General features: G+C 68.7%; 22 protein-coding genes, 1 tRNA gene and 1 pseudogene. 10 read left to right on the forward strand and 14 right to left on the reverse strand.

The window, feature by feature from the left end; all coding sequences use genetic code 11:
* Positions 1 to 144: 144 nt before the first annotated feature.
* The 8 genes from ACWESM_RS16215 to gmd are packed head-to-tail and all read right to left on the reverse strand — an operon-like array spanning position 145 to position 9,994.
* A complete protein-coding gene (locus tag ACWESM_RS16215; RefSeq protein ID WP_364425670.1) occupies positions 145 to 1,494 on the reverse strand; it encodes a cytochrome P450 in 1,350 nt (449 codons plus the stop codon).
* A gap of 11 nt (positions 1,495 to 1,505) precedes the next feature.
* Entirely contained in the window at positions 1,506 to 2,783 is a 1,278-nt protein-coding gene (locus ACWESM_RS16220; protein ID WP_452492348.1) for a flavin-containing monooxygenase, read from the reverse strand.
* The gene (locus ACWESM_RS16225) at positions 2,780 to 4,348 is read right to left on the reverse strand and encodes a glycosyltransferase family 87 protein (RefSeq protein ID WP_452492350.1); all 1,569 of its coding nucleotides are present in this window, start codon (positions 4,346 to 4,348) and stop codon (positions 2,780 to 2,782) included. The genes ACWESM_RS16220 and ACWESM_RS16225 overlap by 4 nt, the downstream gene beginning before the upstream one ends.
* A 55-nt stretch (positions 4,349 to 4,403) precedes the next feature.
* On the reverse strand, positions 4,404 to 5,582 hold the full coding sequence (locus tag ACWESM_RS16230; RefSeq protein WP_452492352.1) for a nucleotide disphospho-sugar-binding domain-containing protein: 1,179 nt from the start codon (positions 5,580 to 5,582) through the stop codon (positions 4,404 to 4,406).
* Positions 5,583 to 5,586: 4 nt separating this feature from the next.
* A complete protein-coding gene (locus tag ACWESM_RS16235; protein WP_355077960.1) occupies positions 5,587 to 6,771 on the reverse strand; it encodes a class I SAM-dependent methyltransferase in 1,185 nt (394 codons plus the stop codon).
* A 1-nt stretch (position 6,772) separates the two neighbouring features.
* Positions 6,773 to 7,720, reverse strand: a complete 948-nt coding sequence (locus ACWESM_RS16240) for a GDP-mannose 4,6-dehydratase (RefSeq protein ID WP_452492355.1) — start codon at positions 7,718 to 7,720, stop codon at positions 6,773 to 6,775.
* A 1-nt stretch (position 7,721) separates the two neighbouring features.
* Positions 7,722 to 8,975, reverse strand: a complete 1,254-nt coding sequence (locus ACWESM_RS16245; RefSeq protein ID WP_452492357.1) for a class I SAM-dependent methyltransferase — start codon at positions 8,973 to 8,975, stop codon at positions 7,722 to 7,724.
* Positions 8,972 to 9,994: a GDP-mannose 4,6-dehydratase gene (gene gmd, locus ACWESM_RS16250; protein ID WP_355077957.1), complete on the reverse strand. Its 1,023-nt coding sequence runs from the start codon at positions 9,992 to 9,994 to the stop codon at positions 8,972 to 8,974. Before gmd ends, ACWESM_RS16245 begins: the two co-directional genes overlap by 4 nt.
* A 116-nt stretch (positions 9,995 to 10,110) precedes the next feature.
* Between gmd and ACWESM_RS16255 the strand changes: the two genes are divergently transcribed.
* Positions 10,111 to 10,839, forward strand: a complete 729-nt coding sequence (locus ACWESM_RS16255) for a polyprenol monophosphomannose synthase (RefSeq protein WP_364425661.1) — start codon at positions 10,111 to 10,113, stop codon at positions 10,837 to 10,839.
* On the opposite strand, the gene ACWESM_RS16260 is transcribed toward ACWESM_RS16255, so the two are convergent.
* The 6 genes from ACWESM_RS16260 to ACWESM_RS16285 all read right to left on the reverse strand — a co-directional run bounded on the left by ACWESM_RS16260 (position 10,817) and on the right by ACWESM_RS16285 (position 48,022).
* The gene (locus ACWESM_RS16260; protein ID WP_452492359.1) at positions 10,817 to 11,542 is read right to left on the reverse strand and encodes a hypothetical protein; all 726 of its coding nucleotides are present in this window, start codon (positions 11,540 to 11,542) and stop codon (positions 10,817 to 10,819) included. The two genes, ACWESM_RS16255 and ACWESM_RS16260, sit on opposite strands and share 23 nt — an antisense overlap.
* Before the next feature lie 58 nt (positions 11,543 to 11,600).
* Entirely contained in the window at positions 11,601 to 12,014 is a 414-nt protein-coding gene (locus ACWESM_RS16265; protein ID WP_355077954.1) for a cupin domain-containing protein, read from the reverse strand.
* Positions 12,015 to 12,029: 15 nt separating this feature from the next.
* A complete protein-coding gene (locus tag ACWESM_RS16270; RefSeq protein ID WP_452492361.1) occupies positions 12,030 to 13,853 on the reverse strand; it encodes a thioesterase domain-containing protein in 1,824 nt (607 codons plus the stop codon).
* Complete coding sequence (locus ACWESM_RS16275; protein WP_452492362.1) at positions 13,850 to 25,771, reverse strand: thioester reductase domain-containing protein; 11,922 nt, start codon at positions 25,769 to 25,771, stop codon at positions 13,850 to 13,852. Before ACWESM_RS16275 ends, ACWESM_RS16270 begins: the two co-directional genes overlap by 4 nt.
* Entirely contained in the window at positions 25,768 to 47,493 is a 21,726-nt protein-coding gene (locus ACWESM_RS16280; protein ID WP_452492364.1) for an SDR family NAD(P)-dependent oxidoreductase, read from the reverse strand. Before ACWESM_RS16280 ends, ACWESM_RS16275 begins: the two co-directional genes overlap by 4 nt.
* Positions 47,494 to 47,671: 178 nt before the next feature.
* Positions 47,672 to 48,022, reverse strand: a complete 351-nt coding sequence (locus ACWESM_RS16285; RefSeq protein WP_355077950.1) for a winged helix-turn-helix transcriptional regulator — start codon at positions 48,020 to 48,022, stop codon at positions 47,672 to 47,674.
* Between the two features lie 144 nt (positions 48,023 to 48,166).
* On the opposite strand from ACWESM_RS16285, the gene ACWESM_RS16290 reads away from it, so the two are divergent.
* The 9 genes and pseudogenes from ACWESM_RS16290 to ACWESM_RS16330 all read left to right on the forward strand — a co-directional run bounded on the left by ACWESM_RS16290 (position 48,167) and on the right by ACWESM_RS16330 (position 57,571).
* A complete protein-coding gene (locus ACWESM_RS16290) occupies positions 48,167 to 49,036 on the forward strand; it encodes an NAD(P)-dependent oxidoreductase (protein WP_452492366.1) in 870 nt (289 codons plus the stop codon).
* 134 nt (positions 49,037 to 49,170) lie between these two features.
* Positions 49,171 to 49,255, forward strand: a tRNA-Leu gene (locus ACWESM_RS16295).
* A 484-nt stretch (positions 49,256 to 49,739) separates the two neighbouring features.
* The gene (locus tag ACWESM_RS16300) at positions 49,740 to 50,765 is read left to right on the forward strand and encodes a tyrosine-type recombinase/integrase (protein WP_452492368.1); all 1,026 of its coding nucleotides are present in this window, start codon (positions 49,740 to 49,742) and stop codon (positions 50,763 to 50,765) included.
* An 859-nt stretch (positions 50,766 to 51,624) separates the two neighbouring features.
* A complete protein-coding gene (locus ACWESM_RS16305) occupies positions 51,625 to 52,818 on the forward strand; it encodes an LGFP repeat-containing protein (protein WP_452492369.1) in 1,194 nt (397 codons plus the stop codon).
* Between the two features lie 34 nt (positions 52,819 to 52,852).
* On the forward strand, positions 52,853 to 53,512 hold the full coding sequence (locus tag ACWESM_RS16310; protein ID WP_452492371.1) for a hypothetical protein: 660 nt from the start codon (positions 52,853 to 52,855) through the stop codon (positions 53,510 to 53,512).
* A gap of 131 nt (positions 53,513 to 53,643) precedes the next feature.
* Complete coding sequence (locus tag ACWESM_RS16315) at positions 53,644 to 54,576, forward strand: hypothetical protein (RefSeq protein ID WP_452492373.1); 933 nt, start codon at positions 53,644 to 53,646, stop codon at positions 54,574 to 54,576.
* 1,059 nt (positions 54,577 to 55,635) lie between these two features.
* A complete protein-coding gene (locus tag ACWESM_RS16320; protein WP_452492375.1) occupies positions 55,636 to 56,463 on the forward strand; it encodes a hypothetical protein in 828 nt (275 codons plus the stop codon).
* A gap of 259 nt (positions 56,464 to 56,722) precedes the next feature.
* Positions 56,723 to 57,034: pseudogene (locus tag ACWESM_RS16325) on the forward strand (transposase); the annotation flags it as partial.
* 273 nt (positions 57,035 to 57,307) lie between these two features.
* The gene (locus ACWESM_RS16330; protein ID WP_452492573.1) at positions 57,308 to 57,571 is read left to right on the forward strand and encodes a transposase; all 264 of its coding nucleotides are present in this window, start codon (positions 57,308 to 57,310) and stop codon (positions 57,569 to 57,571) included.
* The last annotated feature ends 100 nt before the right edge of the window (positions 57,572 to 57,671 follow it).

Here is a 57,671-nt window from a genome sequence, read left to right on the forward strand (position 1 = left end):
TCGGTGCCAAAGACGCGTGGGATGGCCCAGGTCCAGGCCGGAACAGGCATAGGAAGAGAGGCCGGGCCAGTCAGGAACTCATCGACTGTTGATTACCCGTCAGGCATGCTCGAAGCTCCTGAAGTGTGCGGCCACGGCGGGAGGTCAGGTCGTGACGGGTTGGGTGACGCGGCGGACCGGGCGGATGCGGATGCCGAACTCCGGGCGCAGGTTCACCGAAGCCAGCGGCACCACCGGGTGGGTGTCGTCGAGTTCGAGGCGGAAACGCTGCACCGTCATGGCCAAGATCAGCACCATCTCCGTCATCGACATGTCCTTGCCCAGGCAGATGCGGGGGCCGCCGGAGAACGGGAAGAACGCGAACTTGTGCCGTTCGGCCACGGCGGCGTCGGCGAAACGCTCCGGACGGAACTGCTCCGGGTCGTCCCACAGACGTTTGTCGCGGTGGACGTAGTACATGCACAACGTGACCCGCGCGCCCGCGGGCACGTGGTAGCCACCGATCTCGTCATCGGCGATCGGCGTGCGTTCGACGATCCAGGCGGGCGGATACAGCCGCATCGTCTCCTCGATCACCATGCGGCAGTAGCTGAGCTGTCCCAGATCGGCGAAGGTGGGCGTGCGGTCGCCGATCACGGAGCGCACCTCCTCGGCCAGTCGCTCTTGGATCTCGGGATGGGTGGCCAGCAGGTAACACGCCCACGACAGCGCGTTGGCCGGTGACTCGTGACCGGCCACCAGCAAGGTCTTGATCTCGTTGAGCAAGTCCTCCTCCCGCATGCCCTGCCCGCCCTCGTCGCGAGCGCGCACCAGCGCGGTGAGCACGTCGCTGGTGTCGCCGCCGCGGCGGCGTTCGTCGATGAGATGGCGCACCACGTCGTCGAGTTCGCCGACCTTGCGCGCGACCCGGCGGGCCTCCGGCGTCGGGAACGACTGCGGTAGCTTCACCGGCGCGTTCACCCGCTTCATGATGAGCGCGAACGCCGCGCGCATCGCGTCGGTCACCTGTGTGGTGTCGGTGGACAGGTCGATGCCGAACAGGATCCGGCCGGTCACCGCGAGCAGCAGTTTGACGTAGTCGTCGTAGATGTCGCGGAATTCTCCGGCCGCGGCGTCCCAGCTGTCGAGCATCGCCGCGGCGCTGTCGGTGATGTCGTCGGCGAAACCCTTGACGTGCGAGTGGGAGAACGCCGGGGAGATGAGTTTGCGCTGTCTACGCCAGTACTCCAGGTTGTTGGTGGTCAGCTGCCCGTCGCCGAGCAGGATGCTGAACTCGTCGTAGATCGGGCTCTTGCGATAGTTGGTGTAGTTGTCCTTGAGGACGTACTCGGTCATCGCCGGATCCGCGACGAGGTAGACCAGCATCGGGCCCGCCTTGACCCGCACGACGTCGCCGTAGCCGTCCAGCAACGCGCCCACCGTCGTCAGCGGGTTCTTCGCCAGTTTCGGCAGCATGCGTCCGGTTTCCACCAGACCGGGCCCGGGTGCTTTCATGGTCCGACCTTTCACTTCAAGAGCTTGGCGTGCTTGCGCAGTTGGTTCACGTAGTCCTGTTTCTCCACCACCAGCGGGTACTGGTCGGCGTGATAGAGCCGCAGCCCGGCGTACAGGTCGGGCTGGCGGCCCTGGGTGGCGCGGTCGAAACGCTCGACCCGCACCGGGTCGTTCGCCTTGGCGCGCAGATATTCGGCGACCAACTCGGCCTGCTTCTCGTAGACGTCCCAGTGCGAGCCGATCGGGCGCACCATCCCGATCACGAACAAGTCCCGGGTGTGCGGCGGAAAGATGTTGAGATACAAACCCGGTCGCAGGCTGCCGTCGGCCCAGTTCAACAGAGTTCGGTCGACGACGGGGTAGTTCGGCACGAACCCGGTGGCCAGCACCACCAGGTCGACCTTCTCCTCGGTGCCGTCGGCGAACGTCACCCGGTCGTCGTCGATCGATGTGACGTCGGGTTTGGGTGTGATGTCGCCGTGCGTGTAGTAGTGGTGCAACTGGTCGCCGAGCATCGGGATGACGATGCCCTCGGCGAAATCGGGCACCGGAAGCCCGAACGAGCGGGAGCGGCCGCGCAGATAGGAGAACAGCCGCTCGAAGGCCCGCTTGCGCAGCGGCCGCCACATCCGGCCCTGCAGCATGCTGTCGGTCGGGCGGCCCAGCATGTACTTGGGCATGCAGTAGAACCCGCGCCTGCTGCTGTGCAGGGTCAGCGCGGCGTTGACCGCGCAGTCGGACAGGATGTCGGCCGCCGACTGCCCGGCCCCGATCACCAGCACCCGCTTGCCGAGCACCTGTTCGGGATCGCGGTACTCGCTCGAATGCAGCACCGGCACCGTGCCCGAGCCGGGGATGTCGATGCGGCGCGGGGTGCGGTCGTGGCCGGTGGCGATGACGACTCCCGCGTAGCGTCGCTCGGATCCGGCGGCCAGCGTCACCGACCAGCCGTCATCGCCGGGCTCGACGTGCCGCACCGCGGTGTTGAACCGGATGCGCGGCCACAGCTCGAAAGCGTCGGCGTAGGCGTTGAGGTAGCGCAGCACGAGTTCGTGCCCGGGATAGTCGGGATAGTCCTCGGGCATCGGGAACCCCGAAAACGCCTGCACCCCTTTGGAAGCGATCACGTGCGTGTTGCGGCTGACCGGCGAGTCCGGGCGCCGGGCGTCCCAGATCCCGCCGATACCGTCGGCCGCTTCGAGCACCTCGAAATCCAAGCCGTGCGCGGCGAATTCGCGTGCGGTCGCCAGACCGGCCGCACCCGCGCCGATCACGCAATAGGTGCTCATGCCGCGGAGACCCGTTCCGTTCGAGGGGAGTCCTCTTGCGGCGGCGTTGCTTCCGCCTCGGTGCCCGCGCTCGCCCGCCAGGCCACGAAGAAGCAGGCCACGTAGATGATCGTCTGCGCCACCAGCGTGAAGTAGACGTTCTCGTTGTAGACCGCGATGATCAGCCAGGCCACCGTCAGCAGGGCGACGGTGCGTTTGCCGCCGCGCATCAGCCCCGCGTACACCGCCAGCATCCACACCGCGCCCACCGCGATGTACACCCACGGCCCGAACGGCGCGCGGAACGACGCCAGCGTCAGCACCGCCAGCCAGATGGCCAGCTGCTCGGCGCGCACCCGCGGCCCTTCGGCCCACGCCGACAGCCGCCGGTGGATGCGCACCGCGGTGACCGCCACCAGGATCAGCAGCAGCAAGGTGTAGACGTTGGTGATCAGGCGAGCGGGACCGACGGGATCGCCGATGTCCCAGCCCATGATGTTCGCCTTGTAGGGCAGCCCGAACGGCGAATAGTTGACCAGCTGATTGGCGCGTTCGACCAGCACGAACTGGTGGAACTCCCCGCTGGCCAGCCGCTTCCAGGTGCCGTCGGACAAGAACTGCCGCCACGGCTCCCAACCGAAGATCGCCAACGTCGCCAGCGAATACAGGCCGCCGAACACGGCCGTCCAGGCCGCGGGCCGCCAGCGCCGCTGGACCAGCAGATAGACCAGCAGAATCGCCGGGGACACCTTGGCGACGATCGCGAATGCCAGCGCCGCGCCGCCGAAGATGTTGCGCCGCAGATGGAAAAGCGCCATCGCGCCCGCACCGCCGACATACAGCACCAGCACGTGGACGTTGCCGATCTGCATGGTCGCCAGCGTCGGCAGGCTGATCCACACCACCGGGGTCAGCGCCGCCAGCACCCCGCCCTGCCTGCCGCCGATCCAGCGGGCGATGGCGAACATGGCCACCAGCACGATCGCCACGTACAGCGAGTAGTACAGCGCCCGCAGCGTGGCGAAGTCGTGGCTGAACAGCAGCAGCAATCGCGGCAGCAGCAGGAACGGCGGCGGGTAGAGGTAGGCGTCGCGATCCTGTGGTGTCACCGCGGGCAGGATCGAATCCGCCTGGGGCGACTCGTAGCGGTGACGGTCGTAGAGACCGGCCGGGTCGTGTTCGGCCATGAGCGCGCCGCTGATGTAGCCGGACAGGTGGGTCTTCTTGACCAGGAAGTCGTCGTCGGCCGACAGCGAGGCGTCCACGTTGTCGGCGTCGAGGATGAACTGCGTCAACCGGGCCAGGACCGCGACGACGAGCACGATCACCAGGCTCCACAGCACCCGCACCACGATCGGTTTGCTGCGCACCACCTCCCGCCACTCGTCGGGCACCCTCGGCACGAACAGCACGAACAGCACCGCCGCGCACACGATGCCGAGCACGGCGGTCACGGGGCCCGGTAGGCCGGTGAGCGCGAGCACGATCATCACGACGGGGACGAGAATGCCGACCACGAAGACCGCGTACATCGCGGCGTAGTAGTCGAGCGAACCACGGAACCTGGTCCATGTCCTGGATATCATCTGCAACCTACGGCTTTCGGTTCCCGCGCCGCCCGGTTCGGGCCGCGCGGACGGTCTATCTGGTCGCTGCTCCGGCGTGCTCGGCCAGCAGCGGAACAACCTGGGACACCACGTCGCCCGGTGCGGGCGCGGCGCGCAGGTCGGCGCCGATCTGTTCGGCGGCGGCGCGGAAACGCGGCTCGCGCAGCAGCGTGCGGATCGCGGTGGTGAGCGCCTCGACGTCGCCTTGCCCGGCAGCGGTCTCTGCGGTCAGCCCGGCCCCGCTGCGCACCAGGCCTCTGGCGTAATCGAACTGGTCGAACATCTGTGGCAGCACCAACTGCGGCAGGCCGAACCAGCCCGCGGTGAGGCCGGTGGTCGAGCCGCCGTGATGCACGAGCAGATCGCAGCCCGGCAGGAAGAGGTTCAGCGGAACCTCTTCCACGACACGGACATGGTTGGGCAGTTCGCCGACCGTGGCCCGGTCCGGTGCCGAGAGCGCGACGACGACCTCGGCGTCGTCGACGGCGGCCAGCGCGGCGAGCACGGACTCCAGCGGCCGGGGACCGGTCAGGCCGAGCGTGCTGCCGCCCATGCAGACCGCGATCCGTTTGCGGCCGTGCTCGTTGCGGTGCCACGGCGGCAGCACGCCGGTGCCGTTGAACGGGACGTAGCCCAGCCGGATGCTCGGCGCGGCGTCGGGCGCTTGCAGCCGCGGCGGGCAGATGTCGAGCACGGCGACCGGGTCGGCCAGCCGAGTGCCCGCCTCCTCGGCGAGTGCGGCGGTGCGGTCGGTGAAGGGACCGCCGGTGGGGTCGATGCCCCAGCGGTGCACCAGCACCGGCAGATCCAGTTGCGCGCCGAGCGCGCGGCCGATGGTGGCCAGCGGGTCGGTGAGGATCACCTCCGCGCCCCAGTCGGTGGCCACCGCGGCGAACGTCTCGAGGTACTGGCGGGCGTGGTTGTGCCAGTTCTGCGCGGCGATCTGCCACAGGCCCTGTCCGCTGGACTGGTCGCGGTCGGCGAACAGCGGCAGCGGGAACATGCCCGGGTTCACCTGGGTACGCAACTGGTCCATCGGCACGTTCAGCGCGGTCACCTCGACGGCGTTGAGCCCCGAGCGCAGCGCGGTCGCCGTCACGTCGTCGCGCGAGGCGACCAGCACTTCGTGGCCTGCCTGGCGCAGCGCCCAGCAGAACGGCACCATCGCCAGCAGATGGCCCGACGAGGGCACCGGCACGACTAGAAACTTCATCCGATCACTCCTTCGGCTTCATCCACTCCATCGGATTGGTGTGCCGAGGCACCCATGATGGAGCCGATTGCTCGGCATTGCGGCGTTTTTCGATCACCACGATGTTGTGGTAGAAGTGCAGCGCCCCGATCCAGTCGTCGAAAGCGCCTGCCGCTCGGCCGGATTCCTTCTCGAATTCCTGGTGGTGCAGGGCGTCCACCAGGGTCTTCAGATAACCGATGGTGGTGGCCGGATCGTCGGTCGCGGTGCTGCTTCCGCCCCAGCCCGACCAGTAGGAGGTCTGAGTGTCCTCCACCACGTACAGTCCGCCCGGCCGCAGGTGGGCGAACAGCGCACCGAACGAGGCGATCACGTCGCCGCTGATGTGGCTGCCGTCGTCGATGATGATGTCGAACGGGCCGAGCGAGTCGCCGAGCCCGTCGAGAAACGCCGGATCGCCCTGATCGCCGCGCAGGGGTTGCAGGCGCGGCTCGGCGATGCCGGACTTGTCGAAGTAGTCCAGCCCGAACACCAGGCCGCGGCGGAAGTACTGCTTCCACATCCGCAGCGACGCGCCGCCGACGTCGGGGGCGGTGTATCCGCCGATGCCCAGTTCGAGGATGCGGATCCGGCTGTCGCGCAGCGGCGCGAAATGCCGCTCGTAGTGCTGGGTGTACCAGTGCCCGCCCCACTTGTCCGAACCGAAGTGCAGCGACAGCGCGTCGAGGTCGTAGTGGTGGGGACGGCAGGCGGTGACGATGCGGTCGGCGGCGACGGCGGCGGCGTCGCGGGCCAATCGCCACGGGTCGTCGGGCGCGAAACTGCCCGGCCCCGGCTCGTCCTTGATCGTGATGGCGCGGGTGCCCAGGGCGGCGTCGGGCGGTCCGTAGACCGCGCGCAGCAACTCCACCAGATCCTGGCGCACCACCAGCCACGGATCCTCCAGGGTGCCCGGGGCGATCGCGGGGTCGTCGGCGCCGAAGGTGACCAGGTAGTCCAGCTGTTTGCCCTCGTGGGTCAGCTCGAACACCGCGGTCACCGGTTGTCCAGGGCGCGCGCCGTAGCCCGCGCGCCAGGCGATCTCCTTCAGCACCGCGTCGGCGACGGTCTCGGTGCCGATCTCGCCGATCCGGGCGGCGGTCTCCTCGGGGACGCCGTCGGCGACGGAGATCAAGTGGGCGGCGAGAACGTTCTCGTCGTTCAGGGTCACGTCATCCATCCGTTCCGCCGGTGCGTACCGGCCTCGATTGCTCAGCAAGGCGCACGCCCTCGGCGACGAGCATGGCCCGCACCATGCCGTGGAAATCCACCGAAGGGCGCCACCCGGTCCGCGCGCGCAACTTCCTCGACTCACCCACTCGCGGTCGCCCGCCGCGGGTGAGCACCGAGGACCGTTCGCGGACATGGTCGTGCCAGTCCAGTCCGGCCATCCCGAACGCCGCCGCGCAGAACTGCGCGACCGTGTGGTGTTCGCCGGTGGCGACGACGAACTCCTCCGGCTCGTCGAGCGCCAGGATCCGCGTCATCGCCTCGACGTAGTCCGGCGCGTATCCCCAGTCGGCGCCCGCGTCCAGCCTGCCCACCTCCACCGTGCCGGTCTCACCGCGCTGGATCCGGGCGACGGCGCGCACGATCTTGCGGGTGACGAATTTCTCTGCACGCAGCGGAGATTCGTGGTTGAACAGGATGCCGGCCGCCGCGAAGACGCCGCGGGCACGGTAGGCGCGGCAGGCCAGCAGGCCGGCCGCTTTGGTCACCCCGTAGATGGAGTCCGGCCGCAGCCCGCTGTTCTCGTCGCACACCGCGTCGCCGTCGGAGCCGAAGACGTGCGACGAGGCCGCGTAGAACAGGCGGGTGCCGGTGCGGTGGCGATCGATCGCCTCCGCGAAATGCTGCACCGGCAGCGTGTTGACCCGATGCGAGGCGCGGGCCAGCTCGTGCGGGTCGCCGTGGTCGTCCTGCGAGGAATGTTGCACCGCCGCCAGCAGGTAGACCTGCCGGGGGCGTTCGGCGGCGACGAATTCCTCGACCGCGGCGGCGTCGGTGATGTCGACCGGGCCGTCGCGGCCGATGCGCAGCACGCGCTCGCCGCGCCCGGCGAGCAGGTCCGACAGCAGCGTGCCGTCCTGCCCGGCCGCGCCCGTGACGACGATGGTCATCTCACACCACGTCCAGTTCCGGCAGCGGGAACACCAACCGCCCGCCCGCCGCGCGGAAAGCGCTCTCCCGCTCCAGCATCATGGTACGGAAATGCCAGGGCAGCACGAAGAACTGGTCGGGCGCCATGGCACGCGCCTGCTCCTCGGACACGATCGGGATCGCGCTGCCGGGGGTGAACTTGCCGAACTTGTCGTCGTTGACCTCCGCGATGCACGCCAGATCCTCCGGCCCGATCCCGCAGTGCTGCAGCACCACGTTGCCTTTCGTGGAGGCTCCGTACCCGAGCGTGCGCAGACCGGCCTTGCGGGAGCGGTCGAAGAACTCCCGGACCTGTTCGCGGTGCTGGTCGACCCGTTTGGCGAATTCCGCGTACGGCTGCGAGGTGTGCAACCCGAGCGCGGACTCCTCGTGGCGCATCCGATCCAGCGCGGCGGCGTCGGCAGGCGAGGCCACCCCTTGCTTGCCGAGTGTGAGTGCGAAGCTGCCGCCGTTGACGGTATTGCGTTCCACCTCGAGCACCACGAATCCGCACCGCCGCGCCATCCACTCGATCTGGTCGAGGGTGTAGTACTCGAGGTGCTCGTGACAGATGGTGTCGTAGGAGGTGGTGGCCAGCATCGCGGGCAGATAGCTCTGTTCGAGCACCCAGATGCCGTCGTCGGCGAGGTTGTCGTACACCGCGCGCATGAACTCCAGCGGGCGCGGGACGTCATAGAACATGGCGATCGAGGTGATCACCTTGGCCCGCCGCCCCGCGAGCACCGATTCGGCCAGCTCGTGGTCGAAGTAGCCGGTCACCAACCGCACGTGCGGCGGATAGAACCGGCGGAACTTCTCCCCCAGCGGGTCGATGCCCAGAATCGTCGCCGACCCTTCCGGATAGGCGCGCAGCAACGTCGCGTCGTTGCTGCCGATGTCGATCACCACGTCGTCCGGTGACAGCGGCACCCGCTGCCGAATCCTGTCCACCCGGTGGGCGAGGTGCTCGATCATCGATCGATTCAGCCCGGAGCGGTATCCGTAGCCGGGCGAATACATTTCGCCGAAGTCCGCGGTGTGGCGCAACTGCACCAGCCCGCACTCCTCGCTGCCTTCGGGCACGCAGCGCACCAACTCCAAGGGGTAGCGCGGCACCTCGGTGGGATCGGTGGCCGGGAACACTCCCGTCAACGCCATCGTGCCGAGGTCGACGACCGTTTCGAGCCGGGTGTTCCCGCACACCCGGCAGCCCTGCACCGCCACTGCTTGCGTCACGCGTTCTCCATATCGTGGGCGACCATCAACTCGACGAGTTCGGTGAAACTCGTCCGGGGCTGCCACCCGAGCTTCTCGCGCGCCTTGCTCGGGTCACCGGTGAGATGATGCACCTCTGCGGGGCGGAAATAGGTCGGATCGACCTCGACGAGCACTCGCGAGGTTCGCCGGTCGATCCCCTTCTCGGTCAATCCGGTTCCTTCCCAGATCAATTCGACACCGGTGGCGGCGAACGCGGTCTCGCACAGCTCGCGCACGCTGTGGGTCTCGCCGGTGGCGATCACGTAGTCGTCGGGTTCGGACTGTTGCAGCATGAGCCACATCGCCTCGACGTACTCCTTGGCGTATCCCCAGTCCCGGCGAGCGTCCAGGTTGCCGATGAACAACTTCTCCTGTTTGCCCTGCGCGATGCGCACCGCGCCCCTTGTCACCTTGCGGGTGACGAAAACCTCGCCGCGCCTAGGTGATTCGTGGTTGAACAAGGTGCCGTTGACCGTGTACATCCCGTAGGCCTCGCGATGATTGACCGTGATCCAGTACGCGTACAGCTTCGCCACCGCGTACGGCGAGCGCGGATGGAACGGCGTGCGCTCGCTGAGCGCCACGTCGTGCAGGCCGCCGTAGAGCTCCGAGGACGAAGCCTGGTAGAAGCGGGTCGCGATGCCGGTCTTGCGGATGGCGTCCAGGATGCGCAGTGTGCCGATCGCGTTGGTCTCCGCGGTGAACTCCGGGATCTGGAACGAGATGTGCACGTGCGACTGCGCGCCCAGGTTGTAGATCTCCGCCGGTCGTACGTCCTCCAGGATCCGGTTGAGACTGCTGGAATCCATCAGATCCCCGTAGTGCAGGAACAGCCGGCGTTGGGAATGGGTATCGGAATACAGGTGGTCTATGCGGTCGGTATTGAAATTCGACGCACGCCTGACAATCCCGTGCACCTCATATCCTTGCTGCAACAGGAATTCTGTCAGATAAGACCCGTCCTGGCCGGTGATGCCGGTTATCAGTGCCTTTCTCATCAAACCTCCAGCCCCGAGACTAACCGGTCGTCAAATGGCGGGCAATACCTATCTTTCGGTCGCCGCCGGTATTAGAATTCGATTGCATGAGCGCGGCCTCCGAAAAAACTCTGGTAATGATTCCGACGTACAACGAGCGTCGCAACGTGGGCCCGTTGCTCGCTCAGATCCTGGAACAGGGCTCCGATTTCGACGTCCTGTTCGTCGACGACAATTCCCCGGACGGCACCGGAGATCTGCTCGATGAGCTGGCCCGACAGCACGCGCCCCGCATCCACGTGCTGCACAGGGCGGGACGGCAGGGCGTGGGCTCCGCACACCAGGCCGGTATCCGCTGGGCATACGCGCAGGGATATGCGCACATCATCACGATGGATTCCGATTTCGCGCATCCGCCGTCGTATCTTCCGGCATTGCGCGCCGCTTCCGACGGTTTCGACATCGTGGTCGGATCGCGCTATCTGAAAGAGGACAGCCTCGCCGACTGGACTCCCTTCCGCAAGGTCCTCACCCGGGTCGGGCATTTTCTCACCGTGACACTGCTGCGGATGCCCTACGATGCCACCGGCGCGTTCCGATACTACCGGTTGGACACGATTCCGGTGGCGGCTTTCGATCGCGTTCGCTCGAACGGCTACTCCTTCTTCTTCGAAAGTCTCTACATCCTCGCCGCCAATGGTTTCCGGATCGAACAGGTGCCGATCCACGTCCTCAACCGCACCGCGGGCGCGTCCAAGATGCGCACCCGCGATGTCGCGACCAGCGTGCGTTTCCTGCTGGTGCTGTGCGCGGAGAAGTACCTGCGCCCCGGCAGGCATCGCGTCACCTCGCCCGCGCATCGCTGACCCTCCGCCCCGCCAGCCAGTCGATCACCGCCGCCGCCTCCGGCCAGTCCGGGCCGGTGGCGGTGGTCGGGAACTGGTCGTCGACAACATCTTTGGCGAACTGCGAGGACGAGCCCACCGCGTCGCGTACCTCCGCCAGCGTCACGGTGGTGCGTGCGCCGACCTCGCGCAGGCCGGTGTCCTCCAGGTGGGCGGCGATCCAGTCGGCGCACCAGTTCACCGGGGCGAAACTCTGCCGGGAGCGGCCGCTGGCGAATACCGGACGGTCGGCGGCCATGTCGGCCAGCACACCCTTGCGGTAGTCGCCGCCGTACATCGGGCCGAGCCGGACGACGAAAGTGTCGCGGCCGGAACACATTCGCTCGGCCTCCGCGCGATGGCGGCCGTAGACCGTGTCCAGCTGGGTCCGTGCGGAGATGCTGCTGATCTGCACGAACCGGTCCCAGCGCCACTGCTCGCGCAGCAGGCGCGTCTTGTCCACCGTCTCCCGGCGATCGTCGCCGGGATGCTGCTCGGCCCAGAACCGCTTCGACGGGCAGGCGGCGTTGATCAGCACGTCGTAACGACCTGCCGTGCAGTGGAATTCGTGGTCGTCGCGCACCACGGGCACGACCTCCCATCGCCGCGTCCTGCCGAGCGCCTCGACCAGTGCGGCGCCCACGTATCCCGCGGCGCCGAGCACCGCCACCCGCATCCCGCTCATGCGAGGTCCTGCCCGGCACGGGCGGCCGCGCTGGTCGGCCGCACCGATATTCGGCCGCTCACGACTTGCCTTCCAAGGTGTGTGGCAGCGGCGCCACCTGCACGATCGGCGGATCGCACTCGTCCCACGGCTTGGTCAGCATCGCGACGAAGGTCAGCGGGGTGATCGAGTACACGGTGTGCATCACCCCGATCGGCGTGCGCGTGCAGATGCCCTTGCCCACATGGATGAACTCCTCCGGGCAGTCCGGATCCGCGTAGTCGTCCTTGGTCACCAGCACGCCGTTGCCCTCGACGAACAGCAGGTACTCGACGAAATGCGGGTGGTAGTGCAGGCCGCGCACCTTGCCGGGGTGCATGTAGATCAGGTTGAACTCGAGCAGGGGTTCCGGCGGGACCCAGGTGAAAATGCCACCGCGCCCGTCGCGGACGGTGTCGAGGTTGCACGACGGGGTGAGGACTTCGACCTTCATTAGTGAATCCCTTCATCAGGCGGATACCGCGTCGGGGCGGACAGCGGCGAGCTTGTCCGCGAGCGAGTCGAGCAGCGCTGCCCGCTGCTCGACGAGAAAGAAGTGGCCGCCGGGCAGCAGCTCGGTGGAGCGCAGTCCAGGCAGGACGTCGCGCCAGGCCTCCAGCTGGGAGACCGCGACCTGGCGGTCGTCGCGACCACCGAACAGGTGGGCCGGGCACGACGGCGCGGCGGCGGGTGTGAATCGGTAGTCGTCGAAGATCTCGAAGTCGCTGCGCAACGCGGGCAGGAACAGCGCCATCACCTCCGGGGTCTCGCGCACTTCCGGCGGGATGCCGCCGTAATGGCCTACCGCCGCGACGAACTCGTGGTCCGGTAGCTCCGACAACCGACCCGGCCTGGGGAGATGCGGGGCCACCGCACCACCGAGGAACAACGCGCGTGGCGCGATCCCCTCGGGCAGGCGGCGGGCGACCTCGTAGGCGGCCAGCGCGCCGAGGCTGTGGCCGAAGAACGCGAACGGAAGATCGGTCAGCGGCAGCACCGCGGTCAACGCCGTCTCGACCAGATCGGTGAATCGCCGGATCGGCGTCTGCGCCAGATGCCGTTGGCGGGCAGGCAGTTCCAGAACGCACAGCTCGATCCAGTCGGGCAGCTGGCGCCGCCACGGCGTGTAGGCCGCCGCCTTGCCGCCGGCGAAGGGCCAGCAGAACAACCGCAGGCTCGGCGTCGCGGCGCTCTTGCGATGGATGGTCAGCCCTTGCGCCTCGCGAATTGGTTGCGCCGCAACCGCCGTCGGAGAGGTCATCGCAGCCGGAGCGGATTCCGGTGCGACCGGCATAGCCGTTCTCGGTGTGACCGGCGCAGCCGCTGTCAGTGCGGCTGCCGAGGAAATCGCCGAGACCGTCTCAGCCGGAGCGGCTTTCGATAGGGGCAGCGCACGTACATCAGCTACCGTCGCGATCCGGGTCACCGGGGCATCCAGCGTCGCGAAGAACTTCGACAGCGGTGCCGACGGGCCCACCTCGTAGCGGGGTGTGCCCGAGCGCAACAACGCTCGCATGTTCGCCGTCCAGCGCACCGGGGCGGAGATCTGGCGGACCAGATGCTCGGCGAGGGTTTCGGGCCGATGGAACTCCCCGGTGTAGTTCGAGGTCACCGCGACCGCGCGCTCAGCCCGTATGCGCGGTGTGCATTCGGCCAGATGCCCCGCGAACTCGTCCTCGATGCCGCGCATCCAGCGGGAGTGGAACGGCGCGCTGACCCGCAACGGGACGAACCGCAGTTCCGGGAAGCGCTCGCCGAGCACGACACGGGCGGCCGCGACAGCGTCGCGTTCACCGCTGATGACCAGCTGATCGGTGGAATTGTCGTTGGCCACCTCGACGCCCGCCTCGGCCACCAGATCGGCCACCCCCGAGTCGGCGATGCCCGGCAGGATCAGCGCGGCCATCGCGCCCGCGCCCTCCGGCACCGCGCGCTGCATCAGCGCGCCGCGCGTGCGCACCAGCCGTACCCCGTCGGCGAGTTCGAAGACGCCCGCCGCGACCAGCGCGGCGTACTCGCCGAGACTGTGCCCGCCGAAAGCGACGGGCTGCCAGCCGGATTCGCTCACCAGCACCCGGTAGGCGGCGATCTCCATCGTCAGCACGCACGGCTGGGTGTACTCCGTGCGATGCAGTCGCGGATCCCGCTCGACGCAGATCCGCAGCAGGTCCTCGCCCACCGCGGCGCTCGCTTCGGCGAAAGTGTCTTGCGCGAGCGGGAATTCGGCGCAGAAATCCGCTCCCATCCCGGTGCGCTGCGCACCCTGCCCCGGGAAGACGATCGTGCAGCTCACCGCAGCACCTCCGCGGTCGGCTCGGCCCCGCGGGGTGCGGGGATGTAGCCCACCTCGGCGCAGTGCGCCAGGTACACCCGCACCAGGTCCTCGGTCGGCGGGCAGTCGATGCCCGCCGCGCCGAGCACCCGCCGGGTGTAGGTGCAGTCGGCGTAGGAACTCTCCTCGTAGTGGATGGTGCCGAACAGTTCGATGCCGTACTTGAACATCTCCAGGGTCTGGCTGTCGTACACCTCGTCGGTGCCCAGCCGGTAGATCTGCCGGTCGGTGGCCCTGCGGTGGAATTCCTCCAGCGGCACCAACGCCACCTCGTACCCGGCACGCTGGACGTAGCGGACCACGTCGTAGTAGCGCCGGATGTCCGGATTGGTCAGGTGGTAGGTCTCCCGGTAGGTGGCGCGGCGCGTGGCGATGTGCACGATCGCGGCGCTGACGTAGTCGACCGGACTGATGTCCCAGTGCACCGGCGTCAGCATCGTCTCGCCGGTCTCGATCATCGTCTTGAGGATGTCGTAGTACGCGCCTTTGACGCTGACCTCGGAGAACGGGTACCGGCCGGTCCGGCTGTCGCCCATGATGTTGCCGGGGCGAACGATGTCCCACAGCAGTCCGCGTTCGCTCGCCTCCCGGATCAGCTTCTCCGACTCGTATTTGGTCTGCTGGTAGGGCAGATGGTCGTAGCCCTGACCCAGTTCGAGATCCCGCTCGGTGAACGGCGGGTTGTTGAAATTGAGCCGATCGCCCAGCGCGCTGAAACTCGACACGTACACCAGGTACTTGCCGCGCGAGCGCAACGCGAATTCCACCGCGCGACGGGTTCCTTCGACGTTGATCGGGGCCAGGGCGTCGTAGAACGTGACCAAGGTGGTGCGGCCCGCGGCGTGGATGGTCAAGTCCACGTCGTCGGCCAGCCGCCGCCAGGTGACCTCGTCCAGGCCGAGCCGTTCGCTGGAGACGTCGCCGAGCACCGCGGTGACGCGCTGCGCGAACGCCTCGTCGAGGGTCGACTCCGGGTCGTAGGTGCTCAGGAAGTGCTTGATCCGACGCTCGGCCGCGGCCACGGTCTTGCCGCGCACCAGGCAGGTCACGCGGACGTCGGTGCGGGTGAGTAGATCGTGCAGCAGCTTGCCGCCCAGCACGCCGGTCACGCCGGTGATGAAGACCGACCGCACCGGGATCGGGACCTCTGTCGTCACCACGGGGATGTCCTGCTGGGCCGCTGTGGCCGCGGCGGCCACGGTCGGGCGCGGAGCGTCGTCGTGTGCCGTGCCGGAGATGATGCCTTCGGCCACCAGATAGTGCGACAGCGACGCGATCGTCGGATGCAGCTCGGTCGATTCCGCCGGGATCTTGACGTCGTAGTGCTTCATCAGCCGGTTGAGCATCCGGACGGTGGCCACCGAGTCGAATCCGAAGTCGGCGAATTCCGCGTCGAGGTCGAGCTCGGCCGGGTCGGACTTGGTCAGATCGGCGAAGATCTCCCGGATGTGCTCGGCGAGCCGGTCGCACAACTCGCTGTCGAATTCGTCACCGGAGGACTCGGCGACGGCCGGTGCGGCGACTTCGGCGGTGGGCGTTTCGACCGGTTCCGGCGGTGCCGCAACGTCCTGAAGCGCTGTGCCGTTCGGTGAGTGCCCGTTGCGCTGCTCCGACTGCGGTGGCTCGATCTCCTGCGTGACCACCGTCTTCGCGACCACGTGCGGTGTTCGTCTGCGGTAGTCCTCGGGCACGATCCAGTAACTGCGCCGGGCGAACGGATAACCGGGCAGACCCACGATCCGGCCGAACGGCTGCTCGTAGCCCTGTTCCCAGTCCACGGTCCATCCGCCTGCCCACAGTTCCGCGACTCGCGGCAGGTTGCCCGACCGCAGCAGGGCGCGCACTTCGGCGCGGTCGGCATCCGATTCGCCGGGCAGCTCGTCGAGGTCGCGGTGGGTGCGGGCCACGCCGCGGAAGACCAGTAGTCCCTCCGCCGGTGCGGGTGCGCCGGCATCGGCTGTGCTGTCGAGTAGTTCGACGAGTTCGGCCGTCGAGGTGGCGACCACCGCGAGTCGATGTTCGAACGGTGTCCGGCCGACGGCCAGCGTCCACGCCACATCGGGCAGGGCGAGCGGGTGATCGCGCAGCCGATCGGCGGTGCGGGCGGCCAGCTCCGCGAGCCGGTCGGCGTCGCGGGCGGACAACACCACGATCCTCGGCCGCCCATCTTCCGGCGTTGCCGCCACGGGCTCGGCGTCGGTGAGGATCATGTGGGCGTTGGAGCCTCCCGCGCCGAACGAGCTGACGGCGGTGACGCGTGGTGTGCCGTCGACGGGGCGCGGCCAGGGTGTGGGCCGATCGATGACGTGGAACGGTGTCGCCGCGAAGTCGATTCCCGGGTTCGGTGGATCGCTGTGCAGGTTGGGCGCGATGGTGTCGTGGCGCAGTTGGAGCAGCGCCTTGACCACGCCCGCCGCGCCCGCCGCCGCTTCCAGATGTCCGACACTGGATTTCGCCGAGCCGATGCCGCAGTAGCCCTGCTCCGCTGTCGAGCGCCGATAGGCCTTGGTGAGGGCGGCGATCTCGATCGGGTCGCCCAGCGCGGTACCGGTGCCGTGGGCTTCCACGTAGCCGATGTCGGCCGCGTCGACGCGTGCCGCGGTCAGGGCTCGGCCGATGAGGTCGGCCTGGGCGACTGGGTTGGGGACGGTGAACCCGTTGGTGCGTCCGCCGTGGTTGACGGTGCTGCCCCGGATCACGCCGTAAACGCGGTCACCGTCGGCGCGTGCGTGCCGCAGCGGTTTGAGGACCAACGTGACCACACCCTCGCCCGGCACGTAGCCGTCGCCGCCCGCGCCGAACGTCCGGCAGCGGCCGTCGGTGGATGCCCAGCGGCCGTAGCCGAGCAGCAAGTACTTGCCGGGATGGATGGACACGTTCACCCCACCGGCCAGCGCGTAGGCCGCTTCGCCGCGGCGCAGACTCTCGCAGGCCAGATGCAGCGCGGTCAGCGACGCCGAGCACGCCGTGTCGACCGCGAGAGACGGGCCGGTGAAGCCGAAGTGGTAGGACACCCGATTCGCCACCGCGAAATACCCCGAGATCGGCACGCCGACGAACGCCTGGTACTCGGCGTATCCGACCCCGGCGAAGACGCCGGCATCCGGCAGGCCGCGTGCGGCGGCGCTGCGGCGTACCCGATCGGGCGAGTAACCCGCGTCTTCCAGAGCCGCCCAGGAGGTTTCGAGGAACAGCCGTTGCTGCGGGTCCATCTCCTCGGCGTCTTTGGGGGTGATGCCGAAGAAGCGAGCGTCGAACTTGTCGACGTCGTCGATGAATCCGCCCCAGCGCGCGTAGGTGGTGCCCGGTTCGTCGGGATCGTCGGACAGGTATTCGCGGTGATCCCAGCGTTGCGGCGGCACCTCGACGATGCAGTCGCGACCGGCGACCAGGTTGGCCCAGAACTCCTCGATGTCCCCCGCCATCGGGAACTTGCCCGCCATGCCGATGACGGCGATGTCCTCGGCGTCGTCCGCGTCGTCCGCGTCGTCGGCGGAATGCTCGGCGGGAGCGGTGGGCTCGGAGGCGACCGAGCCCACCGACGCGGGTGCGCCGCCGGATGCCGCGGTTGCGGTCGTCGTGTCGTCGGTGATGGCGGCCAGACGCGGCCCGTGCTCGTCGGCGAGGTAGCCCGCGAGGTCGCGAACGGTCTGGTATTCGAACATCAGCGTGCTCGGCATCGGTCCGAAGTCGGTTTCCAGCCGGTCGTTCATCTTGCTGATCAGCACCGAGTCGATGCCATAGTCCTGCAGCGGGATTCGGGTGCGGATCCGCTGCGGGTCGAGTCGGCAGTACTCGGCGAGCAGGCCTTTGAGGTAGGTCTCGGCGGACTGCCGTCGCTGCGTGGGGTCCGGCGGTGTGGGCTGGGCATGATCAGGCGCAGCAAGTCCACGAGCCCGATCGTCGGCAGGGTTCTGGAGCGCGCTGTTGTCCTGGAGCGCAGCGGCCGTCTGTGTCGCGGGCACCGACGAGCCTCCGACAGCTTGCGAGGATGTCGCGGGTCCATCGAGTGCCGTCTCGACCGTTGACGTGCCGGATGCCACCGCTGCGGCGGTGCTGAGCTCGCGGGGCGCCGCGCCGGTCGATGGGGCTGCGGTGCGCTGCGTCGCGGCGAGGTCCTGGGCTTCGCCGACAACGGAGCTGTGCGACGGGCGCGCCGTGTGCTCGGACGAAGGGGCGCTCATGTCCGGTGCCCAGCACCGTTCCCGGTCGAACTCGTAGCCGGGCAGATGGATACGGCGCGCGGCCGGGTCGGCCCAGCCCGCATGTGAGACGTGCCCGCCCTCGACCCATTGCCGTGCCACCGCCTCCGGGTCGTCCAGCACGGTGGCAGTGTCGCGGTCCGCGGCGGGGGTGTCGGTCGTTCCGGTGTAGACCCCGGCAGGCCGGTCGCCGTCGGCGAAGGCGGCAAGCCGGGCCACGACCGCATCCACCGAATCCCCGACCACCGCGAGCCGATGCTCGAATTCGCTGCGCCCGACCGCGAGCGTGCGCGCGACGTCGGCGAGCGACAGATTCGGATGCGCCGTGAGCTGCCTGCGCAGCGTCCGCGCCATCCGCGACAGGCTCGTAGCGCTGCGCGCGGAGAGCACCACCACCTGCGGTTCCCCGGGCCCCGCACGCCGTGCGGTCGCTACGGCCGGTGCGCCGTCGACCACCAGGTGCGCGTTGGTGCCGCTGAAACCGAAGGAACTGATCGCGGCTCGGCGTGGCGCGCCGTCCCAGGCCCGCAGTTCGGTGTTGACGAAGAACGGCGACTGCTCCAATCCGAGCAGCGGATTCACCGAAGCGACGTGCAGCGACGGCGGCACCTGTCCGGCGCGCATGGCCAGCAGCACCTTGAACAGGCTCGCCATGCCCGCGGCGTGCGAGGCGTGCCCGATGTTCGATTTCACCGATCCCACCGGGATGACGCCGACCGCGTCGGTGTAGCGACGGAAGGCCGCGGTGAGTGCCTCGAGTTCGATCGGGTCGCCCAACCGCGTTCCGGTGCCGTGCGTTTCGACGTAACCGATGGTGGACGGATCGATCCCGCCGTCGCGATACACCGCCAGTTCCAGTTCGGTCTGCGAACGAACGCTGGGTGCGGTGATGCCGTTGGTGCGGCCGTCGTGGTTGACGCCGATCCCGCGGATCACCCCGTGGATCGGGTCGCCGTCGCGTTCGGCGGCGGCCAACGGCTTGAGCACCACCACGCCGACACCCTCCGCGATCACGAAACCGTCGGCGTCGGCATCGAAACTCGCGCATCGCCCGCGTGGTGAGAGCATGCCCATCGAGGAGGCGAGCAGGTGGTATTCGGGTGTCACGAACACCGCGACACCGCCGGCCAGCGCCAGCTCCGACTCCCCTGCGGTGAGACTGCGGCATGCCTGGTGCAACGCGACCAGCGCCGAGGAACAAGCGGTGTCCAGACCGAGACATGGGCCGGTGAGATCCAGGTGATAGGCCACGCGGGCAGGCAGGATGGCCGGGCTGTTACCGGTGAACACGTGATGGGAGCCGACCGTTCCGCGGTTGCGCAGCAGGGTGGCGTAGTCCGATCCGGGTGACCCGGCGAAAACGCCGCAGCGGGTGCGCCGCAACGACTTCGGGTCGATGGCGGCGTCTTCCAGGGCCAGCCAGCTGTGTTCCAGGAACAGCCGCTGCTGCGGGTCCATGTAATCGGCTTCGGCAGGCACTATGTCGAAGAACGCCGGATCGAACTCCTCGACGCCGTCGAGGAAGCCGCCCCACTTGGAGTAGGTCTTGCCCGGCGTCGCCAGGCCGGGACGGAAATGCTCAGCGATCGGCCAGCGTCCGGCGGGGATCTCGGTCACCGCGTCCCGCCCTGTGGCGAGATCGCGCCAGAACTCCTCGAGGTTCGCCGCGCCCGGGAACTGCCCGGACATGCCGATGATGGCGATGTCCATCGATGTTGACCTTTCGCTGGGCCGTGCGGGCGGCGCGGTGGCGGTTCGAGGAGCGGAAGCGCCTTGTTCGGCCATGTGCCTGCTGAGCAGCCGCACCGACGGATGGTCGAACACCACCGTGGGTCGCAGCGCCAAGTCGTAGCGGGCGTTGACTCGATCGATGATCTTCACCGCGAGAATGGAATCGACGCCGTAGTCCGACAGCGGCAGCTCCGCGCGCACCTCGCCGCGCCCGACACCGAGGCCCTCGGCGACGAGGGCGACGAGTTCGGCTTCCAGGGCGGCCGCACCACTCACGGTGGCCGGTTCCGCGTCCGGCCGCGCACCGGCGGGCGGGTTCTCGGTATCGGCGAGGCCGACTCGCGCGGTGGCGGGCTGCACATCGGCCGGGGGTAAGGCGACAGCGGGCAGCGTGGTGGCGCTGACCGCGGCCAGCAACCGGAAACTCGGCTCCGGGTCCTCCGACAGGCCGGGACCCCAGGCGCGGATTTCAGAGAAACCCGCCGCACTCATGGCGTCCCGCCACTGCGATTCGGACAGCAACGGCGAATACGGGAGACGCGCCTCGGGATCGCGATACGCGTGCCAGCCCTCCAGCAGGCCGAACGTCAGCGCGAGAACCTCGAGGTCGGCGGTCGCTTCGGTACAGGCGAGCACGCCACCGGGCGCGAGCAGCCGCCGGACGTTGCGCAACGTCGCGTCGATCGACCGCGTCGCGTGCAGGACGTTGGCGCAGATCACCAGATCGGCCTGGTGTGCGGGGAAGCCTTGCGCGATCGGATCCGTCTCGATGTCCAGCACGCCGAACCGCACGTTCGACCGCGTACCGAAGGTGCGTCGGCCGTGCGCGACGAAACTGTGCGATACGTCGGTGTAGTGATAGTCGAACGCGATCCCGCGTTCGGTGAGCGCGTCGAGCACCGCGTGCGTGGAACCGCCGGTGCCCGCGCCGACTTCCACGATCCGCACCGGCCGGGTCTCGCCATGCCGCTGCGCCACGTCCGACACCAATCCGGCGAGCAATCCGTTGGTGAAGTCGTAGGCGGCGTTGCCGCGATAGATCGCGCCGACCAGTTCGAGGTCCCCGCCGGGGAACAGCACCTCGGTCGCGGACATCTCGCCGCGCAGTACGCGCGGATAGGCGGCCAGGCAGGCATCGAGCAAGGCCACGTATGGTTCGGTCTCCGGGAAGCGCGCGAGCAGGTCGGCGCGCATCCCGCCGGTACCGGGTGGCGGACCAGGCACTTCGATCCGGTCGTCGTGCCATCGCACCAGCCCATGTCGCCGCAGGATATCCAGGCAGCTGGTGCGTAGCCGGTCGAATTCGGGCCGCACACCAAGGCGCGCGTCCAGCGACCGCGTGGTCCACTCCCCCGGCGTGAGCCCCATTCCGGCGAAGGTGGCGAACAGCAGCATCGCCGCGTAGCGGCCGAGTTCGGCCTTACCGGGCTCCACTGTGCCCGCGGGCTGGATGGACGCGTCGAACCGCTCCACCGCGGCATCGAACCCCGCACGCGGCGGTGCGATGATCCAGTAGTCGGTGCGCTCGAACGGATAGCCGGGCAGCGGGATTCGCTGGCGCGGCCCGCCGCGTCCACGCCAGTCGACGTCGGCACCCGCGACCCACTGCCTGGCCAGCTCTCGGTCGTCCGCCGCGGGCGCGTGCAGCGGTGGCCGGGTGTGTGCGTCGACGCTGCCGGTGACCACGGGGCCGAGCTGGTCGGCGCCGAACTGATCGAGCGCGTCGGCCACCTCGAGCGGCGAGGACGCGACCACCGCGAGCCGGTGGGCCAGTGCGGGCCTGCCCACTTGCAAGGTGCGCACCGCGTCGAGGAAATCCGCGGGGTCGAGGGTGCGGAAGTGCCGTGCCATGATTTCGGCATAGCGGCGCAGCCGCTCCGGAGTGCGCGCGGACAGCACGAAGATCTCGGGTTCACCGGTGGCGCCCGGACGCACTCGGTCGTCGATGAACTCCGCGAGCACCACGTGAGCGTTGGCGCCGCCCGCCCCGAAGGCGCTGATACCCGCGTGCCGCGCCACCGCGACGCCGTCGACGGTGCGGCGCGGCCAATCCTCCAGTTCACGCGGTAAGCGGAACGGCACCGAGTTGAACGCGATGGCCGGATTGACCTGTGCGGCATGCAATGTCGGCGCGATCCGGCCGTGACGCAGCTGCAACAGCACGCGGGTGAGACCCGCGACGCCCGCAGCCGCTTCCAGGTGCCCGATGTTCGACTTCGTCGACCCGAGTGCGCGGGAGCGGCCGCCGTCGTTCCTGCCGAAAGCGGCGGCAAGCCCGGCTATTTCGATCGGATCGCCGAGCGGTGTCCCGGTTCCGTGCGCCTCGAGGTAGTCGATCGCGGCGGCGTCGACCCCGGCGGCGCGCAGGGCCTCGCCGATCACGTCGGCTTGCGCCCCTGGATGCGGCACGCTGTACCCGGAGGTCTGCCCGCCGTGATTCACCGCGCTGCCGAGGATCAGGCCGTGGATGGTGTCGCCGTCGGCGCGGGCGGCCGACAGCGGCTTCAGATACAGCGCCCCGACGCCTTCGCCGGGCACGTAGCCGTCGGCGCTCGCGGCGAAGGGCCTGCACCGGCCACTCTCGGACATCATGCCCAGGCTGTGCAGCAGCAGGAATTTGTCCTCGTGCAGCAACAGGTTCACCCCGCCGACGAGCGCCGCGTCGCATTCGCCGTCGAGCAGGCTGCGCCGCGCCAGATGCAGTGCGGTCAGCGACGCCGAACACGCGGTGTCCACGGTGAGGCTCGGTCCACGCAGACCGAGGGTGTAGGAGGTGCGGTTCGCGATCGACGACGGGATCGAGGCCACCGCGACCGGATCGCCGTCGCGGCTGGCCGCCACTCCGAGCAGCCGGTAGTCGCTCCAGGTGGCGCCTACGAACACACCCACCCGGCGGTCGCGCACGGCCGGGTCGGTGTGGTGGTAGCCGGCGTGCTCGAGCGCCGCGTACGCCTGCTGCAGGAACAATCGCTCCTGCGGGTCAAGCAGCGGCGCCTGAACCGGCGGGATGCGGAAGAACTGGGGGTCGAAACCACCCACGTCACGCAGGAATCCGCCGGTCATCGGTGGCGCGCCGGGCGTGCCTCGGACGGAGGTGAGCCACCAGCGTTCGGCGGGGACCGGGCCGACCGCGTCGTGTCCGTCGCGCAGATTGCGCCAGAACTCCTCGATGTTTTCCGCGTCGGGGTAGCGGCCGCTGATTCCGACGATCGCGATGGGCTCCTCGACGGACTTGCGATGCTCGTCGACCGGCACGGTCGCGTGATGCGCATCGCCCGGCGCGGATGGCGCGTCGGACGGTGCGGTCGCCGGTTGTAGTCGTGCTCGCAGGATGTCGCTGTGGCCCCATACCGCGGCCAGTTGTGCGCGGTGGAGCGTCGCGCAGGACAACAGCAGGTCCAGTCCGGTCGCGGTGGGCAGCAGTCCCACACCGGCGCGCCGCAGCGCGGCTATCTGCTCGGCGGGCGGACGCATACCGCCTTCGGCCCACAGCGGCCAGCCGATGCTGATCGTCCTGCTTCCGGCTCGGTCGCGCTGTTCGGCGAAGACGTCGAGATAGCGGTTGGCCGCCGCGTAATCGGCTTGCCCCGGGTTGCCCAGCACCGCGGAGACCGAGGAGAACAACACGGTCAGGCGGGTCTCCGGCAGCGCCCGCGTCAAGTGCTCGACGCCGTAGACCTTCGGTGCGAGAACGGTTCTCGCGTCGTCGCGGCTGCTGCCGGACAGCAGTCCGTCGCGCAACTGACCCGCACCGTGGTAGAGCACGTCGACCGGCCCGAAGGTGGCGTGGGCGATCGTGGCGACGCGTTCGGCGTCGGCCGCGACCGACACGTCGGCGCGCACGTGTACGGCTTCCGCGCCGAGTTCGCCGAGCTCGGCCAGCAGTCCCGCGGCCGACGCGTCGAGCGGACGGCGCGATACCAGCACCAGCCGTGCGCTGTACTCGGCGGCGAGGCGGCGGGCCAGGTGACGGGCGATCCCGCCGAATCCACCGGTGACGACGACCACCGACCCCGTGCGCAGCACCGCGTCGCCGGAACTCGGCGTGGCATCGGTGAGCGGGCGGGTCCGGCGGATCCGGCGTTCTGCGCCGTGGTAGCGGATCTCGGTGGCGGGGTCGCGTTCGTCGACGCCCAGCTCGGTGGCCACGATGTCGTCGATCGGACGGGCGGGGTCGCGTTGGATGGCCCGCAGCAACGGTTGCGGCTGCTCGAGCCGCAGTGTGCGGGCCGCACCGCCCAGGAGGGCGCAACTCGATTCACCCGCGGGTGTCGCCGGTGTGAGAGCCAGCACCAGGCGCACCGGCGGTTCGGACACTCCCGCGACCGCGCGCAGCAGATCGCGCAGCGGCAGGTACACCCGTTCGATCAGCGCCTGCGGGTCACTGTCTGTCGTCGTTTCGGGCCACAGGTACACCGCGGCGTCGAAGCGCAGCCGCCGGGCCGTCAGCTGGTCGACCAGCGACTCCATGTGCCGTGCGTCCGCCGGGTGGACGACGAAAGCGTCTGTACCGGAGACGAACTCGCCACCGGGACGGACCCGGATGACAGTCGCGGCCGCGCCGTGCGGGTAAGGGTGCTCGGCGGTATCGAAGACGAGCAGGCTGGTGGGTTCCCGACGCGTATGCGCGGTGGTGTCGGGCTCCCAGTCGAACCCGAAAACGACGAGGTCGTCTGCCACTACGGATTCCGGCGACGCGACCTGGTCCACTGTCGGCGGGGCTGCCACCTCGGCGATCACGGTGGATTCGGCGGGCACGGTGTCCGGGGTCGACGTGGCGGGGCGGTAGTTCGCGCCGACGATGTCGGCGAGATGTCCGGCGAGCGCGTCGATGGTCTGGTACTCGAACAGCAGCGTCGGATACAGCGGCTCGCCGACCCTCGCCTCCAACTCGGCGGTCAGCCGCAGCAGACGACCGGAATCCAATCCGAGCTCGTAGAACCCGACGTCGGTGGCGATCCCCGCGGCGTCGGCGCCGAGTTCACCGGCCACGAGAGCGGCCAGATCGGCGGTGATCACCGCACGCGGATCACCTGAGGCCACCGGCACAGTCGTCGGTCGCGGCGTGGCTTGTCCCGTGGGTGCTGCCTGCGGCCGCGTCAGCAACCGCTGGATATCCGCGCTGCCACGCACGCGCTTGGACGTCAGTCGATACCGCGCCACCGGGGCTCCGTCCCGGTCGTAGAGCGCCACATCGGCTTCGAGCAGGTCCCCGCCGTGCCCGCCGCCGCGGACCGCCGCTCGCACGAGCACCTCCTCGGGCGTCGGGCGCCAGGCGCGGACGTCGCCGAAGAAGATGGGGATGAACGCGCTGTCGTCGTCCACGCCGAGCCGCTGCGGATCGATGAACGGCACGATCGTGGAGGCGTCCAGGAACGTGGGATGCAGCAGGAAGCCGGGCAGATGCGCCGCGGCCTCCGCGCCGAGACCGAGCGTCGCGGTGACCACATCGTCGCGCCGAGCGAAATACCCAGTGGCGCGCATGAATTCGCGATGATCGATACCGCGGCCGCCGGTCTGGGCGTACAGCTCCGCCATGCCACGCGCACGGGACGCCGCCCGCAACTCGGCCGCATCGATCCCCGGCGGCTGATCGGAGGAAGCAGACCGCACCACAACGCATTCCGCGACAGGCTCGATCGCGCCGACCGGCACGCCTTTCGCGTCCAGGCTCTGGACGTCGATGGCGATCCGGCCGGTCGGACGATCCACGCGGAACGCGATGCGCACCGCGCCGTCGTCGGCGAGGGCGACCGGACGCTGGAACAACGCCTCTCGGATCGTCAGCTCGCCGGGCCGGTACCCCGCCGCCATCGCCGCGCGCAGGATCATGTCGAGATACACCACGCCCGGCAGGATCCGTACACCGTGCACGCGATGGTCGCGCACCACCGGGTCCTCGGCGCGCAGGGTGGTGGCGAAGCTGTCCAATTCGATCCCGCTCATCGCAGCGGCTCCACCTGGAGGAACGACGGTGCGGGCGCGCTGATCGGCACCACGATCCGCGGCGCGGGCTCCGTCGATGTGCTGGGAACCGTTTTCGGCAGCATGAAGCTCCTCTTGCGGAAGGCGGGTGGATCCAGGGGGTGGCGTGTCGGACGGTGCCCATCGGGCGCCTGCTCGACGATGAGGTGGGCATTGGTGCCGCCGAAGCCGAACGAGCTGACGCCCGCCGCGCGGGGCCTGCCGTCGGCCGGCCGCCACGGGCGCAGTTCTCGGTTGACCTGCAGCGGCGATCCGGCGAACTGGAATCGCGGATTGAGGTTGTCGCAGTGCAGCGACGGCGGCAGCGCCGCGTGGTGCACGGCCAGGATCGTCTTGACCGCCCCGGCGATGCCCGCCGCGGACAGCAGGTGCCCGATATTGGTTTTCACGCTGCCGACCGCGCACGGCTCCGGGCCGCGCGACCGGTCGCCCAGCACGGTCGCCAACCCCTTCAGTTCGATGGGGTCGCCGATCATGGTGCCGGTGCCGTGCGCCTCCAGATACGACAGCGCGTCCGGGGACATGCCCGCCACTTCGAGCGCCGCGGTGACCACCTCGATCTGTGCCCGCATGTTGGGTGTGGTGATGCCCATCGTGTGCCCGTCGTTGCCGATCGCCGAGCCGCGCAGCACCGCGTAGACCCGATCGCCGTCGGCGAGCGCGTCGTCCAGCCGCTTGAGCATCAGCAGCGCCGCGCCCTCGCCCGGCACGAAACCGTCGGCGTCCTCGGAGAACGTCGCGCACCGCCCGTTCGGCGAGAGCACACCCGCCGCCGACAACGTGACGAACAGCATCTCGTCGAGCAGCACTTCGACCCCACCGGCCAGCGCCGCGTCGACCTCGCCCGCTCGCAACGCCTGGCAGGCCAGATGCACCGACAGCAACGACGACGAGCACGCGCTGTCGAGCACGACATTGCCCGCGTGCCAGTCGAAGAAGTCCGAGATGCGCGCTGCGATGAAGTTCTGCCCGATGCCGATGATGGTGTGCCGGTCGGCGACCGGGATGCGGTTGAAGTAATTCGCCGCCCTGCTGCCGGCGTAGACGCCGACTCTCTTGCCCGCCAACTCTTCGCGCCGGTATCCGGCGTCGGTGGTGGCCAGCACCGACGTCTCGAGCAGCAGCCGCTGCAACGGGTCCATCTGCCAAGCGAGCTCGTCGGTGACCCCGAAATACCGCGGATCGAACAGATCGACACCGTCGACGAACCCGCCCCATTTGCTGTTGGTCAGACCGGGCCCGCCGCCCGGGCGGTAGAACCGGGCGGGATCCCAGCGAGCCGGGTCCACCTCCCGGATGCCGGAGGCGCCCGTGGCGAGCAGGCGCCAGAACGCGTCCGGAGTGTCGCCGCCCGGAAGGCGGCAACCGATGCCGACCACGGCGATGGGCTCGGCTGCCCGGCCACTGCGGGCGTCGGCCGCCCAGGTGGCCGCACTGGGACGGTATGTCCCGCTGTCGAGTGTGCGTTGATGATCAGCCGGTGGCCGCTGCGGATCGGCCGGTGGATCCGGCGGCGCTTCGGGCGCGAAACGTTCCGGGAACTGCTCGGTCAACAGACCCGCCAAGTCGTCCAGGGTCGGGAACTCCAGTACCAGCGCCGGGTCGAAGGGCGCGTCGACGACCTGCTCGATCCGGCGCACCGCCGAGGCGATCAACACCGAATCCGCGCCGTACTCCTCGAACCGTTTGTCGCCCTCGAAGCGGGCGGGGGCCAATTTCAGTTCGTCGGAGAAGATGCGCAGCAATTCCTGATACGCCGCCGCGGAGCCGTTCGCCGCCGTGGGCCGCGCAGTCGGCACGGGCGCCACCTCTGCTGCAGGTCGATTCGTCCGTGTCGAAAGATGAAGTGCCGCACCGTGATAGGGCAAGACTACCGGGGCGGGTAGACCCAGTGCCGCGTCGAGTAGCTCGAATCCTTCCTCGGCGCTGAGGGTGGGCAGGCCGGTGGCGCGGTAGGCCGCGCTGGTCACCTCGCCGAACCCGGTGTCACGGAACGACGGCCAATTGATCGACCGGAACCAGTGTCGTCCCAGGGCGTGCTGGGCCTCGGCGAAGCGGTCGAGGTGCGCGTTGGCCATCGCGTAGTCCGACAGGCCTACCGACAAGCCGGGCAGCACGGCCGACACCGAGGAGAACAAGACGAAGAAGTCGGGACGGTCGGCGGCCAGGACGTCGGCGAGGACCGCGGTGCCCCCCAATTTGGGCGCGAGCACGGTCGCGACGGCGTCGCCGGTCTTGCGCACGAACGCCGGGCTCTCCGCGGATACGCTTCCCGCGCAGTGCAGCACGCCGCCGATCGGGCCCAGCTCGTTGCGCACTCGGTCGAAGAAGCCGGACAAGCCCGCCTCGTCGGTGAGGCTGCCGAAGTAGGTGCGCACGGCGACGCCGCGGTCACGCAACTGCACCAGCCGCCGAACCTTCTCCGCCTCGGGGCCGGTTCCGGCAGCGACCCGGTCCCATTCCGTCTGCGGCGGTAGCGGTTCCCGGCCGAGGACGGCCAAGCGGCGCGCTCCGCGTTCGGCCAACGCCGCCGCGAACGCCGCACCCAGTCCGCGCGTGCCGCCGGTCACCACATAGGTGCGGGCGGGATCCACCACCAGACCGTCGCGGGCTGTCGCGTCGGTGAGTTCGACGGCTTCGCGTATTCCACCGCGATACCGCACCCGCGGCGCGCTGTCCTCGGTGGCCGCGCTCTCCGCGCCCAGTATCGCCAGCAATCGCGCGGGATCGGCGCACACCGCGTCGCGCTCGTCACCTATATGGACGCTCCGTGTGCGCACGTCGCGGATCTCCTCGGCGAGCGCGGCGACCAGGCCGCCCAGCGGCGCGGACTCCGGGCCGTCCGCGCCGGGGTGTCCGGCGGCGATGTGCAGCAGCGCGAGCGAACCGGCGCGCGCCTCGATCACGCCTTGGTAGAACCCCATTCGGCCGAGGTCGCCGGTGGGTCGTCCGGTCGCCGCGGGGACGAGATCGCCCACATCGAGGACGCAGTCGGTGTCGGGATAACGGGCCGCGAGCGCCCGGCCGAGCGCAGCGCCCGCGTCGAAGTCGTCGCGGTGCAGGTCGCCCGGTAGTTCGGAGAGCCGCACCAGGCGGCCCGGATCACCGGTAGCGGCGGTCAGCGCCTCCAGCAGGTGGTGCGGGGTTCGCGCGTCGTATACCAGCAGGGCGCGGCGGGAACGCAGGTCACCGCCGGGCAGCGCGGCTTCTCGCCAGACCGGGACCAGCAACCGTTGCGCTGCTGCCCGGCGGGTCGGCGCGGACTCCCGCATCCCGGCCTCCGTCTCGAATCCGCCCGTCGAAAGCTCCGACAACGGCTCGAGTGCGAGCCATTGCGCTGATACGGGTTGCGGTGCTCCCGCTTGGAGCGTGGCCTGCCCATTCAGCGCGGGTTGCGCGACCGGAACAGGTTCCGAAGTCGGCGTGGGCTGCGGCAGCGAGGTGTTGTCCGGCGTGAATGTGGACTGGTCACTGTGCCCGGCACCCGGTTCCACGCTGGACGCGACGTCCGGAATCCAGTACCGCTCTCGGGCGAACGGGTACGTGGGCGCGGGAATCCGGCGTCGCGGTCCCGGATCACGGACGGTGGCCCAATCGAGGTCCTTACCGCCGAGCCAACGCGCGATCCGGGAATCTTCCGCCGCGTCCCGGCAGGATCTAGCGCCCGGCACGTCCTCGACCCAGGCGCGGACCGCGGCGCGCAACTGGCCGATGTCGCGCGCGACGAACGCGGCGCGCGCGCTGCCCGCCTGCCGACCCACCTGCATGGTGAAGGCGAGATCGGCGAGGTTCGGCTGCTGCCCGGAGAGGAAACGATCCAGCGCGGTGACGTACTCCGTGAGCCGCTCGCCGTCGCGCGCGGAGACCGGGACGACCTGACCGCCGCTGAACCGCGTCTGCGGCCTGCGATCCACGTACTCCTCGATCACCACGTTCGCGTTGGCCCCGCCTGCCCCGAACGAACTCACCGTCGCCCGGCGCGGCCGCGCCGGATCTCCGCCGGGCCATGGCAGCGGGCGGGACGGGATTCGGAACGGTGTGGCCGCGAAGTCGATGTTCGGGTTGGGCGGCGTGGCGTGCAGCGACGGCACGATGGTCCGGTGGCGCAACTGTAGGAGCACCTTCGTCAGCGCCGCGACACCGGCCGCGGCCTCGAGGTGGCCGACATTGGACTTCACCGAACCGATCGGCAGCTCGGTCACGCCGGACGTGCCGAACACCTTTGCCAGACCGGCGATTTCGATGGGGTCGCCCAGCGCGGTGCCGGTGCCGTGCGCTTCGACGTAGGAGACCGACGCCGGGTCCACGCCACCGGTGCGCAGCGCCGAGCGGATCACCGCCGCCTGCACGTCGGGATTGGGCACCGTGAACCCGTTGACCCGGCCGCCGTGGTTGATCGCGGTGCCCTTGATGACGCCGTAGATGGTGTCGCCGTCGGCTTCGGCGTCGGCCAGCGGCCGCAGCACCAGCGCCCCCACACCCTCACTGGCCACATACCCGTCGCCCCCTGCGCCGAAGGAACGGCAGCGGCCGTCGGTGGAGGCGAACTGCCCCTGGCTGAGCGCGACGAATTTGTACGGGTGCAGTGACAGATTGACGCCGCCGACCAGCGCCAGCCTGCATTCGCCGGTCCGGATGCTCTGGCAGGCCAGGTGCAGTGCGGTGAGCGAGGACGAGCACGCCGTGTCCACCGCCATGCTCGGCCCTTGGAAGTCCAGGGCGTGCGAGACACGGTTCGGGATGCTCCAGAACGTCGACCCGGGCAGCGTGCCGCGCCCGAGCCGGGACTCCTCGGCCCCGAACATCTGATAGGTGCCCCACATGACACCGACGAACACACCGGCCTGCTCCGGACGCAGGCCGCCACGGGCCAGGTCGGCCCGGGAGTGTCCGGCGTCTTCCAATGCGGCCCAGGCGGTTTGCAGGAACAGCCGCTCTTGCGGGTCCAGGATCTCCGCCTCGCGCGGGGAGATGGCGAAGAACAGCGGATCGAAGCAGTCGACGTCGTCGAGGAACCCGCCCCACTTGGTGTACGCGGTGAAAGGGTTGTGGCGGTCGGGGACGAAATAGCGGCTGTGATCCCACCGCTGCCGCGGGATCTCGGTGACGCAGTCGCGTCCCTCGACCAGCACCCGCCAATACTCGTCGAGCCCGTCCGCGCCCGGGTAGCGTCCGCTCACGCCCACGATCGCGATGTCCCCCACCGCGTCGATGTGGCGATCGGTGTTCGAGATGGCGGCCGCGGTCGGTGTCTCGCGCGATGCGAACGACTCGGCCGACGCATGTCGAACCTCCTGCCGACCGACGCTGGGCGCGGACGACCCGAACGGGTCTGCCGATGCGTGCGCGGTCACGGGCCGCCGGTCGCGCGAAGCCGAGCGGTCGGCAGCGGCCGCGTCGTTTGTGCCGGTCTGGTGAGTGCGTGGGGCGGTATCCGTTGCCCGCGGCGGCACGGTCGCGACGCCGTTCGACATCGGCACGGTGCCGCCCACGGCCATTTCCACGTTCAGCCGGGGAGCGGGCGTCCGCGCCGCCGTCCGATCGGAGGAATCGCCATTGCTGTCGATCGGCGGCGGCGCGGACGGCGCTTGCGCGGAGGTCAGCCGCACCAGCAGGCCGACCACCGCGCGCGGGGTGGGGTACTCGAAAGCGAGGGTGGCGGGCAGGCGGTGACCGCTGGAGCGCGACAGTTCGTCGCGGATCTCGAGCGCCGCGACCGAGTCCAGCCCGAGTTCGTGCAGCGGCCGATCGAGATCATCGCCGGGCGCCAACCCGAGGCAGCGGCGCACCAGCGCCTCCGTCCGCGCGGACAGGTCGGCGGCCGAATCTGTCGGCGTGGACGCATTTTCGATCGGCGCGACGAAGTCCAGCAGCACGTCCGGCACGTCGGCGGCGGTCATACCCGACATCGTCAACGGCATAGTGGTGACCGCCGGAGCCGCGGAACCGATCAGTTCGGCGAGCGTGTCGAAAGCCCGGTCGGGCCGCAGCAGGCCGTAACCACGGCGGGCCAGCCGTTGCACCGCGCCGCTGCTGAGCCGCTCGACCATTCCCGTGTCCGCCCACGGGCCCCACGCGATCGACAGCGCGGGCGTGCTAGACGCGTCGCGCGACTCGGCCACGCCGTCGAGGAAGGCGTTCGCGGCGGCGTAGCCGGCCTGACCGGGCAGTCCGACCACTGCCGCGGCCGAGGAGAACAGCAAGAAGAATCGCAAGGACCGGCTCTCGGTCAGCTCGTGCAGATGCCATGCCCCGAACGTCTTCGGCGCGAGCACCCGCCCGACCCGTGCGGCCGTCTGCTCGGCGATCACGCCGTCGTCGAGCACCCCGGCCAGGTGCACCACGCCCGCCAGCGGCGGCAGCTCACGGTCGATCCACGTCAGCGTGGCCGCCACGGCCGTACGGTCGGCGACGTCGAGCGACCGCACCTCGATCCGAGCGCCACGCCCCCGCAATTCGGCGATGGCGGACTCCGCTCGAGCATCGGGCGCGGACCTCCCGGCGAGAACCAGGTCCGGCCAACCGCGATCGACGAACCAGCGAGCCAGCCGCAGACCGACCCCACCCAGGCCACCGGTGATCAGCACCGTCCCACCCGCGCCGGAGGCGACCGTCGGCGCGCTGGGCACTGTCAACGGCACGAGCCGAGGCACCCGACGACGCCCCTGACGCAGCGCGAGCTGCCGCGGCGACGAGGGTGTCAAGAACATGTCGACCACGGAGCGAACGTCGGCGTCCTTATCGAGATCGATTACATGACAGCCCATTTCGCGGTGTTCGAGCTGCGCGCTGCGGGCGAATCCCCACAGCGCCGACTGCTGCGGCGCCACCCGATCGGAAGGCTCGACTCGCTGACCGTGACGGGTGAGCAGCCACACCGCCGGTTCTCCGGCCAGCGCCGCGGCCTGCACGAGATGCAGCGCGCCCACCACCAGACGTTCCGCGGCCACCGGTGCGGGCGTGTCCTCGTCGGACAGCGCGACCGCGGAGACGATCCCGCGCATCGGTGCGCGACCGTGAGCCACCGCGCCGAGCAACGCCCGCACGGCCGCGGGCACGCCGAGGTCGATCTCGAACTCGTCTTCCCCGCGGAACCTGAACCCGTCACCGGGCCTGGCGACTACACACTCCCCGCCACGTGCCCGCACCTCGTCCGCGACGTCGTCGGCGAAGCTTCCGGGCGCACCGATGACGAGCCAGCGCCCGGCCGCGGAGGCCGGTGCCGCCGGGCCGGTCTCCCGCCAGTCGATCCGGTAGGTGTCCGCGACCGACCGATCGGGGGACGCCGGGGCGGACGACTGCCCGGCCGAATTCGGCGTGGGCATCACTCGCAATCCGTTCGCGACCAGCACCGCAGAGCCCTCCTCATCGAGCAGTCGAACATCGGCGACACACAGCTGCGGCGTCTGCTCGAGGACGCGCACATGGCCGAATCGAACGGTGCCCGCCGCGGCGGAGACGAGTACCTGGTCCACCGCGAACGGCACCCACGTCTGCTCGTCGGCCCGCGGCGACATCGCCGCGTAGGTGGCTTGGAACGCCGCGTCCAGCAGAACCGGGTGCACCGCCCCAGGGCCGGTATCGGTCTCGAAATCCGACAACGTGGCCAAGGCTTCGCGCCGACCCAGGCGCAGGCCGACGACACGGCGGAACGCCGGTCCGTAAGGCAGGCCCGCGCGGGTCAGCCGTTGGTAGAACTCCGCTGCGGCCAGGTGTTCCGGGCAGGCGCCGAGAATCTCCCCGAGAGAGGCACCATCCGGGATCCGGTGCGTTCCGGTGCGGAGATGGGCGCGGGCGTGTGTGCCTGAGCTTTCCGTCCGCACGTGCACCGCGAATCCGTCGGCGGCCGGGTCGAAGACGATTCGTACCTGCTGCGGGCCGGTCAGCGCGAGTCCGCTGGTGATCACGAGGTCCTCGATCGCGACGACGTCACCGGCGACGAGTCCGCGCGCGATGTCGGCGATGGTGGCGACGAACCAGGCGCCCGGCACGACGACAGTCCGATCCACGACATGGTCGGCCAGATATGACGGAGAATCCGGCCCGAGCGTCAGATCGAAATTCGTTGCGGTGCTGCTCGATATCGAATGATCTGCCTGCCGGGCCGCAGCCGCGGCGATCTCTTGCCGCGTCCGAAGACCCGCATAAGGGACGGCATCCACCTCGGCCGACGGAGGCGCGGTCCCGAGGTGCGTCAGAGGATTCGGCTCGGCTGCGATGCCCGATCCCGGGACCGTCTCGTAACCGCGAGTTGGATGGGTCGTGACGCTGCGATCCGATAGCTCGGCATGCAGATGCATCGAAACCTTCGAGTGTCCTGCGCCGGCGGCCTCAGAGTGCGGAAGGACTGCGTCGACCGGACGCGTCGAGTAGCCCACGGCGGGTGTCGGTGCGGTTCCGGGCTCCTCCGAGACGCTGCCCGACCGCGTGGAGATAAGCGTGTGCCCGTCGCCAGCGCTGCTCGGTGCCGCCCCAGCGGCGTAGGACCGGGATTCGACCCAATAGCGTTGCCGCTGGAAAGGATACGTCGGGGCGAACACGCGCCGACGATCGTGCGGACGGTGCACCTGCTCCCAGTCCACCGCCACGCCCCCGACATACAGGCGTCCCAGCGCCGTCATCATCGTCTCGCGATCACCACGGCCGCGACGCAGCGACGCGACGAACCGCGCCGAGTCACCCAGCACGCGCCCGCCGAGCGCGGACAACGTCGGATGCGGCCCGATTTCGAGGAACTCGTCGATCCCCAGCTCGGCCAGCGCACGCAAGCCCTGTGCGAACCGGACCGGCTGACGCGCATGCCGCGCCCAGTACCGCGGGTCGAGTTCGCCCGGGCGCAGCACCGCACCGGTGAGGTTGGAGATCAGCGGAATCACGGGATCGGACATCCTCGCCCGGGACGCCGCCGCGGCGAGGTCGTCGAGAATCGGGTCCATCGCCGCGGAGTGGAAGGCGTGCGAGACGGTGAGATCGGCGGACCGTATACCGTCGGCCGACAACTGCTCGCGCAGCGGATCGAGTGCGGCTCGCGGTCCGGCGACCACCACCTGAGCCGGTCCGTTGTATCCCGCGATCGACACCGCGGGCGCATACCGTGCGACGAGCGGCGAGATCTGCTCGGCGGGGGCGTCGACGGCCACCATCGCGCCTCCGTCCGGCAGGCGCTGCATCAGGCGACCGCGCACGGCCACGAGCCGCAGCGCGTCCTCCACGCTCATCGCCCCGGCGGCGCAGGCCGCGACGTATTCCCCGACGCTGTGCCCGAGCACCGCCGCCGGGGCGATCCCCCACGACCGCCACAGCTCCCACAGCGCCCACTCGACCGCGAACAACACCGGCTGGGTGAACACCGTGCGACGCAACAGCTCCGGACCGTGATCGCCGTAGAGGGCCTCGATCAGTCCGATACCGTCCGCGATCGGCCCCAGCGCCGCGTCACAGTGCCGCAGCGCGTCACGGAAGACCGGTTCGGAGTCGAACAACTCGCGTGCCATGCCCGGGTACTGCGATCCCTGCCCGGTGAACAGCAGCGCCACCTTCGTGCGCGCGGTTCGCTCCACCCGGCCACGGATCGGAATCGGCCCACGCAGCTCTCGTGCCGCGCCGGCGCTGGTGTCGGCGACCACCGCGAGCCGTTCTTCGAAGTGTGTCCGCGCGGTCGCGGCGGTGTAGGCCAGATCGCCGAGTGCCGCCTGCGCCGAGTCGATTCGGTCTGCCCAGAGCCGCGCGCTGTCGGCGAGGGCGGTCTCGTCGCGCGCGGAGAGGACGAGTACCTGCGCGGTCGGCGATTCCGGTCGCGGCGCGGGTACCGGATCACCCTGCGCCAGGATGACGTGCGCATTGGTGCCGCTCATCCCGAAAGAGCTGACGCCGATCGCCGGTTCGTGCCCGGTGCGCGGCCAATCCCGCGCCTCGCGCACCACTTCCAACGGCAGCCCGGCCCAGTCGATCAGCGGGTTCGGAGTGTGGAAGTGCAAGCTCGGCGGGATCCGGCGGTGCTGCAACATGAGCACGGCTTTGATGACGCCCGCGACACCTGCCGCCGCCTCGGTGTGCCCGATATTGGTTTTCACCGACCCGATGAGCAGAGGCTGCGTGCGGCCCGATCCGTACACCTCGGCCAGCGCGGTGGCCTCGATCGGATCGCCGAGCGGGGTGCCGGTGCCGTGGGCCTCGACGTAGTCCACCGTGTCCGGCCGCAGGCCCGCCCGTTCCAGCGCGTCGGTGATGACGCGCTGCTGGGCCGGGCCGTTGGGTGCGGTGAGACCGTTGGACCGTCCATCGTGATTCACCGCGACGCCGCGCACGATCGCCAGCACCCGATCGCCGTTGCGCCGGGCCTGCGACAGCCGGGTCAGCACCAGCACGCCGCAGCCGTCGGCGCGGACGTAGCCGTTGGCGTCGGCGTCGAACGCTCGCGAGCGTCCATCGGGCGACAGCGAGGCCAGGCGGCAGAAACCGATGGTGGTCTCCGGAGCCAGCTGGAGGTTCACCCCGCCCACCAGTGCCAGATCGCAACGGCCCGCTCGCAGCCCGTCTTCCGCCGCTTGCAGCGCCACCAGTGAGGAGGAGCATGCCGTGTCCAGCGTCATCGCCGGGCCTTGCAGCCCGAGAACGTAGGCCAAGCGCCCCGCCGCGACGCTCGGCGCCGAACCGATCACCGAGTAGGCGCCGATCGCGGTCGGATGGTCGGCTCGGGTCGGCGTGGCCGGATATTCGCTGAAGCACAGTCCGACGAACACGCCGGTGCGGCTGCCCGCCAACGCGCCGGGTGCGCGGCCCGAGCGCTCCAGCGCCTCCCACGTGGTTTCGAGCAGCAGGCGTTGCTGCGGGTCCATCGCGCGTGCCTCCGCCGCGCCGATACCGAAGAACGCGGGGTCGAACTCGTCGGCGTCGTCGACGAAACCGCCCCAGCGGGTGTACATCGTGCCCAGAGACGCCGGGTCCGGGTCGTAGTAGGCGTCGATGTCCCAGCGCTGCGGCGGCACCTCGGTGATCGCGTCGCGTCCGTGCCACAGCAGGTCCCAGAAGTCCTCCGGTGTGCGCACCCCGCCGGGGAAACGACAGCTCATGCCGACGATGACGATCGGGTCGTCGTCGGTACGGTCGGTCTCGAAGTCGATGCCCGGCGAAACATCCTGTCTCGCAAGCCGTCCTGGTGGAGTCGCGATCGGGTACCGCGGCGTGGGTGCGACCGGGTTCACCTCGTCAGCGACCGGGGGCACATCAGCCGCGACCAAGGGCGCGTCAGCGGGCACCGGGGACACGTCGGCCGCGACAGCGGACACGTCCGCCGCAGGCAAGAGCACGTCAGCCGCGACCAGAGGCACGTCGGCGACGACCGGGGGCACCTCAGCCCCGGCCAGAGGCAAATCGGCCGCGTACGAGGGCACATCAGCGGCGATCACGTTCGCGCCGCCGGCGGGAGCGGCTGCGCCTCCGCTGGGAGCGGCTGCGCCCTTGCGGTGCAGGAACCGCGCCATCTCACGCACAGTCGGATAGTCGAAGACGAGCCCGGCAGGCAGCGGCATTCCGACCTCGACGGCGAGCGCGGCCCGCAGTTCCATTCCGGTCAGGGAGTCGACGCCCGTGTCGTGCAGTGGCAGATCAGGATCGAGTTCGCCCGCGCGATCGAGTACCCGCATCGCGACGCGCTGGACGAGCGCCTCCCACGGTGCGAGATCGTCGGACGCCGACTGCGTTCGCGGTACCCCGGTGGTCTCCCGTGGAATCGTCGGCGGTACGGCCGGCGCGATCTGCGGCATGCGCTGCGCATACCACCGCTCCGGCACGAATTCGAAGACGCCAGGGGCAGCACTGTCGTGCCGGACGAGGTGCTCCAGCGCCGCGGCCGCGTCGCCCGCGGACAGCGGAGGCAGCCCGCGCCGCACGAGACGTGCGGTGACGTCGGGCCGATCGGCGGCCATGCCCACGTCGGCGAACGGCCCCCATCCGATGCTCAGCGCGGGCAGTCCCTCGGCACGCCGCCGCCAGGCCAGCGCATCCAATGCCGCGTTGGCCGCGGCGTAATTCGCCTGGCCAGGGGTGCCGAGTACACCCGCAACGGAGGAGTAGGTGATGAAGAGTTCGATCGGTTGATCGCGGGAGAGCTCATCGAGGTGGCGCGCCGCATGGTATTTGGGTCCGAGCACGGTCTCGAACCGCGACCAGGTCTGCTCGCTGATCACGCCGTCGTCGAGCACTCCCGCGCAGTGGACCACGCCGCGCAGTGGCGGGAATCCGGATTCCGAAATGCTTTGCAGCAGTTCCGCGACGGCCGCGCGGTCGCCGACATCCGCCTGCCGCGCCGTCACTCGAGCGCCGGTGCCGCGCAGCGATTCCAGCAGCCGTTCCCCTGCGGGATCCGGCGCGCGTCTGCCTACCAGCACCAAATGCCGTGCTCCGCGGTCGGCCAGCCAGTGCGCGGCCTCGGCGCCGAGGCCGCCGAACCCTCCCGTCACAAGATAGGTGCCATCGGGCAACCGGTCGCCGCCCGCGGCGACCGGGACGTCTTTGCCGAGCAGGACGACGCGACCGGGATGATCTCGTTGCGACATGGCGCGGAACGCCTCGGCGGCACGATCGATGCCGTAGGCAGCGTGCGGCAGCGTGGTCAAAGCGCGCTGCTCGAACAGTGCCAGCACACTGCGCAAGGCAGCGCCCAGTCGCCGCGGGTCGACAGCGACCGGATCGAAGGTCCGGTGGTCGACATCCGCATGCCGATGCACCGTTCCGGTCTGCACCGGGTCGACGATCTCGACGAATCGGCCTCCCGCATGCAGTACTTCGGATGCGTGTGCGGCGAAGCCGTCCCCCGAGGTGTGCACGACGACGTCCAGTCCGTGCCCGGCGGTCGCCGCCCGAACCCGTTCGCCCAACTCGTGGCTGCGCCAGGTATGGATCTGTGTGACCGGCAGACCCGTGTTCCGCGCCCAGCGACACAGCGCGGCGGTCGCGCACACCTGCGCTCCGGCGTGCACGGCGAGCTGCACCGCGGCCATGCCGATGCCATCGGCGGGGCCGTGGACGAGCACCCGGTCCCCGGCGCGCAGACCGCCGAGGTCGAACAGCGCGTGCCAGGCGGTGGTGAAGGCGTAGGGCACGGTCGCGCCGTCGGCGAAGGGCAGGTCGTCCGGCAGCCGGGCCACCATGGCCTGGTCCACCGTCACGTGGCGGGCGAAACTGTCGGCCGCCAAGGCGACGACGCGGTCACCGACCGCGAATTGCTCGACCCCGGCACCAATCGCGGTGATCCGGCCCGCGCACTCGGAACCCAGCGGTCCCGCCCCATCCGGATGGATGCCCGAGGCCACCCAGAGGTCGTGGGCGTTGAGGCCGGTGGCGGCGACGACGATTTCGACTTCCCCTGCTGCCGGTGCGCGTCGGATACCGGGCTCCAACCGCATCCGTTCGAACTCGCCGGAACGGTGCGCGACCAACCGGTAGTCGGTGGACGCGAGGCCTTCGGCGACGCGCGCGGTCAGCCAACGGCCGTCGCGGAGGGCGAATTCGCCTGCGGCGCGGCCGCTGAGCAAACCATCGACGATCGGGGCGCTGTCCACGATGGTTTCCGCGGGCAGGTCCAGCAATCGGCATCCGAACTCGGGGTGCTCGGTGGCCAGCGTGCGTCCGAAACCCCACAGCAAAGCTTGATCAGGGTCCGGCAGGTCGGCCGGGGTGACGCGCTGAGCGTTCACGGTCAGCAACCAGAGCGCGGCGGGCCGGTGTGCTGCCGAGTCCAGAGCGCGCGTCAACCGCAGGGCGGCTTCGATGCGAACCTGGGCAGGAGCCGCCGTCCACGCGAAGGCTATGCCTTGAAACGAATTCGCGGCCTCGGAAGACAGGATCTCGTCGGCTGCGTGCCCGTCCTCGGGGCGAATCATCACGATTTCAGCGCCCCGCGCGCTCAATCCGGCGGCGACAGCGTCCCCGACCGCTCCGTCACCGAAGATCAGCCATCGACCCGCAGGTTCCTCGCGCACGCCACCCTCGACAGGAGCCCATTCCACGTGATGCAGCAGACGTGCGAGTCTTGTCGAGTCCGACTCCGCGGCAAACGATTCCGGCAAGGTATCGAACTTCGCGGCCAGCAGGCTCACACCCTGAACGCTGGCGAGCGGCCGGCCGGACTCCGAGTACAGGGTGGCGTCACCGACGATGATCCGCCTCCCTCGTTCGGTCACCCGCACCCGGCACCGTACGGTCGCATCCCCCGCCGTCGGGTTGCCGAAGAATCGGACACGATCGATCTCCGACGGCAAGAACAACTCCTCGCCCCCGGTAGCCGTCACCACGATGCTGTGCAGACAGGCATCGAGCAGGATCGGATCGAGCGCCGTGCCGTCACCGGCCAACCGGAACGCCGTCTCGGCCTCGGTGGCGCTGATCCGCCGGAACTCCAGGGCGCAGCGGTAGTCAGGACCCAGGTCCAGGCCCAGCCGGGCGAGAGCGTCGTAGTAGGCGGTCCAGATGCGCGCATCGGAATGAGCGGAGTCTGCCGCATACGGTTTCACCGGCTCAGGCTGCGCCGCAGTGAGTGTCGCTTGCGCATAACCGGCTCGGGCGTCGTCGGAGCCGAGGAAGCGCACATCATGGCCGTCCGGGCCGGGTTCGACCACGACCCGCACCACTGCTTCGGCGGTGACCTCCAACGGCGTGATCAGCCGCAGCTTCCTGACTTCCCATGCCCCGGGCAGTCGAGTGGCGATCTCGTTCAGCTGAACGCTCAGCCACGCCGCGGGCACTGTCGGCAGACCACGCAGCCGATGTCCTGCGAACATCTCCGGGGTGAGCCGCAGGGCGCGTGACGAACTCGAGTCGTCCCGGCGCGGCGTCAGCTCGAGCCAATGCCGTTTGCGCTGGAACGGGTAGGTCGGTACATCGACATGTCGCCAATGACGACCGGAATAGACGGCACCCCAATCGATCTCGGCGCCATCGACATACCGTCGAGCCAGTTCGAGCGACCCGCTCGACACTTCAGCGACGGACCCGCTCACTGTGACCCCGGAGGCGACGTTCTCGAGCGCGGCACGCAGCTGCGCGGCAGTGTCGAAACCGATCGCCACGCGCTCACCGAAGTGTGTTCGGCCCAGCGCGGCGCGCGCACACAGATCCACCAATGCGATCTCAGGGTGGGCGACGAGCAGATCCCGGTAGCGAGCCGCCAGTTCGCGCAGGGCATCGGTGCTTTTCGCCGACAGGACCAGCAAATGAGGCCCGGCGTCCTTTGGGGCATCGGTCTCCGAGACCTGTGGCGGTTCTTCGATCACCACGTGCGCGTTCGTCCCGCTGATCCCGAAGGCGCTCACCCCCGCCCGCCGTGGCCGTTGAGAACGCCGCCACGGTCGCTCTTCGGCGACCACCCGGATAGCGACCGAATCCCAGTCGATATGCGGATTGCCCGAACGGAAATGCAGCGAGGCGGGAATGCGCTCGTGGCGCATCGACTCGATCACCTTGATGATGTTCGCGATGCCCGCCGCCGCCTGGGTGTGCCCGAGATTCGACTTCACCGACCCGATCCACAGCGGCGTGGTTTCCGTGCGACCCTCCCCTAGGGCTGCGGCCAGGGCGTTCACTTCGATCGGATCACCGAGTGCCGTGCCGGTGCCGTGTGTCTCGACGTAATCGATGTCCCCCGCCTCGACGGCCGCGTCCGCCAGCGCCGCGCGGATGACCCGTTCCTGCGCCGGACCGTTGGGTGCGCTCAATCCCTGGCTGCGGCCGTCGGAATTGACCGCGGAGCCGCGCACCAGCCCCAGCACCCGATCGCCGTCCCGCCGCGCGTCCGCCAGCCGCTTGAGCACCAGCATTCCCGCGCCGTCACTCCAGACGACGCCGTCGGCGCGTGCGTCGAAGCTCTTGCACCGGCCATCGGCGGCCAGGCCGCGCGCCCGCGCGAAGTAGATGTCGAGCGAAGGCGTCAGCACCACGGTGGCGCCGCCTGCCAGCGCCAGATCGCATTCGCCGCTGCGCAGACTGCGCACCGCGGTGTGGACGGTCACCAGCGACGAGGAGCACGCGGTATCGATGGTGAGGCTCGGCCCCTGCGCGCCGAGGAAATACGACAGCCGGCCGGAGGCGACGCTGGAGAGGTTTCCGGTGCCGAACCAGGCATCGGGCGCGAGGTCGGCCCGCGCCATCCGTTCGGCATAGTCGTTGGACATCACACCGACGAAGACGCCGGTCCGGCTGCCCTCCAGACGGCTCGCCGGATAACCGGCGTGTTCGAGCGCCTCCCACGCCGTTTCGAGCAGCAGCCGCTGCTGCGGGTCCAGCATCCGCGCCTCGCCGACGGAGATGTCGAAGAATCCGGCATCGAAATCCTCGACACCGTCGACGAAACCGCCCCAGCGGGTGTAAGTCTTGCCGTCGGCATCCGGGTCCGGATCGAAGACGGCGTCCACGTCCCAGCGGTGCGCGGGTACCTCGGTCACCGCGTCGGTTTCGGTGGTCAGCAGGCGCCACAGATCGGCGGGCCCGCGCACGCCGCCGGGATAACGGCAGCCGACGCCGACGATCGCAATCGCGTCGGCGTAATCGTCCGGGGCAGGCTCGGCTTCGCGCGCTGTGAGCTGAGACACGTTCGGTGTACTAGGTGTAACCGGAAGTTTCGTTGGGTATTCCGGGGCTGTGAGCTGCTCGGAGATGCGCGTGGTCGGTCGCTGTTCGGCCTGCTGCCCTGCCGTGCGGCCGGGGGCGGACGTGGCGCCGAGCCGGGCGATCTCCTCCGAGACCGCGGCGACCGTCGGATGATCGAACAGCAGCGTCGCCGGAAGTCGCATCCCCAGATCCGCGGACAGCGCGTTGCGCAGCTCGACCGCCATCATCGAATCGAGCCCGAGTTCTCGCAGCGGCGTGCGGTCGGAAACCGCTGTCGTGCGGCCGAGTGCCGTCATGGCGTGGGTGCGCACCAGTTCCCGCAGTTCCGCCGGATCGCGCGAATCCTGGGATTCGACCGCGGCGATCGGTTCCGGCTCCGCCGAAACCTCTGTGGCGGCGGGAAAGACCGACACGACTCCCTCCGCCGGCAGCAGCCAACGCAGTGCTCGGACACCGTCTTCGGCGGCCAGTTCGCCGACACCGTGGCGTGCCCACGCGCGGCGGGCGGCGTCGCTCAGACCTTCGGCCATGCCGATGCTCGCCCACGGCCCCCACGCGATGCTCAGGGCAGGCAGTCCTCGAGCCAGCCGCAGGCGGGCGAGGGCATCGAGATACGCGTTCGCCGCGGCGTAATTGCCCTGCCCGGCTGTGCCCACCACGGCGCTGACCGAGGAGAACAGCACGAACAGATCGAGCGGCTGTCCCGCGGTCAGCTCGTGCAGGTGCCACGCGCCCGCGACCTTTCCCGCGAACGCCCGGTCGATGTGCCCGGCGGTCTGCTCGAACAACAGGGCGTCGTCCAGAACTCCCGCACAGTGCACGACCCCGGCCAGCCTCGGCAACTCCACGCCGAAGCGGCTGATCAGGCGGGACAACGCATTCCGGTCTTCGACATCGACCACCGCGGTCTCGACTCGCGCCCCCGAAGCCGCGATCCGCGCCATCTCCCGCTCGTCTCGCGAGGTCGGGCCGCTGCGCCCGGCCAGCACGATCGTGCCCGCGCCGGCCTCGGCCAGCGTCCGCGCGGCAGTCAACCCCAGCGCGCCACGTCCGCCGGTGATCAGATACGCACCGCCACGCTTCACCTCGGGCGCCCCGCCCGGTTCGTCGGAAGGCTGCATCCGCATCGTGTAACGGTGACGCCCGCGCAGCGCGATCGCGGAATCCGTGGCGCCGGAGCGAATCTCGTCCACCATGCGGTGGTCGTCGCAGCGCGCGTCCGCGGGCAGGTCGATCAGGCGGCACCGCAACTCGGGCAGTTCGGTGCGCGTCACCGGACCCAATCCCCACAGGGTCGCGGCGGCCGGACGCACGGGTTCCCCGGCGAGCGCTCCGGTCGCCCCCATTGTCACCAGGTACAACGGTGCGTCGGAAACCAGCCGAGCCATCCGTTGCACCACCGCGAGCGCGAATCGCGTTTCCACCCGCGCCGATTCGGCGCTGTCGTCCGCTTCGGCATCGGCGAGGTAGATCACCGCACGGTCGTCGCCGGGCCACACGTCCGGATCGGTCGTACGCTCCACGGATACCGCATCGGTACCCGCGGCGCGCAGCGCGGCGGCGAGCCGGTCCGCCTGCTGCCGGACGCCGACCACCAACGCGGCGGCGGGCGCCCGTCCGCTCGGCGACGCCACGACGCGCTCCCAGGTCGGACGGTAGGTGAAGCCGGACATGCTATCCCGATCCTGCGGCTGCCCGGCAGTGCCGGACTCGGCGAACCATACGTCTTCGATATCGCAGACCACCGCGCCGGCGGTATCGAAGACCGTCAGACGAACGGTGCGGCCGGTGCGCTCGGCCAGCGCCCACGCCGTTGCCCCCGCATCCTGGCCGGACAGACGCAGACCGCCGATACCCACCGGCAGACGCGCCGCGTCGCCATCTGCGGACACCAACGCAAGACCGGTCTGGATCGCGGCGTCGAGCAGACACGGCAGCCAGGCGTCCGGTTCGTCGGCGAGTTCCGCCGGGCGCGTCAGTTCGGCGAGCACGCGGCCCTCGCCGGACCACAATCGCGTGATCCAGCGGAATCGCGGGCCGAAAGTCAATCCGGCATCGGCACACCGGCGGTAGAAAGCCGCGACATTCTCTTCGGTGGACAGCGCGAGCCGAGCCGCGGACAGTTCGTCGGAATCGCGGGGTCGATTCGTGGCGGCTCGAACTGTCGCGGACACCGCGGTGACCGCGCCCTCGTCGACGTGGAACCGCACCTCGGCGCGATCGCCCGCATCGGAGACCAGCGGCTCGGACAACTCCTCCAGCGGCACCGGTCGCGCGGCGACGAAGTCGATCAGCTCGTGGCCTGCGCCTCCGGCCGCACGCAATGCGCGCAACGCGAGCTCCGCCGCGGGCACCACCGCACGGTCGCGGAAGCGATGCTCGGCGAGATATCCCGTGCTCGGCGACGCGCTCTCGATCGGCACAAAGACCCGCTCTCGTTCGAAGGGGTAGATGGGCAGGCCGTTGCGCCTGCGCGCGTCCAGCGGAACCACTGCGCTCCAGTCGATTTCAACGCCCAGGCGATACAGCTCGCCGAGCCCGGTCAACAGCACCTCGTCGTCGGTGGACGTCCGGCGCATGCTCGGCACCCACACAGCGGCGGGGTCGGTGTGCCGCCCGAATTCCGACAGCACCGGATGCGGTCCCACCTCGAGGTAGACATCCACGCCCGACTCGGCGGCCGAGCGCACACCCTCGGCGAAACGGACGGTGCCACGGGCATGCGCGCGCCAGTACGCCGCATCCATGAGGCCCTCGATCCGCGTGCCGGTCACGTTCGACACCAGCGGAATCGTCGCCGCGCGCGGGACGGGAACCAACTCGGCGACCCTGGCTTCGAAGTCGTCGAGCATCGGATCCAGCAGGGGCGAGTGGAACGCCGCCGTCCCGGGCAGCCGCACGGCACGGATCGACCGTTCCTCGGCAGCCCGCACAACCCGCTGCACCCCGTCCACCGATCCCGACACAACGAATTGCCCGGGGCTGTTGACCGCCGCGACCGACACACTCGCCGAGAGCTCGTCCAACAGTGTTTCGAACTCCACGGGCGCGGCGAAGACCGCCGCCATCGCCCCTTGCTGCGCCACTGCCTGCATCAACCGGCCCCGTTCGGCAGCCAGACGCAAGCCGGTGGCGAGATCGAACACGCCCGCGACGGTCGCCGCGACCAGTTCACCGAGGCTGTGCCCCAACACGACATCGGGGCGAACGCCGAACGCCGACCACAGCTCGGCGCAGGCCCATTCGAGCGCGAACAAGGCCGGTTGCGCGTACTCGGTACGGGCCAGCACATCGTCGTCCGCCTCGAACAGCACCGACCGCAGACGCAGGCCGTCGCGAAGCGGTCCCAACAACTCGTCGCACCGGTCGAGCGCCGCGCGGAAAGCCGGGTACCTGCGGTCGAGCGCCGCGCCCATCCCGGCGTACTGTGCGCCCTGCCCGGTGAACAGCATCGCGACCCGCGGCTTGCCCGGATCCGGATCGATGGACCGATCTGACGGTGCCGCGAGATCGCGCGCCGCTTCTTCGGCTGTCCTGGCCACGACCGCTCGCCGGTACGCGAAATGCGTGCGTCCCAGCGCCGCGGTGGCGGCGACGTCGGCGAGCGGCATCTCCTGCCGGTCCAACTGCTCCGCATAGCGGTGGGCCAGCGCATGGAGGGCCGACCTGGTGCGCGCCGAAATGACCAACAGCGCAGGCTCATTCGGATCGGCACGCGCCAGGGGCTCGGGCGGCTGCTCCAGCACCACATGTGCGTTGGTGCCCGCGAATCCGAACGAACTCACCCCTGCCAATCGCGGCTGCCGCGTCTGCGGCCAGGCGACGTCATCGGTCGGCACCGCCAGCGCCGTGCCGTCGAGCCTGATCTTCGGATTCATTGTGGCGAAATCGTGCTGACGTGGAATTCGTTCGTGCTGCATCTGCAGCACCACCTTGATCAGCCCGGCGACGCCCGCGGCCGCCTCGAGGTGCCCGATCTGCGACTTCACCGAACCGAGCAGGCACACCGACCCATCCGCACGTGGCACGCCGACCACCTGCGATAACGCCTCGATCTCGATCGGATCGCCCAGCGGCGTGCCCGTGCCGTGCGTCTCGACGTAGCCGATCCGATCGGCGGCGCACCCGGCGTCGGTCAACGCGTCGCGCAGCAACTCGCGTTGTGCCGTCGGATTCGGTGCGGTCAGCCCCATGGAACGACCGTCGTGGTTCACGCTCGAGCCTCGGACGAGCGCCCTGATCTCGTCACCATCGGCGAGCGCTCGCGAAAGCGTTTTGAGCACAACGACACCCGCGCCCTCGCCACGCACATACCCGTTCGCGCGCGCGTCGAAGGGGCGACAGCGCCCATCCGGAGAGAGCGCGCCCATGCGGGCCAGCGCCTCCGAAGTCAGCTCGGATTGCAGCAGATTCACTCCGCCCGCCAACGCGACGTCGCACTCCCCAGCCCGCAGACTGCGACACGCCTGATGCACCGCCACCAGCGACGACGAGCACGCGGTGTCGATCGCCACTGCGGGACCACGCAATCCGAGCACGTAGGACACCCGCCCCGCCACGATGCTCGACATCGTCCCGGTGAGCGTGTGCGCGTCCACCGAACTCACCCAGTCCGGTGTGATCGTGCGCTGGTATTCCTGCCAGCTGACACCGAGGAACACCCCCGTGCGGGCCGCAGCCGGACCACCCGGCGCCAGTGCGGCGTCTTCCATTGCCGCCCAAGCCACTTCGAGTGCCAGCCGCTGTTGCGGATCCATCGACGCCGCTTCGCGCGGCGCGATCCCGAAGAACTCCGCGTCCATCGCATCGATCGGACCCGCGAGCAGCCCGGCTCGCCGCCGCGCCCGTCGAGGCGCCGAATCCGTTACCACCCAACGGTTCTCCGGCGCCTCGACGATCGCGTCGCGGCCCGAGGACAGCAGTTCCCAGTACTGCTGCGGGGATTCCGCGCCGCCGGGAAAGCGACAGCCGATTCCCACGATGGCGATCGGCTCGCGCTGCGGCCGCGCCTCCAACTCCTGAATCCGGCGGAGCGCCCGCGTCAGCAAGACCCGTAGGCCGTACCCATCATCCGACATCTGCGAAGCCACCCACATCTTGCAAAAGTTGTGACGTGGAACATACGACGCGCCCGGTTAGGCGTCAATTACCTTCGGTGTGCACAAAATTAACTCAAGTTACCAACTAGTAGCTTGATCTTCCGCTGAACCATGTTGCCCAAGTGAAACATTCACTTTTGAAGGATTCACTTCCGAGCTACTCATGCACCCGCCGCGCGCCGATCCGATCGATCCGCTCCCGCCCCCACGCGCCCAGCGGCTCCAGCGCGGCGTTCAGCGCGACACCGATCTCGGTCAACCGGTACTCCACCCGCGGCGGCACTTCCCGATAGACGGTCCTGTCGACGATGCCGTCCTCCTCCAGCTCCCGCAGCTGCTGGATGAGCATCTTCTCCGAGACGCCGGGCAGCCCCTTGCGGAGCTCGCCGAAGCGCCGAACCCGGTGGTTGTCCAACTCCCAGAGAATCAGCGCCTTCCACTTGCCGCCGACGACATCCATCGCCGCGTCGATCCCACAGAAGTACGGCCCCGACCGCTTCGAGCCCATCGTTCACCTTCTCCACCTGTTCACAAACCATTCGGTAAGTACCCCACAAAATAGTAGGTACTTGCCCGCCCGCCGGTTGTCGAGCACTCTTGATTTCAGCGCGCTGACCAGGATTTTCTCGACCTCAAAGGAGCTGAACCCGCAATGGCGGAGACCACGAAGACCCCGGTGACCATCCTGGGACTCGGCGCGATGGGGCAGGCGCTCGCCGCGACCTTCCTGAAGGCGGGGCTGCCGACCACCGTGTGGAACCGCACCCCCGGCAAGGACGCCGACCTCCGCGCCGCCGGAGCCACGAGCGTCGCCACCATCGCCGAGGCGATCGACACCGACGGCCCGATCATCGCCGTACTGCTCGACCACGCTTCGGTGCACGCCACCCTCGACCCGGTAGCCCACCGACTGGCCGGACGGCAACTGATCAACCTCACCAGCACCGCCCCCAACGAGGCCCGCGAACTCGCCGCCTGGGCGGCCCGCCACGACTGCGACTACCTCGACGGCGGCATCATGGCGATACCACCCATGATCGGACAGCCGGGCGCGTCCATCCTCTACAGCGGCTCACAGACGGTCTTCGACGCACACCGCGAATCCCTCGAATTACTCGCTGCCGCAGAACACTTGGGCGACGACGCAGGCCTCGCCTCGACCTACGACTTCGCCCTGCTGGCGGCCATGTACGCCATGTTCGGCGGCTTCCTGCACGGCGCGGCCATGATGCGGTCGGTCGGCGTCCCCGCCGCCGAATTCGGCCGGCGAGCCGCCGCATGGCTCAACGCGATGACCCAATCCTTGCCGCACCAAGGCGCCGTCATCGACACCGCCACCTACACCGACCCCATCCAGTCCATCGCCTTCCACAAAGCCGCACTCGACGCGATCAACCGCGCCAGCCGCGACGCCCACGTCACCCTCGACTTCGTCGCCCCCTTGAAAACCCTCCTCGACCGCCAGGTAGCCGACGGCCGAGGAGCCCTCGGATTCGAACGCACCTTCGAAGAACTTCTCTGAGTCCCCCGCGTGGGCCGCACTCCTTCCACCGGTGCGGCCCACACGCCCTTCGCCCGCAAACGCTCAAGAATCCGCAGGTCAAGCCGCGATTTGGTCCACACGGAGATGATCCGATAATCTTGCTGGGCACACCGGTCCGGGTGGCGGAATGGCAGACGCGCTAGCTTGAGGTGCTAGTGCCCTTTATCGGGCGTGGGGGTTCAAGTCCCCCTCCGGACATTCAATGACACGGTTCTGTGGCAGATTTGCCACAGAACCGTGTTTTTTTCGGCCTTTAACCGGGGTCCGGACCCGTTTCCGCGGGCAAGATTGCCGCGCGGTGGTGTCATTGAACGGCTCGGACACGGCCCCGGTGTCGCTGTGGCTGACACGAAAGATCCGCCGCCGTGGCTGCGCGCGGGCCTGTATCCGTTCCCCGTGACAGAGCATGTCCGACCGGATCACATCCTGCCCGATGACCTGGGTAAAAGTCGCCACGGTGGATCTACCTTGAAGATCTTGACCGTGCTGTGGCGAACATCCGGTGATGGACACCTGACAGTGGTGATGGTCACCGCGAGCCGTGAAGCATTCCCGGTTCGAGCGGGCCGGTCGACCATCCTGGTCCAGTGCAGTCGGCGCTGGTGCCGTCCCCGATCGTCTTCCAGCCAATCAGCCCTGCCGTTCGCAGGCACCGTCACTTCACCTCGTGTTGAGGAGCACCGTGAGTTTCGACGAAGTCCCCATCACACCACCCCCGCTCCCCCATCAGCCACCGGTGCTCGACCGCAGCGCCCGCGATGCCGGCCGCTCACCGGCTGGTTCTCCCCGGCTCGATGAGTACATCGCCCGAGTGCGTAGGAAGGTCCCGCCGAAGACGCTGAGGTGTTACGACTCGGCATGGCGTGCGATCAGTCAGGTATGGGGCGACCGAGTGTTGAGCGAGCCGACCACCAGGGAGATAGAAGAACTGATGGATGCGCATCAAATCCGTTCCCGTGGTCGCGCCAACTCCCGGGGCGGAGAGTCCGCCGCGGAGAATCTGCTGTCGGCGTTACGGCACATCTACAAGCACGCCGAACGTGACAGGCTCATCGATCCCTCCAGCAATCCCGCGGCGGCAGCAAGGCTTCCAGGCCGACGCGCTGGCAAAGGCGATGTTCTGACCAGCGAGCAGCTGCGGGAAGTTCATCGTGTTGCTTCCTCGACCGGTGATGACCCCGAGCTGGACGAACTGATCGTCATGCTGCACATCCAAACCGCGAGCGACCGGCAAGCTGTCATCGATCTGGCGCTTCACGACCTCGACCGCGACAACTGCCTGGTGCGGCTACGGACGCGGGGTGGTGGGTTTCACTGGCATCCGGTCTCGCCCCGTCTGATGGCCGCCCTGGGAAGGCATGCCGAACGTCGCGGAGGTAGAGAGGTCACGCCTCGTGTGCTGCGCAAACGCAACGGGCGCCCGATCAGCTACAGGCGCTACGACGGGCTGTGGAAACGCGTCCGCGAGAACCTGCCATGGGCAAAGGAATTGGAGATCACCACCTATTCGATCACGGAGACCGTGCGTGCCCATGTCCGCCAGTTGTTCGGGGAGACGGTCGAGCGGGTCTATGCCGGGCAGCACCACGACGACACCGCTGTACTGACCCACCTGCGTGGCGATGTCATCGAAGCACTCATGACGATCACCGGCGAACCCCACCCACTTGCCAGGAGCAAACGGTCCCAGGGCTCACCCGGTCGGTGAACGAAGCGTTGATGGGAAGAAGTCCGCGAACAAAAGTCCTCTCGGTGCCGGAGCGGCGGGTGTGCAGGGACACGTGGGGGGAGCGTAGGCCGGTGACGACGAGCACCCACAGCGGGATGTCGTCGAGGTCGGTGGGGTTCTGGTCGTTGCGGGTGTATCCGATGGGTCCGATGCGGTCGAGGACTTCTTGCTGGCTGGCGACGAGTCCGCGTCGTTTGAGCCGCTGCGCCATTTCGCGTTCGGTGGCGCCGGTCGCGGTGACCAGCTCATCTCGGCGACGCCGCGGCGCGTCCGCGTAACCGCCTCGCGCTCACCGGCAGTGAGCAGCTCGACTTGTTCGGCGACTTCGACGGATAGGACACGATGCCCACCATCACGGGCTATGGCTCGTAGCGTGACCCGGAATCGGACGTCGCGTGGTTCTGAACCCGGCACAGCCCTTTCGTCGCTATGGCCGGCTCAACTGCACAGTTCTGTGGAACACCGTCTACACCAACCAGCCAAGGGCTTGATCGGCCTCCGCCGGAGCCCGAATTGCCGGTCCGGGGTTCGTGTGCCGGTATTCGGGCTATGTCTGTAGAGCCTGTTGCAGCTGTCAGCCAGTGGGCCCGAAGTTGCGCAGGTGACCTGATGAGGTTTTCCAGGAGGGTTCATGGCATCTGCCCAGCAACGACTGAACCGTGCTCGCCGCCGGTCCCGCCTATGCGTGAGGTCCGCAGTCGCGCTCCTTGCCGCGATCACCGCCGTCTCGGTCGGCGGTGTCGCCGCCCACGCCCAACCCAGCACATCACCGGCCCCACCGGGGATTCCACCGCCGTCCACGACCACTTCTACCGAACCCCCGCCGACGCGCGCCCCGGTGACCCCGGACGCACCGGCACCCAATCCCGCGCCGCCGACGACTACGACCGTTGCGCCGCCGCCCACCGTTGCGCCGCCGCCGACGACACCCGAACCCGCCTCGTGTGCAAGCCCTGCTCCCGGTGGGAAGAAGGCGAAGCCGGAAAAATGGGCGCCGACGAAGAACCCGAACCGGACGGTGAAGCCGGGCAAGATGCGTTCGGACTGCGAGGAGATCCCTGGCGGGTTCACCAAGGAGCAGGCCGACAAAGCCGAGACCATGGAGGCCGCCCTCGCCCCGCCGGCCGACGGCACGCAGTCGCGGACACTCGCGGCGGCCGACTGCCAGGTGTACTGGCCCTCGCCCTATCAGGTGTGCGGCGCGATCCGCGACAAATACAACTCCCTGGGCGGCCCGAACAGCTTCTTGCTGTTCCCCACCAGCGACGAACTCACCAACCCCGACGGCGTCGGTAAACGCTCGGTGTTCCAGAACGGGCCCATCTACTGGTCCCCTTGGGGTGGTGCGCATCCGGTGGTGAATCATTTCTTCGCCGCTTGGCAGCGCAACGGCTGGGAAGCTGGCGCGCTCGGCTACCCGATCACCGACGAGATCGTCAATCCGGACAACGTCGGCCGCCGCCAAGAATTCGACCATGCCGGGGTCTATTGGCATCTCAACGAGGCTTACGCCGTTGGCGGCGCGATCCGCGACAAGTGGAACTCTGTCGGCGCCGAGGGCGGTCCGCTGGGCTACCCGAGCTCCGACGAGGTCGCGGTGAGAAAGAACAATGGCCGTTACAACAACTTCGAAAACGGCACCATCACCTGGTCCGGACCGACAGGAAGCCGATTGCTGTACGGCGCGATCCGGGATAGATGGGCCTCTTTCGGCCGTGAGGACGGGGAGATGGGCCTGCCCACCACCGATGAGCAGGTAGCCGCCGACGGCACCGGTCATTTCGCGAACTTCGAGGACGGCTCGGCCATCTACTGGTATCCGGTGATCGGAGCCTGGCGCATACCGCCGAGTATCCTGGGCATTTTCGCCAGTTACGGCTTCGAGAACGGAAAGTTCGGCTACCCCACCTCGGCTATCAGCGATGTCTCGGTGTCGCCGTCTCAAACCGGCAAGGGCCAAGGCTTTCAGAAGGGTTCGATCATCTACGTGGACAAGGGGGACACTTATGATTTCTACACCGCCACCTACTGACCGGTCTCGATTGCGGTCTCGGCTGCTCATCGCGGTGGCGGTGCTGATCACCGCCTCGATTCCCTCACTGGCCGCGACCCCGCCGTTTGCCCACGCGAGTACCGCCACCTGCACAGGAACACCGGACGATCCGGTCTTCCCGAACTACGACAGCGACAAAATCCTTGCCACCTACACGACTAAGAACCGCAGCGAGGTCGACATCCGCCGCGGATACTACTGCGTGCCGACCTCCGCACAAGGCGACCCCGCCCTGGAAGCAGACCAAGGCCTCGGCTTCGGACTCGACAAGGTCCAGAACCGGCACTACATCGGCCGCCCCCAGGACGGCTGGCACGAAGCCGAAGCGATCCGAGCAGTTAAATTCGTCCTATCCGCACCGACTGAAAATATCAACAGCAAAACCGACGACTGGGGCTTTGGCTGGAACTTCAAGGTCTGGGCAATCGGAGGCACCGAATGCCCCAAAGCAACCCACAACCCAGACGACTGCAAGAACAAAACCCAGGTCCCAGTGATCGCCGCCTCCACCGAAGGTGGAGCCGACCATGACCCTCGAGGCGGGATGCCCGCCGGGGATCCCCTCGGGTTGCAAACCGTGTATTGCGACTACGGCCAGAAGACCCGGCTTCGCTGTGATCTGTGGGTCACCGCAGCGCTCCTCAAGGGCGCCGAAGGCCAGAAAATCAACTGAGCGGATTCAACCCACGCCGGGCCGGTGCTGCATGCACGCGTCGGCCCGGCACCCAGACATCGATGAACATATGTCGAGGAGCGATCGTGACCACTTCACCCGAACCTGATCTGGACCGTTTGCGCCAGCAGGTGGGCGAACAATTGTCCGGTTGGCGCACCCGCACCCACCAGGGCAAGACCAGATTCACCCGCAGCGAAGGTTCCCGCTCCGAACTGACGCTGCGCGGATGGTCGTGCCTTGACCCCCAGTTGCCGGTCGCCGCCGAGATCGGCAGCCGAAACGCCGACAACGATGGGACCTTCCCGACCGCGCCGGTGTCGGTGGTCATGTTCCTCGTCGCCGCAGTGGCACCCGACGGCAGTCTCTCGAAGCGGAAGCTGACACGCGCCGAAGCGACCGCGTGGCGCAACACACTGCTACCCGAGATCGACCACTGCTATGCCCTCGAAAACCCTGAAGACCCCTCACCGGGCAGCGCCTCGGGCTGGTACTTCGTGTTGTTCCGCGGACCCGACAACGAGCTCCTCACCGCCCCGTACGATTTCGATTGGGTGAAACATCGTGTCGGCTTTCGCGGGCTGCGGGTGTCGCTGATCGACCGCGACGGCCAGCCAACGGAAACGGTGTACGAGAACCGCCGGTTCCCACCGTTCTATCAGCCCTACACCGAATCCCGCGGCCGCTACTGGGATCTGGCAGTGACCGAGCCCCCCACGAGCGCGGGGATCTCACGCTGCTTCGCTGCGCTGTCGAAAGCCATCGCGCGGCGCGGCGCGATCGCCGACAGCATCCGGCCCGTATCGTTGAGGTGGAAGCACGACAACGTGGCGGATCTGATCCTGCGGTACGAGGACACCGGCCGGTGCTACCAGCTGGAAACGATCGTCCCCACCGACAGCGACCTCGACAGCGGAAACTACCTGCTTCCCGCACACTTCGGCACCGGTCTGCCGGTGAAACTATCCAGCCCCGAGCAATACGCCGCCGGAGCAATCGCTCACCTGAGAGACATGGGCGTCAACGAAATCCCGAACCAGGGACAGGTAACCACATGCCCATGACATCGACCCCGGCCCTAACTCCGGCGCGCCAACGCCACCTGGGATGGGGTGTACCTGTCAAGGCGCGAGGAACAGCGGCGCGGAATCCGGCGGTTGTGCCCTGGCTCACGAGACCCTGCAGCGCACCGCCGAAAAACGACTCAGCACCCGCCTGCTGGATGCCAGCCTCGACCGGTTGCACGCTTGGGCCGACCATTACCGCGGCTTGGGCTGGCCAGCACAGACCCCGGACTTTCTGCTGCGGCACAACTGTGCGCGCGCGATCCGGCCCGAAGACGAGACCCCGAACTCGTGGCCAAAGCCTTGGCCCACCATCACCTCGACGGATGGAGTTCGACCCGCATCGCCAACGAGCTGAACAGAAGCCGGCCGACAATCAGCCGGATACTCAGCGAAGCCGGAACCCTTTCGCTTCCCCGCAACGACCTATGAGACTGAGACCCCTGAGCGGGACGACTCATGCTGACCCCCGCCTTGCCGTGCCTTGCCGCAGACAGGAGTTCGGAACCAAGGAGCGGACACGTGCTCAGCGGCCCGCGCAGCCAGACTGCCGCACGACCTCTCCACGATCGATCGGTAACCATCGTAGGCGAATCACTGATCCGCTTGGACCTTTTCCCCGAAGTCACCATGGCGAGAGATGACGAGACGTTGCGAGTTTCCTCTGGCGGCCATGGGGTCGACGTGCGGGGATGTCTTCGCCGTTGTCGTCAGCGGCGGGAGGCGATATCGTTCGTCCCGAACGCGGTTCCGGCCGAGTCGCTCATACTTCGCAGTACCTCTGATCTGCGAATATCTGACGTCCAGCGCCATCGGATACCAACCGATCTCAACGCGCCCGCTGTCTCCCTGCTGCCTCGGTGAGCTAGTTGGAACGCTGGCCCGTTTGGCTGACTCAAGCGTGCTCGTACGATCCGGACGGTGACCGATGATGGGGGCTTCTGTTGCTTCCTCACCTGGGTGTTCGATCCGTGAACTCGTGCTCGAAAACCTCGTGCATGTTGACGGATTAGCGAGAAGGATTCGCATTCGACAACGAGAGAGTGGTGAGGCTTGGCAATGATGGATTGGACCGACGCGAACAAGAAGGTCGCGCACGCGAAGCGGCGCACGCAGGAACTTCTCGACACGTACAACGCGTGGGAGAACGACCGCGGCTTGCTCAGGATCGAGATCAAGGACGACGAGTTGGCCAAGTACTCGTGGTTCGCTGGGATGCAGAAAGAACCAGTCGTCGACCTGTCCCTGCTTGCCGGAGATGTGTTTGGTGCACTGAGAGACGCCCTGGACTACGTGGCATGGCAGGTCTTTCTCGCCGGAGGTGGCGATCGCGACGGGAAGCAAGCGAACCAGGTCTACTTCCCGATCGCGGTCGACCAGGCCGCCTTCGACAAACAGGTGAAGAAAATCCCGACGGCGTGGCCCGCCGCGATCGAACGGCTACACGCGGCACAGCCGTTCAACCAAACGAACGGGGTTGAGAGCGTCCTGCCCGCGCTTCACGCGATCAACAACCCTTCGAAACACCGCGAGCTGAGCCTGGTCACGGCAGGAACATTTTCACAATCGGCGACCTTCCCCAAGCTACCCGACGACCTAGCTCTGTCGATCATGCTGATTCAGCCGTGGCCCGTGCTCAAGCCGAACAGCTTCGATTTGGTTGCCAAAGTGGGAATCATTCGAAAAGTAGGCGACGACAGCTTCCAGACGGTCCGATGGTCCGAGGGGGTGACCTTGGACCAACCACCACGCCCTACGTTGGAACTTACGTTCACAAACGGAAACGGTGAGATTGCCCTGGGTGCGGTGCCTGAAGTCGTCGCGCACGTGGAGTCGATCGTGGGTAGTTTCGCCCATCTCGACGACCCGGACGAGTCGGAGGTCTGACGACCGCTCGGTCATTCGGGGACTTCTCCTTCAGGACCGCAGGTTCTTGGCCCTGGTCTGTGGTGGGTTGCGTTCACCGGGGGCTGGCTACCCGCCTGCCCCACAAGGGCCTGCCCGTCACGCGCAGAGGCTCGCAGGTCAATGCCGATCTGCGGAGCTGACGCCGTAGGCGCTCTTGAGGTGTGAGGGGCGTGCGGGATCACAATGCAGGCCACCACACAGCAGGGCCAAGCGTCCGAAGGACGCTCAGCTTCGTTAAGCGGCCCCGACGTTCAAACGCGGCTTCGGGTTCCGTTCCTTGTGGGCGTCGTCGACCACGGGATGGCCGGCATCGGCGAACTCGTCGCGGTGATGCTGCGGCCCGGGAACGCCGGAAGCAACACCGCCGCCGACCACAGGCAGGTCCTGGGTGAAGCCCTCGCCGAGCTACCGTCGTCTTGGGCGTGGCGGGCCGGGCGGAAAGTGTTGGTGCGCACCAACTCCGGTGGCGGCACCCACGAGTTCCTCGACTACTGCCACCGTCGACGGGGTGCAGTACTCGATCGGGTTCACCCTCACCGACGAGATCGTCGATGCCCTCGACACCCATGTGGAACCAACCGATTGGACACCGGCTTACGACGCCGACGGCCACGTCCGCGACGGCGCCTGGGGGTCATCGAGGCCACCGGCCTAGTCGATCTGCGAGCATGGCCACCGGAGCCGCCGCAATAGCCACCAGACCACACTCGCCGCACGACGGTACCTACCACTCGCTCACCCGCCCGTGCTCCACCCACCGGGCGTTCGACCGACCGTAGTTGCCTTCACATGGCAGCCCGAGTAGGACACCGGCCTGCGGAACCTGCCGTTCCACGGCTTCGACGCCAACCGCATCTGGCTCGCCATCGTCGCCCTCGCGATGGACCTGACCGCCTGGACGCAGACTCTCGCCTTCACCCACGAACACCCCGCCCGCCGCTGGGAACCGAAGACCCTACGACTGAGACTGTTCTCGATCCCCGCACGCCTGGCCCGCCACGCCCGCCGAGTCCACCTGCGTCTATCGTCCCACCACCCCTGGACCGGCCTCGCTGTCGACGCCTTCACCCGCCTCGCAGCACCCTGACCAGCACAGAACCGCCCCTACAACCAAGGAAACCAACGATCCGAGCCCGTGGAACTCGGCAGCCACCCCGCTGCGCGGGCCACCTGCCACACCCGTAATC

This window comes from Nocardia sp. NPDC003999, assembly GCF_053604885.1.

What these genes read in the sequence shown, in the direction of transcription:
- ACWESM_RS16240 (WP_452492355.1), bottom strand. Translation starts at nt 7,720, where the DNA reads ATGACCATCGTCGTCACGGGCGCGGCCGGGCAGGACGGCACGCTGCTG.
- ACWESM_RS16230 (WP_452492352.1), bottom strand. Translation starts at nt 5,582, where the DNA reads ATGAAGTTTCTAGTCGTGCCGGTGCCCTCGTCGGGCCATCTGCTGGCG.
- ACWESM_RS16320 (WP_452492375.1), top strand. Translation starts at nt 55,636, where the DNA reads ATGATGGATTGGACCGACGCGAACAAGAAGGTCGCGCACGCGAAGCGG.
- ACWESM_RS16280 (WP_452492364.1), bottom strand. Translation starts at nt 47,493, where the DNA reads ATGTCGGATGATGGGTACGGCCTACGGGTCTTGCTGACGCGGGCGCTC.
- ACWESM_RS16225 (WP_452492350.1), bottom strand. Translation starts at nt 4,348, where the DNA reads ATGATATCCAGGACATGGACCAGGTTCCGTGGTTCGCTCGACTACTAC.
- ACWESM_RS16255 (WP_364425661.1), top strand. Translation starts at nt 10,111, where the DNA reads ATGATTCCGACGTACAACGAGCGTCGCAACGTGGGCCCGTTGCTCGCT.
- ACWESM_RS16275 (WP_452492362.1), bottom strand. Translation starts at nt 25,771, where the DNA reads ATGAGCGGGATCGAATTGGACAGCTTCGCCACCACCCTGCGCGCCGAG.
- ACWESM_RS16220 (WP_452492348.1), bottom strand. Translation starts at nt 2,783, where the DNA reads ATGAGCACCTATTGCGTGATCGGCGCGGGTGCGGCCGGTCTGGCGACC.
- ACWESM_RS16285 (WP_355077950.1), bottom strand. Translation starts at nt 48,022, where the DNA reads ATGGGCTCGAAGCGGTCGGGGCCGTACTTCTGTGGGATCGACGCGGCG.
- ACWESM_RS16215 (WP_364425670.1), bottom strand. Translation starts at nt 1,494, where the DNA reads ATGAAAGCACCCGGGCCCGGTCTGGTGGAAACCGGACGCATGCTGCCG.
- gmd (WP_355077957.1), bottom strand. Translation starts at nt 9,994, where the DNA reads ATGAGAAAGGCACTGATAACCGGCATCACCGGCCAGGACGGGTCTTAT.
- ACWESM_RS16290 (WP_452492366.1), top strand. Translation starts at nt 48,167, where the DNA reads ATGGCGGAGACCACGAAGACCCCGGTGACCATCCTGGGACTCGGCGCG.
- ACWESM_RS16265 (WP_355077954.1), bottom strand. Translation starts at nt 12,014, where the DNA reads ATGAAGGTCGAAGTCCTCACCCCGTCGTGCAACCTCGACACCGTCCGC.
- ACWESM_RS16260 (WP_452492359.1), bottom strand. Translation starts at nt 11,542, where the DNA reads ATGAGCGGGATGCGGGTGGCGGTGCTCGGCGCCGCGGGATACGTGGGC.